This window comes from Paenibacillus chondroitinus NBRC 15376 (assembly GCF_004000765.1).
GTDB classification, from domain to species: Bacteria; Bacillota; Bacilli; order Paenibacillales; family NBRC-103111; genus Paenibacillus_E; species Paenibacillus_E chondroitinus.
In genome coordinates this window covers 288,177-345,847 of the sequence record NZ_BILW01000003.1, presented here as the reverse complement: position 1 = coordinate 345,847, position 57,671 = coordinate 288,177, and the positions used below count along the sequence as shown (strand labels likewise).

General features: G+C 43.9%; 60 protein-coding genes (2 of these 60 cut by a window edge). All 60 read left to right on the top strand.

Features of this window, described 5'->3' with window-relative positions; all coding sequences use genetic code 11:
• Positions 1-297, top strand: partial view of a flagellar hook capping FlgD N-terminal domain-containing protein gene (locus PCH02S_RS06170; RefSeq protein ID WP_127451074.1) — the 3' portion only. It extends 147 nt beyond the left edge of the window; only the last 297 of its 444 coding nucleotides appear in the window; its start codon lies off the left edge, out of view; the stop codon is at positions 295-297.
• A complete protein-coding gene (locus tag PCH02S_RS06165; RefSeq protein ID WP_127451072.1) occupies positions 294-689 on the top strand; it encodes a TIGR02530 family flagellar biosynthesis protein in 396 nt (131 codons plus the stop codon). The genes PCH02S_RS06170 and PCH02S_RS06165 overlap by 4 nt, the downstream gene beginning before the upstream one ends.
• 92 nt (positions 690-781) lie before the next feature.
• Positions 782-1,603 carry a flagellar basal body rod protein FlgG gene (gene flgG / locus PCH02S_RS06160; RefSeq protein ID WP_127451070.1) on the top strand — a complete coding sequence of 274 codons (822 nt, stop codon included), beginning with the start codon at positions 782-784 and terminating at the stop codon, positions 1,601-1,603.
• A 60-nt stretch (positions 1,604-1,663) separates the two neighbouring features.
• Positions 1,664-1,885 carry a flagellar FlbD family protein gene (locus PCH02S_RS06155; RefSeq protein WP_127451068.1) on the top strand — a complete coding sequence of 74 codons (222 nt, stop codon included), beginning with the start codon at positions 1,664-1,666 and terminating at the stop codon, positions 1,883-1,885.
• The gene (locus PCH02S_RS06150) at positions 1,886-2,371 is read left to right on the top strand and encodes a flagellar basal body-associated FliL family protein (protein ID WP_127451066.1); all 486 of its coding nucleotides are present in this window, start codon (positions 1,886-1,888) and stop codon (positions 2,369-2,371) included. It begins immediately after the preceding gene.
• 36 nt (positions 2,372-2,407) lie between these two features.
• A complete protein-coding gene (gene fliM / locus PCH02S_RS06145) occupies positions 2,408-3,406 on the top strand; it encodes a flagellar motor switch protein FliM (protein WP_127451064.1) in 999 nt (332 codons plus the stop codon).
• Entirely contained in the window at positions 3,396-4,676 is a 1,281-nt protein-coding gene (gene fliY, locus PCH02S_RS06140) for a flagellar motor switch phosphatase FliY (protein ID WP_127451062.1), read from the top strand. Before fliM ends, fliY begins: the two co-directional genes overlap by 11 nt.
• Positions 4,677-4,700: 24 nt before the next feature.
• Positions 4,701-5,063 carry a response regulator gene (locus PCH02S_RS06135; protein ID WP_127451060.1) on the top strand — a complete coding sequence of 121 codons (363 nt, stop codon included), beginning with the start codon at positions 4,701-4,703 and terminating at the stop codon, positions 5,061-5,063.
• A 48-nt stretch (positions 5,064-5,111) separates the two neighbouring features.
• Positions 5,112-5,741, top strand: a complete 630-nt coding sequence (locus PCH02S_RS06130) for a flagellar biosynthetic protein FliO (protein ID WP_127451058.1) — start codon at positions 5,112-5,114, stop codon at positions 5,739-5,741.
• The gene (gene fliP / locus PCH02S_RS06125) at positions 5,738-6,511 is read left to right on the top strand and encodes a flagellar type III secretion system pore protein FliP (RefSeq protein WP_127451057.1); all 774 of its coding nucleotides are present in this window, start codon (positions 5,738-5,740) and stop codon (positions 6,509-6,511) included. The genes PCH02S_RS06130 and fliP overlap by 4 nt, the downstream gene beginning before the upstream one ends.
• Before the next feature lie 26 nt (positions 6,512-6,537).
• On the top strand, positions 6,538-6,807 hold the full coding sequence (fliQ, locus tag PCH02S_RS06120) for a flagellar biosynthesis protein FliQ (RefSeq protein ID WP_127451055.1): 270 nt from the start codon (positions 6,538-6,540) through the stop codon (positions 6,805-6,807).
• 12 nt (positions 6,808-6,819) lie between these two features.
• Entirely contained in the window at positions 6,820-7,617 is a 798-nt protein-coding gene (fliR, locus tag PCH02S_RS06115; RefSeq protein ID WP_127451053.1) for a flagellar biosynthetic protein FliR, read from the top strand.
• Between the two features lie 14 nt (positions 7,618-7,631).
• Entirely contained in the window at positions 7,632-8,726 is a 1,095-nt protein-coding gene (flhB, locus tag PCH02S_RS06110; RefSeq protein ID WP_127451051.1) for a flagellar biosynthesis protein FlhB, read from the top strand.
• Positions 8,727-8,747: 21 nt separating this feature from the next.
• Positions 8,748-10,781, top strand: coding sequence for a flagellar biosynthesis protein FlhA (flhA, locus tag PCH02S_RS06105; RefSeq protein ID WP_127451049.1), 2,034 nt, complete (start codon positions 8,748-8,750; stop codon positions 10,779-10,781).
• The gene (gene flhF / locus PCH02S_RS06100) at positions 10,778-12,094 is read left to right on the top strand and encodes a flagellar biosynthesis protein FlhF (protein ID WP_127451047.1); all 1,317 of its coding nucleotides are present in this window, start codon (positions 10,778-10,780) and stop codon (positions 12,092-12,094) included. The genes flhA and flhF overlap by 4 nt, the downstream gene beginning before the upstream one ends.
• A complete protein-coding gene (locus PCH02S_RS06095; protein WP_127451045.1) occupies positions 12,091-12,960 on the top strand; it encodes a MinD/ParA family protein in 870 nt (289 codons plus the stop codon). Before flhF ends, PCH02S_RS06095 begins: the two co-directional genes overlap by 4 nt.
• Before the next feature lie 48 nt (positions 12,961-13,008).
• Positions 13,009-14,121 (top strand): protein-glutamate methylesterase/protein-glutamine glutaminase, encoded by a 1,113-nt coding sequence (locus PCH02S_RS06090; protein ID WP_127451043.1) that lies wholly within the window; start codon positions 13,009-13,011, stop codon positions 14,119-14,121.
• Between the two features lie 54 nt (positions 14,122-14,175).
• On the top strand, positions 14,176-16,248 hold the full coding sequence (locus PCH02S_RS06085; protein ID WP_127451041.1) for a chemotaxis protein CheA: 2,073 nt from the start codon (positions 14,176-14,178) through the stop codon (positions 16,246-16,248).
• A gap of 27 nt (positions 16,249-16,275) precedes the next feature.
• Positions 16,276-16,737: a chemotaxis protein CheW gene (locus PCH02S_RS06080; RefSeq protein ID WP_127451039.1), complete on the top strand. Its 462-nt coding sequence runs from the start codon at positions 16,276-16,278 to the stop codon at positions 16,735-16,737.
• Positions 16,738-16,773: 36 nt separating this feature from the next.
• Positions 16,774-17,361: a chemotaxis protein CheC gene (locus tag PCH02S_RS06075; RefSeq protein ID WP_157322246.1), complete on the top strand. Its 588-nt coding sequence runs from the start codon at positions 16,774-16,776 to the stop codon at positions 17,359-17,361.
• A complete protein-coding gene (locus tag PCH02S_RS06070) occupies positions 17,358-17,852 on the top strand; it encodes a chemotaxis protein CheD (protein WP_127451035.1) in 495 nt (164 codons plus the stop codon). The genes PCH02S_RS06075 and PCH02S_RS06070 overlap by 4 nt, the downstream gene beginning before the upstream one ends.
• Positions 17,852-18,286, top strand: coding sequence for a hypothetical protein (locus tag PCH02S_RS06065; RefSeq protein ID WP_127451033.1), 435 nt, complete (start codon positions 17,852-17,854; stop codon positions 18,284-18,286). Before PCH02S_RS06070 ends, PCH02S_RS06065 begins: the two co-directional genes overlap by 1 nt.
• A 19-nt stretch (positions 18,287-18,305) precedes the next feature.
• Positions 18,306-19,094, top strand: coding sequence for a FliA/WhiG family RNA polymerase sigma factor (locus PCH02S_RS06060; protein WP_127451031.1), 789 nt, complete (start codon positions 18,306-18,308; stop codon positions 19,092-19,094).
• A gap of 33 nt (positions 19,095-19,127) precedes the next feature.
• Positions 19,128-20,537: a DUF342 domain-containing protein gene (locus PCH02S_RS06055; protein WP_127451029.1), complete on the top strand. Its 1,410-nt coding sequence runs from the start codon at positions 19,128-19,130 to the stop codon at positions 20,535-20,537.
• A 19-nt stretch (positions 20,538-20,556) separates the two neighbouring features.
• Positions 20,557-20,880, top strand: a complete 324-nt coding sequence (locus tag PCH02S_RS06050; protein ID WP_127451027.1) for a hypothetical protein — start codon at positions 20,557-20,559, stop codon at positions 20,878-20,880.
• Positions 20,881-20,921: 41 nt separating this feature from the next.
• Entirely contained in the window at positions 20,922-21,491 is a 570-nt protein-coding gene (locus PCH02S_RS06045; protein WP_246068970.1) for a hypothetical protein, read from the top strand.
• On the top strand, positions 21,484-21,993 hold the full coding sequence (locus PCH02S_RS06040) for an MltG/YceG/YrrL family protein (RefSeq protein WP_127451025.1): 510 nt from the start codon (positions 21,484-21,486) through the stop codon (positions 21,991-21,993). The genes PCH02S_RS06045 and PCH02S_RS06040 overlap by 8 nt, the downstream gene beginning before the upstream one ends.
• A 235-nt stretch (positions 21,994-22,228) precedes the next feature.
• Positions 22,229-22,927: a 30S ribosomal protein S2 gene (rpsB, locus tag PCH02S_RS06035; RefSeq protein WP_127451023.1), complete on the top strand. Its 699-nt coding sequence runs from the start codon at positions 22,229-22,231 to the stop codon at positions 22,925-22,927.
• Positions 22,928-23,036: 109 nt separating this feature from the next.
• Positions 23,037-23,687, top strand: a complete 651-nt coding sequence (tsf, locus tag PCH02S_RS06030; RefSeq protein WP_127451022.1) for a translation elongation factor Ts — start codon at positions 23,037-23,039, stop codon at positions 23,685-23,687.
• 87 nt (positions 23,688-23,774) lie between these two features.
• A complete protein-coding gene (gene pyrH / locus PCH02S_RS06025) occupies positions 23,775-24,500 on the top strand; it encodes a UMP kinase (RefSeq protein WP_127451020.1) in 726 nt (241 codons plus the stop codon).
• 3 nt (positions 24,501-24,503) lie between these two features.
• Positions 24,504-25,058 carry a ribosome recycling factor gene (gene frr / locus PCH02S_RS06020; protein WP_127451018.1) on the top strand — a complete coding sequence of 185 codons (555 nt, stop codon included), beginning with the start codon at positions 24,504-24,506 and terminating at the stop codon, positions 25,056-25,058.
• 94 nt (positions 25,059-25,152) lie between these two features.
• A complete protein-coding gene (locus PCH02S_RS06015) occupies positions 25,153-25,896 on the top strand; it encodes an isoprenyl transferase (RefSeq protein WP_127451166.1) in 744 nt (247 codons plus the stop codon).
• A gap of 86 nt (positions 25,897-25,982) precedes the next feature.
• A complete protein-coding gene (locus tag PCH02S_RS06010; protein WP_127451016.1) occupies positions 25,983-26,777 on the top strand; it encodes a phosphatidate cytidylyltransferase in 795 nt (264 codons plus the stop codon).
• 24 nt (positions 26,778-26,801) lie between these two features.
• Entirely contained in the window at positions 26,802-27,947 is a 1,146-nt protein-coding gene (locus PCH02S_RS06005; protein ID WP_127451014.1) for a 1-deoxy-D-xylulose-5-phosphate reductoisomerase, read from the top strand.
• A 172-nt stretch (positions 27,948-28,119) separates the two neighbouring features.
• Positions 28,120-29,379, top strand: a complete 1,260-nt coding sequence (gene rseP, locus PCH02S_RS06000) for an RIP metalloprotease RseP (protein ID WP_127451012.1) — start codon at positions 28,120-28,122, stop codon at positions 29,377-29,379.
• 22 nt (positions 29,380-29,401) lie between these two features.
• On the top strand, positions 29,402-30,850 hold the full coding sequence (gene proS, locus PCH02S_RS05995) for a proline--tRNA ligase (protein WP_127451010.1): 1,449 nt from the start codon (positions 29,402-29,404) through the stop codon (positions 30,848-30,850).
• 68 nt (positions 30,851-30,918) lie between these two features.
• Positions 30,919-35,223, top strand: a complete 4,305-nt coding sequence (locus PCH02S_RS05990) for a PolC-type DNA polymerase III (RefSeq protein WP_127451008.1) — start codon at positions 30,919-30,921, stop codon at positions 35,221-35,223.
• Positions 35,224-35,442: 219 nt separating this feature from the next.
• A complete protein-coding gene (gene rimP, locus PCH02S_RS05985) occupies positions 35,443-35,907 on the top strand; it encodes a ribosome maturation factor RimP (protein ID WP_268597386.1) in 465 nt (154 codons plus the stop codon).
• Between the two features lie 36 nt (positions 35,908-35,943).
• Positions 35,944-37,041 carry a transcription termination factor NusA gene (gene nusA, locus PCH02S_RS05980; RefSeq protein ID WP_127451006.1) on the top strand — a complete coding sequence of 366 codons (1,098 nt, stop codon included), beginning with the start codon at positions 35,944-35,946 and terminating at the stop codon, positions 37,039-37,041.
• A gap of 30 nt (positions 37,042-37,071) precedes the next feature.
• Positions 37,072-37,386 carry an RNase P modulator RnpM gene (gene rnpM, locus PCH02S_RS05975; protein ID WP_127451004.1) on the top strand — a complete coding sequence of 105 codons (315 nt, stop codon included), beginning with the start codon at positions 37,072-37,074 and terminating at the stop codon, positions 37,384-37,386.
• Positions 37,376-37,705, top strand: a complete 330-nt coding sequence (locus PCH02S_RS05970) for a L7Ae/L30e/S12e/Gadd45 family ribosomal protein (RefSeq protein ID WP_157321181.1) — start codon at positions 37,376-37,378, stop codon at positions 37,703-37,705. Before rnpM ends, PCH02S_RS05970 begins: the two co-directional genes overlap by 11 nt.
• Before the next feature lie 55 nt (positions 37,706-37,760).
• Positions 37,761-40,631 carry a translation initiation factor IF-2 gene (infB, locus tag PCH02S_RS05965; protein WP_407670033.1) on the top strand — a complete coding sequence of 957 codons (2,871 nt, stop codon included), beginning with the start codon at positions 37,761-37,763 and terminating at the stop codon, positions 40,629-40,631.
• 6 nt (positions 40,632-40,637) lie between these two features.
• On the top strand, positions 40,638-40,997 hold the full coding sequence (gene rbfA, locus PCH02S_RS05960; protein WP_127450998.1) for a 30S ribosome-binding factor RbfA: 360 nt from the start codon (positions 40,638-40,640) through the stop codon (positions 40,995-40,997).
• The gene (locus PCH02S_RS05955; RefSeq protein WP_246068965.1) at positions 40,994-41,995 is read left to right on the top strand and encodes a DHH family phosphoesterase; all 1,002 of its coding nucleotides are present in this window, start codon (positions 40,994-40,996) and stop codon (positions 41,993-41,995) included. Before rbfA ends, PCH02S_RS05955 begins: the two co-directional genes overlap by 4 nt.
• The gene (gene truB / locus PCH02S_RS05950; protein ID WP_127450996.1) at positions 41,992-42,909 is read left to right on the top strand and encodes a tRNA pseudouridine(55) synthase TruB; all 918 of its coding nucleotides are present in this window, start codon (positions 41,992-41,994) and stop codon (positions 42,907-42,909) included. Before PCH02S_RS05955 ends, truB begins: the two co-directional genes overlap by 4 nt.
• A gap of 49 nt (positions 42,910-42,958) precedes the next feature.
• A complete protein-coding gene (locus PCH02S_RS05945) occupies positions 42,959-43,897 on the top strand; it encodes a bifunctional riboflavin kinase/FAD synthetase (protein ID WP_127450994.1) in 939 nt (312 codons plus the stop codon).
• 163 nt (positions 43,898-44,060) lie between these two features.
• Complete coding sequence (rpsO, locus tag PCH02S_RS05940; protein ID WP_029195252.1) at positions 44,061-44,330, top strand: 30S ribosomal protein S15; 270 nt, start codon at positions 44,061-44,063, stop codon at positions 44,328-44,330.
• A 263-nt stretch (positions 44,331-44,593) separates the two neighbouring features.
• Positions 44,594-46,696, top strand: a complete 2,103-nt coding sequence (pnp, locus tag PCH02S_RS05935; protein WP_127450992.1) for a polyribonucleotide nucleotidyltransferase — start codon at positions 44,594-44,596, stop codon at positions 46,694-46,696.
• Positions 46,697-46,858: 162 nt separating this feature from the next.
• Positions 46,859-47,914: a polysaccharide deacetylase family protein gene (locus PCH02S_RS05930; protein ID WP_246068964.1), complete on the top strand. Its 1,056-nt coding sequence runs from the start codon at positions 46,859-46,861 to the stop codon at positions 47,912-47,914.
• A 106-nt stretch (positions 47,915-48,020) separates the two neighbouring features.
• Positions 48,021-49,277 (top strand): M16 family metallopeptidase, encoded by a 1,257-nt coding sequence (locus PCH02S_RS05925; RefSeq protein WP_127450990.1) that lies wholly within the window; start codon positions 48,021-48,023, stop codon positions 49,275-49,277.
• Positions 49,264-49,719 (top strand): dUTP diphosphatase, encoded by a 456-nt coding sequence (gene dut, locus PCH02S_RS05920; protein ID WP_258567515.1) that lies wholly within the window; start codon positions 49,264-49,266, stop codon positions 49,717-49,719. The genes PCH02S_RS05925 and dut overlap by 14 nt, the downstream gene beginning before the upstream one ends.
• 125 nt (positions 49,720-49,844) lie before the next feature.
• A complete protein-coding gene (gene dpsA / locus PCH02S_RS05915) occupies positions 49,845-50,744 on the top strand; it encodes a dipicolinate synthase subunit DpsA (protein WP_127450988.1) in 900 nt (299 codons plus the stop codon).
• A complete protein-coding gene (locus PCH02S_RS05910) occupies positions 50,741-51,334 on the top strand; it encodes a dipicolinate synthase subunit B (protein WP_127450986.1) in 594 nt (197 codons plus the stop codon). The genes dpsA and PCH02S_RS05910 overlap by 4 nt, the downstream gene beginning before the upstream one ends.
• 36 nt (positions 51,335-51,370) lie before the next feature.
• Entirely contained in the window at positions 51,371-52,408 is a 1,038-nt protein-coding gene (locus tag PCH02S_RS05905) for an aspartate-semialdehyde dehydrogenase (RefSeq protein ID WP_127450984.1), read from the top strand.
• 44 nt (positions 52,409-52,452) lie between these two features.
• Positions 52,453-53,670 (top strand): aspartate kinase, encoded by a 1,218-nt coding sequence (gene dapG / locus PCH02S_RS05900; protein ID WP_127450982.1) that lies wholly within the window; start codon positions 52,453-52,455, stop codon positions 53,668-53,670.
• Positions 53,671-53,695: 25 nt separating this feature from the next.
• Entirely contained in the window at positions 53,696-54,559 is an 864-nt protein-coding gene (gene dapA / locus PCH02S_RS05895) for a 4-hydroxy-tetrahydrodipicolinate synthase (protein ID WP_127450980.1), read from the top strand.
• Positions 54,560-54,727: 168 nt separating this feature from the next.
• On the top strand, positions 54,728-56,404 hold the full coding sequence (locus PCH02S_RS05890) for a ribonuclease J (RefSeq protein WP_127450978.1): 1,677 nt from the start codon (positions 54,728-54,730) through the stop codon (positions 56,402-56,404).
• A 177-nt stretch (positions 56,405-56,581) separates the two neighbouring features.
• Entirely contained in the window at positions 56,582-57,322 is a 741-nt protein-coding gene (locus tag PCH02S_RS05885; RefSeq protein ID WP_127451156.1) for a ClpP family protease, read from the top strand.
• A complete protein-coding gene (locus tag PCH02S_RS05880) occupies positions 57,319-57,555 on the top strand; it encodes a YlzJ-like family protein (RefSeq protein ID WP_127450976.1) in 237 nt (78 codons plus the stop codon). Before PCH02S_RS05885 ends, PCH02S_RS05880 begins: the two co-directional genes overlap by 4 nt.
• A gap of 64 nt (positions 57,556-57,619) precedes the next feature.
• Positions 57,620-57,671, top strand: the beginning of a protein-coding gene (locus tag PCH02S_RS05875) for an FtsK/SpoIIIE family DNA translocase (protein ID WP_127450974.1). The gene runs 2,513 nt beyond the window's last position; 52 of the gene's 2,565 nt are visible here — the first part of the coding sequence; it begins with the start codon at positions 57,620-57,622; its stop codon lies beyond the right edge, outside the window.

The window sequence follows — 57,671 nt, the reverse complement described above, 5'->3', positions numbered from 1 at the left end:
CAGCCATTACAAGATAAAGAGTTCATTGCCCAGATGGCTCAGTTCACCTCTGTAGAGCAATTGACCAATATGGCCGGTGAGATGAAACTGATGCGTCAATCTTTGGGATTTGTTTCAGGTTTGATTGGTAAATCGATCACTTGGGATGATACAGACTCCACCGGAGCTTCTGTCGAAAAGTCGGGCGTTGTTGACTCCATCACGTTCAAGGACGGCAATCAATTTGCCAATGTGAAGGGAGTGGAAATTTCTCTGGACAAACTCAAGAAGATTGAGGATGCCGGAGAAACCAAATGACAGAGAGAATATCCATAGGGCAGCTTTATCCTAATGCGGTTTCTCCTGCGTCTACGAGACGAACACCTGTACAGCAACCGGTATCCACATCTGCATCCGGTAATCCTACATTTCAAAAGCTTCTTCAGGAGCAATTTGTTCGTTTCAGTCATCATGCAGAAGTTAGGCTGAAAGAGCGAGGCATTCAACTGAAGCCGGAGCAACTGGATAGTCTTAGCAAAGCGATCGATAAGGTAGCAGCAAAAGGCGCTAAGGATGCACTGATGGTTTTAGGCGGAAATGCATTGATTGTTAATGTTCCTAACCGAACTGTTGTTACGGCGCTTGACGGGAACGCAATGAATGAACATGTTTTCACACAGATAGACAGTGCAATCATTATATCTACATAAACGGGCTCGACCGCGTAGGAGGCCTGGAGCTGTGGAGCGAAAGAAGCAGCTCATGATTAACGTTATTTTAATCCGATTAGGAGGCTAGTAAGATGTTAAGATCTTTGTACTCTGGTGTTTCAGGTATGCGTGGTTTTCAAACGAAATTAGATGTTATCGGTAATAATATCGCAAATGTAAACACCATCGGATTTAAGGGAAGCCGCGTTATGTTTAAAGACATTCTTAGCCAAACTGTTTCCGGCGTTAGTGCAGCTGATGAGAACCGTGGTGGCGTGAATGCTCAACAAGTTGGTTTAGGTGTAAGCGTAGCTTCAATTGACACCGTACATACCCCTGGAAGTGCGATGACAACGAACGTTCCTACGGATTTACGTATTAATGGCGATGGATTTTTTGCAGTAGGGACTACTGAACAAACAGATGCTCCATATTTGACAAGATCCGGGAACTTTACTTTGGACCCAACTAGAAACTTGGTAAATGCTGAGGGGCTTCACGTAATGGGAGCTGACGGCGCTGGCCCGATCGTGATCCCGGATAATATCGTATCGTTCTCAATCTCTCAAAACGGCGACATTATCGGTGTTGACAATACAGGTGCAACGGTTGCAACTGGCCAAAAAATTGGCGTGATCAAAGTCGTTAACCCATCTGGTCTTGAAAAAATTGGTGGCAATCTGTACCGTATGACAGCGAATGCTAATCCGGAGGGTGCGATTGAGGTTGGGGCCCCTGGTAACACAGAAACCGGAACAGGAACACTGATTTCTGGACAACTAGAAATGTCCAACGTTGATTTGACTGGAGAGTTCACAGAGATGATTATCGCTCAGCGTGGTTTCCAAGCAAACTCCCGTATTATCACAACTTCGGATGAAGTGCTTCAAGAGGTCGTAAATCTTAAACGGTAATTTTCATTGAAATGACAGAGGGGAGCTAGTCTCCCCTTATCCTGATGCAGGAGGAGAAGCATGATTTCTCTCACTCGTTTAAACGGTAAAGCCATCATCCTTAATGCTATTTTGATTGAATTGATTGAAGAGACGCCAGACACCATGATTACTTTGACGACAGGGAAGAAGATCACAGTTCTTGAGAAAGCAGAGGTCGTGGTAAGCTTAGTGCGGACCTACATGCAGGAAATTGGCTCAGTACGAGCGACGATTATGTCAAGGGATGCGGAGGGTTCGTAATTGTTTAAGAATAAAATTTTCATACTGATCGTATCGATTTTAATTGCTATCACATTAATTTTGACCGCTGCATTCGTTTTGTGGAATTTTATGGAAAAAAGTAATCAATCCAAAGATCCTGCGGCGCAAGCACAAGATGCAGTAGCAAGTGTGAAACCGACAAAAGCACCTTCTGCTGAAGCGGTGAAGGCGAACACGGCAATCATCAAAGATATTTTGACCAATTTATCGGGTAGTCAAAATTTCATTAAAATTAGTTTCGCGTTTGAATTGGAAAATTCAAAAGGCAAGACGGAATTTGACAGTTTGTTAGACTCCGCAGTGAAAGGGACGATCGTTCAAACTCTGGGAGATTTAACTAAGGATCAAATCGAAGGAAGCAAAGGGTCAGATAGTTTAACGGCTACGTTAATGAATAAATTAAACCCACTGCTGCACGAAGGTAAAATAAAGCAAATTTGGATAACTGATAAAGTGCTTCAATAAATCTGCTATTGATTTTGCTAAAAGGAGGTGACTCTAATGGTTGATGTTTTGTCGCAAAATGAGATCGATGCCTTGTTGGCGGCATTGTCCTCTGGCGAAATGGATGCGGATGAACTCAAAAAAGAAGAGACGCAGAAGAAAGTAAGGGCTTATGATTTTAAAAGAGCTGTACGCTTCTCCAAAGACCATATTCGAAGTTTGACTCGAATTCACGAGAACTTTGCGCGGTTCCTAACCACTTATTTCTCAGCGCAGCTACGTACGTTTGTACAAATTAGTGTAGTTCAGGTTGAACAATTGCCCTACGATGAATTTATTCGTTCGATCCCGAAAATGACCATTTTGAACATCTTTGAAGCGGAGCCTTTAGAGGGTCGGATGGTACTTGAAGTGCATCCCAATGTTGCTTTTGCGATGTTAGATCGTTTGTTAGGCGGTGCAGGTACAACGCCTACGAAGATTAATGCTTTAACTGAGATTGAAACCATTGTAATGGAACGTATTTTTAGCCGGGCTTTCGACAGCCTGCAAGAGGCATGGAAAACTGTTATTGATATTCAGCCAAGATTAGAGGCACTTGAAACAAATCCACAGTTTATGCAGATTGTTTCTCCCAATGAAACGATCGCATTGATCTCATTGAGTACCAAAATTGGTGATACAACAGGGATGATCAATTTATGCATACCGCATGTGGTCATCGAACCGATTATGCCTCGACTTTCTGTGCATCACTGGTTTGTTTCACAGAAGAAGACGAGAGCACCTGAAGAAGTGGAAGCACTTCAATCCCGCTTGGAAAAAACCAAGCTACCCCTCATTGCAGAATTGGGTTCGTCCGAAATTTCCATTCGAGATTTCTTGGGCTTAACGGTCGGCGATGTGATCCCGCTGCAAAAATCCGTCGAAGAATCGCTTCAAGTCAAAGTGGGCGAGAAGCTGAAATATCTCGGTAGCCCTGGTACCTTAAAAGGAAAGATGGCTGTTCAAATTACAGATATCGTAAATGAAGGAGAAGAAGATTATGACGAATAATAGAGATTATTTGTCCCAGGAAGAGATCGATGCTTTGTTGAGACAGTCTTCGGACGATAGTTCAGCCTCTTCTTTTCATGGGTCTCCTCAAGTTGAAGATTTTTTATCTTCCTTAGAACAAGACGCACTAGGTGAAATTGGTAACATCACATTTGGCAGCGCAGCTACAGCTCTTTCTACCTTGCTCGGTAAAAAAGTCGACATCACGACGCCAAAGGTATCGATTATCAGTAAAGATGAATTGCAAGAGCAATTCCCGAAACCACATGTGGCTGTACATGTAAACTATGTGGATGGTTTCGATGGCATTAACCTGTTAGTGATCAAAACACGCGATGCTCAAGTTATTGCTGACTTAATGATGGGTGGAGATGGTACTGGCGGAGATGAGCATCTAAGCGAAATTCATATTAGTGCCGTGCAAGAAGCGATGAATCAGATGATGGGATCTTCGGCAACATCGATGTCTACCATATTTAATCGATTTGTCAATATCTCACCTCCAGGAATCGACATATTAAATTTGTCGAAAGGAGAAGGAAAACTACCCGACGAGGACGTATTTATAAAGATATCGTTCCGACTTATCATTGGCGACCTTATTGATTCTAATATCATGCAATTATTACCTGTTCCATTCGCCAAAGAAATGGTATCGATCCTCATGGGTGGCGATTCTGATTCTTCGATGGAAGTTGCACCTGCTGCACAAACGCCGGCGCCTACACCAGCACCTATGCAGGAAGTACATACACCGCCCCCTGCAGCTGCTCAATCTGTGTATGAGCAACCTACGTATCAACAACAGCAGCCTGTGTATGAACAACCTATGTACCAGCAGCCTATGCAACCACCCATGCAGCCGCCAATGGGGCAGCCGATGTATCCGCCGCAGCAACCTATGTACCAGCAGCCACCTGCTTCTTATGGTGGGATGCCAAATCGCAATGTCAATGTCCAACCTGTTCAGTTTGGAAATTTGCAATCAGGTGGATTAGGGCAAACGGATGATACGAACCTGAATTTACTACTGGATATACCGCTTAAGGTAACTGTAGAATTAGGCAGAACACACAAGGTGATTAAAGACATCTTGGAACTCTCCCAGGGATCGATTATCGAATTGGATAAGCTGGCAGGTGAACCGGTAGATATCTTAGTTAACAATAAGCTGATTGCCAAGGGCGAAGTCGTTGTCATCGATGAAAACTTCGGAGTTCGTGTAACCGACATTGTGAACCAGTGGGAACGAATTCAAAAGTTACAATAATTTAATCTTAGGGGGACTTTATTCATGGCTAACCGTATTCTAATTGTAGATGATGCAGCTTTTATGAGAATGATGATTCGCGATATTTTGACAAAAAATGGTTACGAGGTTTGTGGAGAAGCGAATGATGGTGCACAAGCTATCGAAAAATACAAAGAGTTGAAACCGGATCTGATTACAATGGATATCACAATGCCAGAGATGGATGGTATTCAAGCTTTGAAAGAAATTAAGAAGATTGAACCTAGCGCGAAAGTAATTATGTGCTCAGCGATGGGACAACAAGCAATGGTCATTGATGCCATTCAAGCCGGTGCGAAGGACTTTATTGTGAAGCCTTTCCAAGCAGACCGTGTTATAGAAGCTATTAAAAAGACTCTAGGTTAAGCCGTCTTCGTTCGGTCGAGTCTTACATACACCGAAAGGATTGTGGATATGAAAAGACTCTGCTCGAAAAGACTGCTAACAGGCATACTCGGTTTCACCGCAATGTTGTATACAAGGTCCGTTGGTTATGCTGAAACAGAACCCGGACAAGGACTTCCAACAACGGATTATCCGAGTACCGATCCAACGGGGACGTTTGGTATGATTTTTAAGGTCATATTCTTCTTGATTTTAATTATTCTTCTTTTCTATGTGCTAATTAGGTACGTAGCGAAGAAAAATAGAGGAACAATGTTCGGGAACTCAATTCGATCTCTAGGTGGAGTTCCCCTAGGCCAAAATAAATCGATTCAAATCGTTGAAATTGGACATTCGCTCTTCGTAGTTGGCGTCGGAGATAACATCCAGCTGTTGGATAAAATCAATGACGCCGATGAAGTAGCATACATCACTGAGCTTCTGATTTCTTCTCAGGATGATCGAATGGGATTCGCATCTGTTAGCAAGTGGATTAGTAAACTGCCAACTAGAAAAAAAGAAATCGAAGAAGAAGTAGAAATTAATTCAGCATTTCAGCAAGTATTTCATGATAAGCTCCAGCGTGTAACTAATCGTAATCGAAATGTAGAAGAATGGCTTTCTGATCAAAAACAAAAAGATCGGTTGAATGATGAATGAAACGAAATAAACTAGTTTTTACACTTCTCATTGTGTTGATTTCTGTGTTTCTACTCTCTTTGACAGCATCAGCTGCGGAGACCGATCCTAACAATCCGATTCCAGGTTTAAACGTAAACATTGGGACTGGAGGGACTGCCGGAGGGTCATCTAACACAGTTACACTATTGCTGCTATTAACCGTTTTGAGTCTTGCACCATCTTTTCTCATTCTAATGACTAGTTTTACACGAATCGTCATCGTGCTCGGTTTCGTCCGTACTTCACTAGGAACCCAGCAGATGCCACCTAACCAGGTTCTAATCGGACTCGCTCTGTTTTTAACCTTCTTTATCATGTCTCCAACTTTGGGAGAAGTGAATCAAGTAGCTCTTCAACCCTATATGAAGGGTGAAATCACTCAAACCCAGGCTTTCGAGAAAGCTTCATTGCCAATGAAGAAGTTTATGTTCAAGCATACGCGTCAGAAGGATTTAAAGTTATTTCTAGATTACACCAAGGCAAAGGCACCTACAGGTGTGGAAGATATTCCGCTAACATCATTAGTTCCTGCTTATGCAATTAGCGAGTTGAAGTCTGCTTTCCAAATGGGATTCATGATTTTCATTCCGTTCCTGGTCATTGATATGGTCGTTTCCAGTACCTTGATGGCAATGGGGATGATGATGCTGCCACCTGTTATGATTTCATTGCCGTTTAAGATTCTACTTTTTATCTTGGTAGATGGCTGGTATCTTGTGGTGAGATCATTACTCCTAAGCTATAGTTGAGGATCAAGATATCGGAGGTTTCTGAAATGGGTTCGGAATTTGTAATACGAATTGCTGGTGAAGCTGTTTATACGGTGCTTAAAGCGAGTGCTCCCATGCTTGTCATTGGGCTTGTCGTAGGTCTCATTATTAGTATTTTTCAAGCGACAACACAAATTCAAGAACAAACCCTAGCTTTTGTTCCTAAAATCGTCGCTGTACTGTTGTCTATCCTCATCTTTGGGCCGTGGATCATGAATACATTGGTTGATTTTACGTTCAATTTACTCAACAACCTTTACAAATTCGTTGGATAGGTTGTGAGCGCGATGACATTAGTTTTTCAGGCAATCCCTATTTTTTTGCTTATCTTTTGTCGAATTACATCATTCTTTGTCGTGGTACCGATCTTATCTTCTAGAAACGTACCCATGATGTTCAAGATCGGTCTATCCGTATTCATCTCCTTCCTTATTTTTGCGAGCATGGGGTTGGATAAGCCCATTCCCATGGATGGTGAATATGTTCTTTTGATTATTCGTGAAATGCTGATTGGCATTTTGCTTGGTTTTCTTGCCTATCTCTTTTTTACGGTCGTTCAAACCGCAGGTTCTTTTATGGATATGCAAATTGGTTTCAGCATGGCAAGCGTAATAGATCCACTAACAGGGGCTTCATCGCCAATGTTAGGTAACCTCAAATATATGATTGCCGTTTTGCTATTTCTTTCATTTGACGGCCATCATTACCTCCTTAGAGCGATCATGGATAGTTATAAGTGGGTTCCGTTGGACAACCAGTTGTTTGCTCGGATATACAGCGGTGAAATTTCTGATTTCTTGTTTCATTCTTTGGCCAAAATGTTTTATCTTTCGTTTCAGCTTGCTGCGCCGATTGTAGCAGCGCTTTTTCTAACGGATTTAGGATTAGGGCTATTAACGAGGGTTGCTCCGCAATTTAACATTTTTGTTATCGGTGCACCACTTAAAATGATTCTGGGTTTTTTCTTGCTCGTCGTTTTATTTCCGGAATTAATTTCACAATTCCAATATTTGTTCTCAACCATTTTCGATAACATGGAGAAGTTGCTCCAAATCATTAGCGGAACACAGCAACCATCTCCCTAGGCAGGAGGAAAGCCGTGTCCCAACAACGTCGTTTGCAGCTTGATTTACAATGGTTTGCTGGGGAAAAGACGGAGCCAGCTACGGCGAGGAAAAGGCAGGATGCACGTAAAAAAGGGCAAGTTGCGAAAAGTATGGACTTACCCGCGGCACTTATTTTGCTCTTTTCTTTCTTGTCATTTCTAATGTTCGGTGGTCATATGAAAGAAAAGATGATTAACATCTTTCGTAATGTATATGAGAATGAACTGACAATGGATATTACGGCTAGCAATGTTCAAGTGCTTTTCGCCGATTTGGTCAAGCAAGGATTTTTTATCTTAGGTCCTCTCTTTCTGCTTGCTTTGATTATCGCTTTTATTGCGAATTATGCGCAAATCGGGTTCATGTTTATCGGTGACCCCTTGATGATGAAATTCAACAAGATTAATCCATTAGAAGGGTTTAAAAGGATCTTTTCTTTACGAACAGTGATGGAATTTTTGAAGTCTACGTTGAAATTGACAATTATCGGTTATGTTGTTTACACGACATTAATGGGAGAAAAGGCTAGATTGTTGGGGTTGGGACATGCTCCATTGGAAAGTACTTTCTCGTTTATCGCCTCAGTTACATTAAAGTTAGGTATAAAGATTGGCGCAGTTCTCATCGTACTTGCCATTTTTGACTATATTTATCAAAAATACGAACATGAGAAAAGTCTTAGGATGTCTAAGCAGGATATCAAAGATGAATATAAGAAAAGCGAGGGAGATCCCTTCATTAAAGGAAAGATCCGTGCAAAGCAGCGCCAGATGGCCATGCAGCGAATGATGCAGGAAGTTCCCAAAGCGGATGTTATTATTACGAATCCAACTCACTTTGCAGTTGCTCTTAAGTATGATTCCACCAATATGCAAGCCCCTACCGTTATTGCAAAAGGCGCCGATTACGTTGCATTGAAAATCAAAGAAGTTGCCAAAAACAACGGTATTATTACGATGGAAAACAAACCGCTTGCTCGTGCGATCTTTGCACAGGTGGAAATCGGAGACTCAATTCCGGCTGAGCTGTTCCAAGCTGTCGCAGAAGTGTTGGCGTATGTATATAAAATGAAGGGCAAAACGAATTAATAAGAAGGGGGGTACAATCTAATGAGAGTCAAGGATTTGTTCGTTCTTATAGGCATTATTGCTATTGTTTTAATGATGATTGTACCAGTTCCAATCCCTTTGTTGGATTTTCTTCTAATAATTAATATCTCTATTGCTTTAATGATTATCTTGGTTGCCATGAACACGCAAGAAGCTTTGCAATTTTCTATTTTCCCATCTCTGCTCTTGATCACTACGTTGTTTCGGCTAGCGTTAAATGTGTCTACAACGCGAAATATTTTGTCTCATGCAGAAGCAGGCGACGTGGTCAGAACTTTTGGTTCTTTCGTAGCGCAAGGAAATATCGTCGTAGGATTTGTCGTATTCCTTATCCTTGTCTTGGTTCAATTCATCGTAATTACCAAAGGTTCTGAGCGCGTTGCCGAGGTTGCGGCCAGATTTACGCTCGATGCGATGCCGGGGAAACAAATGAGTATCGACGCGGATTTAAATGCCGGGTTGATTAATGAGGTTCAAGCCCGGGAACGTAGGCAGAAGATTGAACGAGAAGCAGATTTCTACGGAGCCATGGATGGTGCCAGTAAATTCGTAAAAGGGGATGCTATTGCTGGTATTGTCATTTTGGTCATCAATTTGATTGGTGGCTTTATCATTGGGATGACGATGAAAGGCATGGATTTCTCCGAAGCCCTTCAAACCTTCTCAATTCTAACGATCGGGGATGGACTCGTTTCACAAATTCCTGCACTACTGATTTCAACGGCTGCTGGTATTATCGTGACAAGAGCGTCTTCAGAAGGAAACTTAGGTCATGATGTGACCAAGCAGCTAACTTCACAACCTAAACTGCTTTATATTGTTGCAGGTACGCTAGTGATGCTGGGGATTTTTACACCGATTCATTGGTTTACGACTTTTCCGATTGCCGGATTGTTGGTTTTCGCCGGATACAAAATGCAAAAGAACTTGGAACGAGAAGCCATCAAAGAAGAACAATTGGTGGAAGAGCAGCAAATCGAGGAAGTGCGAAGTCCCGAAAGTGTTATTTCCTTACTGCAAGTCGATCCGATTGAATTTGAATTTGGTTACGGCTTAATTCCACTCGCGGATACACAGCAAGGTGGAGATTTACTTGACCGGATTATATTAATTCGTAGGCAATGTGCACTTGAATTAGGGGTAGTCGTACCTGTCATTCGCATACGCGACAATATTCAACTGCGCCCGAACGAGTATATCATCAAAATTAAAGGCAATACGGTGGCACGCGGCGAACTACTCCTTAATCACTATCTGGCCATGAGCCCGGGTATTGATGATGATTCCATTTCCGGTATTGAAACAACAGAGCCTGCTTTTGGATTGCCTGCCATCTGGATTGATGAAGTGACAAAAGAACGAGCCGAGTTATCAGGATATACGGTGGTTGACCCTCCTTCTGTAGTAGCTACTCATCTTACAGAAGTTATTAAGAAACATACACATGAGCTTCTTGGACGCCAAGAAACGAAAGCGCTCATCGACAACGTTCGCGAATCTTATCCTGCGCTTGTAGATGATCTTATTCCTTCCGTATTGTCGATTGGTGATGTTCAAAAAGTGTTGGCTAAGCTGCTTAAGGAGAAAATCTCAGTTCGCGACTTGGTTACTATTCTGGAGACACTTGCCGATTATGGCGCTTATACGAAAGATCCTGAGATCTTGACGGAATATGTCAGACAATCTTTATCCAGACAGATTACGCAGCAATTCACGTCATTGGGGGATTCACTGAAAGTGATTACAGTAGGCCCGTCAGTAGAAAAGAAAATTGCTGATTCCGTACAGCAGTCCGATCAGGGAAGTTATTTGGCGCTTGACCCGTCCTCATCCCAAATTATTTATCATCGCGTAAGCGAACAGGTAAGCAAATTAATTCAATCCGGGCAACAGCCTGTTATTTTAACCTCTCCAACGATTCGTATGTACTTGAGACAACTGCTTGAAAGAACGCTGCAAGACATTCCCGTCTTATCATATAGCGAATTAGAGCCTAGCGTAGAAATTCAGAGCATGGGGGTTGTCAATTTATGAGAGTAAAAAGATATGTCGTTGATTCCATGCCTGATGCGTTGCAGAAAATTCGCACTGATTTAGGGAAGGATGCCGTGATTCTTAACACTAAAGAAATTCGCACAGGCGGATTTCTTGGTATGTTTGGCAAAAAAAAGATTGAAGTCATAGCTGCAATTGATAATACGAATTCGAATGCAGCACCGATTGCACCCAAGGTGACACCGCAACTTCAGCAACAGAAGCAGCAAGCAGTAATTTCTCAAGTGTATGCGGCAAAGTCTCAGCCTCATCAGTCGGATTTTCCAGAAGTTCCGGATGTACTCGTGAATGTTTCTGCAGTAAATGAACCTAATGCTGCAACATTTAGTGCAGATGCACCTTTAACTTTTACTAAAACGCCGCAACAAACCTATACACCGGCATCGATTAATGCGCCTAATAAGATCAGCTATCAAAAGGATGAGCAGCTTATTGAGGAACTTAAACAGATGAAAGAAATGATGAAGAAGTTAACACAAGCTTCGGATGTGTTCGCGCTCCCTGAGCCTCTTCAAAAACTTGAACAGCGATTAAGTGATCAAGAAGTAGATCCGAAGTTAATACGTCAAATTATGGATGAGACTGTCGCTGATTTTCAACTTGCAGATGAGCCGGTGACAGAAGAAAGTGCTTTACAACTGGTGAAAGCTAAGTTGGGTCAAGTTTTTCAGTCCGACAATGGCAAGAAAATTTCACCCAGTACGCGTGTTGTTCATTTTGTGGGGCCCACCGGAGTCGGTAAGACGACTACGATTGCAAAGTTGGCTGCTGAACAAGTGCTGAAATATCAACGCAAGGTTGGTTTTATTACTTCAGACACTTACCGTATTGCGGCTATCGAACAATTAAAAACGTATGCCACCATTTTGAACGTTCCATTAGAAGTTGTGTTTTCGCCGCAAGATTTAGTCAAAGCATTTCAAAACTTAGCGGATTGTGATGTTATTTTCATGGATACAGCCGGTCGCAATTTTCGTAATGAAATGTACGTCTCGGAGCTCAATTCATTGCTCAAAACACAAGGCAGCAGCGAGACGATCCTCGTGCTTAGCTTAACAACGAAATATAGAGATATGAGGGCAATTACGAACAACTTTAACAAATTTAAGCTGGATAAAGTCATTTTCACCAAAATGGATGAAACGGATTCTTACGGAGCTATTGTTAATATTGTTCATGAGTTCTCCCTTCAAATCTCGTATGTGACCAATGGTCAGAGCGTACCGGACGACATTACGGAATTGGATGAGCGGCAAATCATTGATTTGTTATTGGAGGAACCTAGAGCATGAAGGATCAAGCAGAAGGGTTACGGAACCTGGTTCAAATTCAGAATGATAAAGGCACAAAAACGACCAGGATTATTACCGTGACTAGCGGAAAGGGCGGCGTAGGGAAATCGAATGTTACGCTGAACTTTGCTTTAGCGCTTCAGTCCCAAGGTTATAAGGTTCTTGTTTTTGATGCCGACTTAGGGCTTGCCAATATTGATGTGCTGATGGGCATTTCCTCTAAGTACAATTTGTATCATTTGTTGAAAAAGGAAAAAACCATTTGGGAAATCATCCAAAAAGGTTCGAATGATTTAGATTTCATCGCAGGCGGCTCTGGTTTTAACGATCTGCTTCGTTTAACGGAAGACGAGCTTGATTACTTTGCTGAGCAAGTTATGCAGCTTAACGGTTATGTGGATTTCATCATTTTTGACACAGGTGCTGGTTTGTCAAAAGAAACATTGAAATTCATTCTGGCGGCTGAGGAAACTTTCGTGGTGACAACTCCAGAACCAACTTCCATTACGGATGCTTATGCCATCATCAAAATGGTTAATTCAATGGGACACGATGTGTCCTTTAAGTTAATCATAAATCGGGTTACGGATCGAAAAGAAGGTAAGCAAACAGCGGACAAAATCGCTTTGGTGGCCAAACAATTCTTAGGCATTCAGATTCCTACACTAGGTTTTGTGGAAGATGATGCTTCTGTGTCAAAAGCTGTCAAAAGGCAAGTTCCCTTTACAATAGCTTTCCCAAACTCGCTCGCAGCTAAAAGCTTACAGTCGCTTGTAGTCGATTATATCAAAGGTTATCACGTCGTTGATACTTCTTCACCTGGTGTCAAGGGTTTTTTGAATAAAATGATGCGACTTTTGAAATAGGAATTTCGCGAGTTATGTCGAATTAGCACATAAAGGGAGGGGAGCAGCATGGCACAATATAACATACTAGTTGTAGATGACTCCGTCTTTATGCGAAAAATAATTAGCGATCTGATTTCAGATAATCCTCAGTATAACATCATTGGAACAGCCAAAAACGGACAAGAAGCGATTGACCAAGTGAAGCTTTTACGACCTGATGCCGTCACAATGGATGTAGAAATGCCTGTGATGAATGGGTTGGATGCCCTGCAGCGCATTATGGCAGAGCAGCCAACTCCGGTTATCATGATAAGCTCTTTAACTGAGGAAGGGGCCGCAGAAACGATTAAAGCGCTTGAATGGGGTGCTGTCGACTTTATTCGAAAGCCATCGGGTTCGATCTCATTGGACTTATATAAAGTGAAGCAGCTGCTGCACGAAAAACTGCAAATGGCTGTTCGAACCAAGTTGAGATCATTTCAGCCCATTCAGCAGCAAACCGTGGCACTTAGAAGTCATTTAGCACCACTTCAAGTCAATAAAGCCAGTACACTGAAGCAGTTAGATGCAAAAAAAACGATTACAGAGTGTTCACCGAAGTTTGAGCATCTTGTTGCAATTGGAACTTCTACGGGCGGACCACGAGCTTTGCACCAAGTGATCTCCAATATTCCGGCAGGGTTTCCTGCTCCAATCCTGATTGTCCAACATATGCCGCCTAATTTCACGAAGTCATTAGCTCAGCGTTTGAACGACATCTCTCAGATTCAAGTTGTAGAAGCAGCAGAGGGGGATGTTCTCAAAACGGCAACGGCTTATGTTGCTCCAGGAGGTTGGCATATGATTGTATACAAAGATTTTAATCATACATACAAAATTAAATTAACAAAAGAAGATCCTCGTTCTGGCCACCGTCCTTCGGTGGATACCCTCTTTGAGTCCTTGCTTGACCTGAATGAGTTGAAGAGGCACATCGTCCTGATGACAGGGATGGGTAGCGATGGCGCCAGGGGAATGCTTTCCTTAAGGCAATCGGGTGCAGAAACAACTATTGCGGAGTCTGAAGAAACGTGTGTAGTTTATGGTATGCCTCGGGCTGCCGTAGAGATGCAAGCGGCTATGCTTGTACTTCCGCAGCATGGTATTGCTGCCCGCTTGACGCAATGTGTACTTCCTTGATTGATGGAACAATGCAAGCAAGTTATTTAAAGATCCTATTGGAGGTGTGTGGTTTTGGAACTTAGTCAATATTTATCCATGTTTATCGATGAGTCGAAAGAACACTTGCAATCTTTGAATGAGAACTTACTAAGTTTAGAAAGCACCCCTCAAGATATTAGCATTGTACATAATATTTTTCGTTCTGCACATACGTTGAAAGGCATGTCTGCAACAATGGGATTTGAGGATATTGCTTCTCTCACGCATGAAATGGAAAACGTTCTGGACATGGTCCGAAACAGTAAAATCGAAATGAATGATTTCATTTTTGACTGTATATTTAAAAGTTTAGATTCCTTAGAGTCTATGGTAGAAGACATTATCCAAGGTGGCACTGGCAAAGCGGATGTAACTCCGATTGTCGCATCTTTGCGGTCCATTGTGACTGGAGAATACAAAATAGCTTCAACAACTGTTGTTGCGGCAGTTAAGGAACCTGCTAAAGGCATTGAAGTAGACGAATTTCAATTTTCCATTCTTCAGCAATCCATTGATGCGGGTTTTCTTGTTTTCTATGTAGAAGTTAACGTCAATGAGAACTGTGTACTAAAAGCAGCGCGTGCCTATATGGTTTTTGATGCATTGGAAAGAATGGGCGAGATCGTCAAAGCGACGCCATCCGTGCAAGAGATCGAGCAAGAGAAATTCGATCGCTCATTCTCGCTCTATTTTATATCGAAAGTTGATCACGCAACCCTAGAAAAAGAAATTCTTAATGTTTCAGAGATTGAATCTGCTGTCATTATTACAGTTGATTCCGAGTCATTGGTAGAATTATCACGTCCTCGCAGTGAAGTTGAGGCGGCAAGGCAAGAAATCGCTGCTGCAGTAGCAGCCGTAGAGGCGCCAACTCCAGTTGCTGCTGTAGCGAGTACGCCGGTTGCGGCAGAACCAGTGGCAGCAGCTAAACCGGCGGCTGGCGGAGCACCTGTTGCAAGCCGTACAATTCGCGTTGATATTGAGCGTCTTGACGCATTAATGAATCTTTTTAGCGAGTTGCTGATTGACCGTGTCCGTTTGGAACAACTGGCGAGTGAAGTTAAGCGCAATGATTTAACAGAAACCGTCGAACACATGTCTAGAGTAAGCAGCGACTTGCAAAATATTGTGCTTAAACTTCGCATGGTGCCGGTAGACTCTGTATTCAACCGTTTCCCGCGGATGATCAGAGATCTGGCGAAATCACTGGATAAGAAAGTAGATTTAGTGATTACAGGTGCTGAAACAGAATTAGACCGTACCGTTATCGATGAGATTGGCGACCCGCTTGTCCACTTGCTTCGTAACGCGGTTGATCATGGTATTGAGTCAATCAGTGATCGTTTAGCTGTAGGGAAAAGCGAACACGGAACGATCCAACTTCGTGCCTTCCATAGCGGCAATCATGTATTTATCGAAATTGAAGAAGATGGAAGAGGCATTTATAGAGAGAAAGTATTAAAAACAGCTCTGAAAAATGGACTTGTTACTGCTGAGCAAGCTGCAAAGCTGACGGATAAAGAAGTATACAACTTACTGTTCGCCTCTGGCTTCAGTACTGCTGAAAAAATTTCAGATATTTCTGGTCGCGGCGTAGGACTTGATGTCGTGAAAACCAAAATTCAAATGCTTGGCGGACATGTGCAAGTGGACTCGAAGCCTGGCGTAGGAAGTAAATTCTCTGTTCAACTTCCGCTTACACTGTCTATTATTTCGGCTATGTTAGTACGGCTTGGCAGCGAGAAATATGCGATTCCGTTATCCTCTATCGTGGAAACTTCTGCGATTCAGAAGAGTCAAATTCGCAACATCCATGGCAACAAAATGGTGGATTACCGCAAATCCGTTATTCCTCTTGTATCTTTAAGTACATTGTTTGAAGTGCCGGATTTCAATGAGGATCTGGAAGAGGAAACCGAAATTGTGGTTGTTCGCAAAGGGGATAAGCAAGTTGCCTTGATGGTGGATGAATTTATCGGCCAGCAAGAGATTGTTCTCAAAACATTAGGCAAGTATTTAACAGGACTATTTGCTATCTCTGGCGCTACGATTCTTGGAGATGGGCAAGTGGCTTTAATTATTGATCCAAACGCATTGATTAAATAACTACATAATTCTAAGGAGGATCTTACAATGGGAGAAGAAAAAAAAGTAATCGTCTTCGCACTTGGATCGGAAGAGTATGGCGTGGAAGTCGAGAAAGTCAGAACGATTGAAAGAATGCAGCCAATGACACGTGTCCCAAAAGCACCTGAATTCGTTAAAGGTGTGATTAATCTTCGTGGTGTAGTCATTCCGATTATCAATCTGCGCTCACGTTTTAGACTTGAAGAACAAGCGATTTCTGATGCTTCTCGGATTATCATCGTGTCAGCTGGCGAGTTTGAAGTTGGACTGATCGTAGATTCAGCTAATGACGTGATTGACCTGGATACTGATAACATTGATACTCCACCAGAAATTGTTGGCGGAATCAAAGCGAAATATCTGGATGGAATAGCTCGCGTCGGCGAGGAAAGATTGCTAGTGCTGCTTAATTTAGAGCAGGTTTTAAATCGCGACGAAATTTTACAGTTAGAAAGATTAGGGGACTAACTTGTGGACGTTTTTAGTCAGTTGGCAGATTTTCAAATGGATGTTCTCAAGGAAGTTGGCAATATAGGTGCGGGGCATGCGGCTACCGCCCTATCTACACTATTGGACAAACCAATCGATATGCTTGTACCCAAAGTCAGGATGCTTCCTTTTGAAGAAATTTGTGAAAGTGTTGGCGGGGCTGAGACGGTTGTTCTGGCCATTTTCTTACGAGTAGAGGGAGACGCTCCAGGGAATATGTTCTTTATCCTTAATTTAGATGCCGCCAAGAATATACTGCGGGATCTGATCGGCTTGAAAATTGAGGATCAAGAAGAATATTCGGAGCTGGAGTTATCTGCATTAAACGAAATAGGCAATATCCTTGCCGGATCCTATCTTTCTTCTCTTGCTGATTTTACTAACTTGAACATGCAGCCTACAGTCCCAGCATTAGCGATTGATATGGCAGGTGCCATATTAAGTTATGGTTTATTGCAATTTGGTCAAATGGGAGATCAGGCTCTCCTTATTGACACCAAATTTTTGGAAGGGGAAAGTGAAGTACAAGGGCATTTCTTCCTAATTCCTGATCCGGAATCGTTTGGCAAAATATTTTCGGCATTAGGAGTAGATTCTTCATGACCCAAGATAATTTGATTAAAGTAGGCATGGCTGACTTGAATGTTGCTCACCTTACAGGTGTGTTGAAAACAACAGGTCTAGGCTCGTGCGTAGGGGTTACGCTTTATGATAGCCGCGCGAAAGTAGCTGGAATGGCACATGTCATGCTGCCTTCCTCAGAAATCGCCCGCGAAGGTTCGTTAAACATTGCGAAATATGCGGACACCGCCATTCCTGAGTTAATCTCCCGAATGGAGCAGCTCGGAGCTAGCGTTAATAAGCTTGAGGCTAAGCTTGCCGGCGGTGCCCAAATGTTTGCATTCGCAGGAAATAATGATACGATGAGAATTGGCCCGAGAAATGTTGAATCCTGTAAAGAAATGTTGAATAAATACAGAATTCCAATTCGTGCGGAGGATACGGGAGCGAATTACGGTCGAACGATAGAGTTTAATAGTGAAACCGGTATTCTAGTCATTCGAAGTGTCCAATTAGGAGTGAAAGAAATTTAATGATGATGGGTACCATTCGACTAAATTTTATTGTGGCAGGGTTGGCGGGTTTATTAACTTTTGGCTTATCGATTGGCAATAATTTATTGCTAACTTCCTGTCTGAAAACGGTATACAGTTTTCTAATATTATTTATTCTTACTTTTGGTTTTCGCTGGGTGCTAGGGCTGATGATTGGGGCTGAACACGCGGCAGCCCACCCACAACATACGAATTTGACATCAGATTCATCCGTCGGTCAAACGTTGGATCTGACGACTCCAGACGAAGATGAAGAAACGCGTGAACTGTTAAAAGCTAGCTTGGGCAATAATCATGCGCCGTCATCAGCTGACAAGCAATTTTCACCACTGAATCCACCTAAGTTAGTCACCAAGAATAATCTGAACCCTGAACAACTGGCGGGTGCCTTAAGGCGAATGTCAGAAGACTAAGGATGGTGAAACGTAAATCATGATCGAACAAAAGCAATCACAACTAGCGAATTTCGACTTATGGAAGCAGTGGAAAGAGGAAGGCTGGGTTCCCGCTAAGCAGGCATTGATTGAGAGTTACTTGCCTTTAGTTGATTATGTTTCAGGACGTCTCGCCATAGGACTACCTAAAAGCGTCTCGAAAGAAGACCTGTCCAGCTATGGCGTGATGGGTCTTATTGATGCCGTAGAGAAATTTGATTATGCACGCGGTCTTCAATTTGAAACTTACGCATCTTGGCGAATTCGTGGCTCCATTATTGATGGCCTTAGGCAAGGAGATTGGGTCCCGCGCTCAGTTCGAGAAAAGGCCAAAAAGGTTGAAGATGCTTATCAAAAGCTTGAACAACAGTATCTTCGTTCTGTAACAGATGCCGAGATTAGCGCATACTTGCAGGTCAGTGAGCAGGATTTCCAACAGATGCTTCAAGATATCTCTATTACGACAGTGTGTTCGATCGATGATCCAATTCGAGAAGAAGATTCGGAAACGCGGCTCTCATTGCTTATCGATGAAAAAGCGAAAAATCCGGAGTTTCAAGTAAATGAGTTTTATTTGAAAGACTCGCTCGCCAAAGCTATTGAACGTTTGACTGAGAAGGAACGTACTGTGGTTTCGTTATTTTATTTCGAGGAACTCTCTTTAAGTGAAATCGCCGAAGTGATGAGTTTATCTCCTTCACGCATTTCCCAACTACATTCGAAAGCGATTCTTCGTTTAAAGGGCGTACTTAGCCGGTTTAAGAATCAGCTATTCCAGGATACATAACATAAACTTGCTAAAGTTGAAGGGTGGAATTCCATGCTTGAAAGGAACATGCCTTTAGATTATTACATCAGTATTTCCATCTCGGATGATAAATTGTCAGCATTTTTACTTATAAATAATATGGATGATACTTTTAAAGTAACAGCAGCTGAATTAGAAGAATTAGCTCAGAAAAACCGTATTATACATGGTTTGAATCGACAACTACTAGCTCAAATAGCAGCAAACTCTAAATCTTTTTACCAACAAAAAGTAGTTATCGCTGTTGGGACGAAAGCAGAGCAAGGTGCTAATGGTTATATTTCTTATACGTTTGATTTGGATGAGAATGACAAAAAACCTCAAGAGCTGGATGACGGCAGGGTAAACTATAAAGAAGTAGTATCCTTAAATAATGTGAAAAAAGGCCAGCTGATCGGACAGCGGTTTTTAGCTACCGAAGGCACCCCGGGACGTGCAGTGACCGGTGAGACGCTTTTTAGTAAAGCTGGTAAAGAAGCTCGTTTTAAAATTGGTAAGAATGTGATTGCAGATGCCGAACAAAAAGCGCTATATGCCTTAATTGACGGGATGGTTGTAAAAACAGATCGAGATAAAGTTAATGTATTTCCTGTGTATGAAGTGAATGGTGATGTAGATTATCATATTGGAAATATTGATTTTATCGGCACTGTTGTTGTCCGAGGCAATGTGCTGCCAGGTTTTAAAATCCGTGCTGCCGGCGATATTCGTATCACTGGGGGAGTAGAAGCTGCAGAGCTTGAAGCGGATGGTTCTATCGAGATAAATGCCGGTATTGTAGGTCAAAACAAAGCTTTTGTTAAAGCCGGGAAAAATGTAAAGAGCTCTTTTATTCAAGATGCGACCGTTGAAGTATTAGGGGAATTAAAAGTTTCTCAGAGTATTATGCATTCAATCATTCGAGCTGGCAAAGCAGTTAATTGTAATGGAGCTAAGGGGCTCATTGTTGGAGGCACCATACAAGCGGGAGAACGTGTGACAGCACGTACAATCGGAAACTCGATGTCAACCACTACGGTCATTGAAGTAGGGGTTTTGCCGGAACTCCGTAATGAAATGATTCATTTGCGAAGTCAACTGAGGGTCTTTATGGAGAATATGGACAAAACAGAAAAAGCCCTTTTATTGCTGGATTCATTGGCAGCTGCCGGTCAACTCACTCCGGATAAACTTGCGATGCGTGTTAAATTGAATCATACCAAAAGACAAGGCATCGAAGAGCAAAATACGATCAAGGAACGTATTCTTGAGATCGAAAAATCATTGGAAGATTCCGAACAAGCGAAGGTTGAAGTCTTGTCCACTGTTTACGGGGGAACTAAGATTGTCATTGGGCGTTATACGAAATTCATCAAAGATTCGACGAATCGAATGACGTTCCGTTTGCATGAGGGAGATATTTCAATGAGTGCTTATGTGTGAGTGAAGGAGTGGGTAAGCGATGAGTTTTAAAGCCATCGATTTACAGTTCGCTGTGCACAAGAACGATGAGGCGGGAATTCGTCAGAATCAACTGATGCAGAAACCGCGCCAAGATGAAACGATCTTAGAAAATCAGGCGGCACAATCAACTGAAAAAAATCGTCAACGCAGCAGTAAGCTTGAAGAAAGCGCCAGGACGGATATCAATGGTCAAGGCGGGCAGAAGCAGCAGATGGCAGAGAGAAAGCCTAGGAACAAAAAAACTTCGTCATCGGCAACTGCTGAACAGGAGCATCAATCAACTCATCCGTACAAAGGGCATCATATTGATTTATCCTTATAAGGCGTTATTTCATTTAAAGAAAAAGGTGAACATAAGTGGCTATGCAGCCGTGGATGTATGTCGTACTTCTGGGATTGGTCGTGATTGTTTATGCACGTTTTCTGCCTAAGGAACAAATGGCAGCTTCCGGCAAGATGACAGTCGTTCAAGAGATTGAGGAAACGATAGAACACTTCGCCGCAGAGATGGACGAGCAAAATCAATCGCTGCTGGATCTTTTTTCGAAGACGAAACAAGATTACGAGGTTGAACTCGCGAAGCTGGCGGGCAGGCTTGAAACCCTGGAGAAGCAGAAACATGAGCTTTCTCAAGAGTTAACCAAAGTGCATTTCAAAGATCAAGGAAATTCAACTGCAATTTCTACGATTGATTTAGAACTTGGTCAACAGGCAGCCGCGGGAGAACCCCAAGCTTTGGTTGAAGAATCGATTGTTGCTGAAGAAGAGCCGGTTTACGCAGGTTTGAGTATGAAAAGCCGATATGCGGAGCTATTTTCTCTACACGATCAAGGAAAAGGCGTTGAGGCTATCGCTAAGAAATTAGGGATGAATAAAGGTGAGGTTAGTTTGATCTTGCAGCTTTCCCGACAGGAGGAGATGACCCGTGCTTAAAAATCGTTCGTATCTTTTAGGAATTGGGACTGGCATCATCGTCGGGGCCTTATTGCTGCAAGTGATGTCCGTCCGGGCAAGCGCGCCTGGTAAATCGAGCTTAGCTCTTGACGAAATGGATCCTCAGAAGTTGAAAGAGGAAGCCGCTAAATACTATCAAGTTTTTGATTTAGGCACTAAAATGTATACGCAAGCGGAAGTGGATGCTTCTGTTCAAAAAAAGGTGAAAGAAGAAACGGACAAGCTAGCTGCAGCTAAGCCTCAAGATCAGCCTAAAGCGGAGACCGTTGTTAGAACGGTTGTTTATGTACAGCCAAATCTTGATGCAACGGCTGTTAGCGAGCTTCTCGTGAAATCCGGTCTGATTACGGACCGCAAAGCATTTGCCACTGAACTCCAAAAGCAAGGCGGAAACACCAAATTGCAAGTCGGCTTCCATGTGTTTGAAGGGCAATTGGATATGCAGCAGGTTGTGTCGAATCTCATAACATCCCAGCAGTAGACGCTCAAATTGATCTTTATTTTGAGGTCTTTTTTTATTGAAACATGCCTATTGTCGCGGGAAAATACGAAATCGACAAAAGGTTGCATAGGGATTTGAGTTGTGGTATATTTATTCACGGTGTTAAAAACTCACGTCAGTCAATTTGTATATTGGTGCTTACATTGGTAAGTTTTATACAAAGATGCGACAGGCGGCGGATACCAAATAAACCATTTTAGAGGAGGGATTGGGGATGGCAGTTATCTCCATGAAACAGCTTTTAGAAGCTGGCGTACATTTCGGTCACCAAACACGTCGTTGGAACCCGAAAATGGACAAGTACATTTTCACAGAAAGAAACGGAATTTACATTATCGATCTACAAAAAACGGTTAAAAAAGTTGAGGAAGCTTACAACTTCGTTAAATCCGTATCTGAAGATAATGGTACAATCCTTTTCGTAGGAACTAAAAAACAAGCTCAAGATTCCGTTGCTGAAGAAGCAGAACGTTGCGGAATGTACTTCATCAACCAACGTTGGTTGGGTGGTACGCTTACTAACTTCCAAACGATTCAAAAACGTATTGACCGTTTGAAAACTCTTGAAAGATGGGAAGAGGACGGTACATTCGAAGTTCTACCTAAGAAAGAAGTTATCATTCTCCGTAAAGAGAAAGAGCGTCTTGAGAAATTCTTGGGCGGAATCAAAAACATGAAATCCCTGCCTAGCGCACTATTCATTATCGATCCACGTAAAGAGCGTATTGCTGTTGCAGAAGCTCGTAAATTGGGTATCCCAATCGTTGGTATCGTTGATACAAACTGTGATCCGGACGAGATCGACTACGTGATCCCAGGTAACGATGATGCGATTCGTGCAGTTAAATTGCTTACAGCGAAAATTGCTGATGCAGTAATCGAAGCACACCAAGGCGAACAAACAACAGCTTAATTTATAGGAATGGGAAAAGGGTGGTTGGAAGGTGTAACAGCCTGTCACCACCCTTTTTTTAAAGAGTTACGAGTGTTACATACTAACCAATAACGGGAGGTTTCTTTCAATGGCAGTTACAGCAGCACAAGTGAAAGAATTACGTGAAAAAACAGGCGCAGGTATGTTGGATTGCAAAAAAGCGCTTGAAGAAGCAAATGGTGATTTGACAAAAGCAGGAGAAATCCTTCGTGAGAAAGGTCTTTCCGCAGCAGCTAACAAAGCTGGACGTATTGCTACTGAAGGCGCTGTAGAATCCTACATCCATGCTGGCGGTAAAGTTGGCGTACTTGTCGAAATCAACTGTGAAACTGACTTTGTTGGTAAAACAGATCAATTCAAAGCTTTCTGCAGAGACATCGCAATGCACATCGCGGCTGCAAGCCCAACTTATGTGCGTCGTGAAGAAGTACCTACAGAAGCATTGGAAAAAGAAAAAGAAATCCTTCGCAACCAAGCTTTGAACGAAGGCAAGCCTGAGAAAATCGTTGACAAAATGGTTGAAGGCCGCATCGGTAAATACTATGAAGAGTATTGCTTGATGGAGCAATCTTTCGTTAAAGATCCAGACAAAACAATCGAGCAATTGTTGAACGAGAAAATCGCAACAATCGGTGAGAACATCTCGATCCGCCGCTTCGTACGTTTTGCTCTTGGTGAAGGCCTTGAGAAAAAACAAGAAAACTTCGCTGAAGAAGTTATGTCCCAAGTTAAACTATAATAGCTCTTTCAAAAAGATGGAACACTTGGTGTTCCTTCTTTTTTAGCCAATAAGTTTGTTTATGCATGGAAACGGAGGTTATACAAGTTGGGTCAACCTTTTTATAAAAGAATAGTGCTCAAATTGAGCGGCGAAGCTCTGGCAGGACAGCAAGGGTACGGCATTGATTCAGAAGTCATCACCTCCATCGCCCAGCAAGTGAAAGACGTTGTTGAATTGAACGTGGAAGTTGCTATCGTAGTAGGTGGCGGTAACATATGGCGTGGAATCGCCGGCAGTGAAAAAGGAATGGATCGTGCAACAGCAGACTATATGGGGATGCTTGCGACCGTCATGAATTCCTTGGCCCTGCAGGATGCCTTGGAAAATATTGATGTGCCAACAAGAGTTCAGTCCTCCATTACGATGCAGCAAGTAGCCGAACCTTATATTCGTAGAAAAGCAATTCGTCACTTGGAAAAGGCGAGAGTTGTTATTTTCGCAGCAGGCACAGGGAATCCATACTTCTCAACAGATACGACAGCAGCTTTGCGAGCAGCTGAAATTGAAGCGGAAGTCATTCTCATGGCTAAAAATAAAGTGGATGGCGTTTACTCCGCAGATCCATTCAAAGATCCAACAGCTAAGAAATTCGAAACGTTGACGTATATGGAAGTTATCAGTAATAATTTAGGTGTCATGGACTCCACCGCTTCTTCCCTATGTATGGATAACAACATCCCGTTGGTGGTGTTCAACATTACAGAAAAAGGGAATATTAAACGAGTGGTCCTTGGCGAGAAAATTGGGACTACAGTTAAAGGGAGTGTCTAATCGATGCCACAAGCAGTGAAAAAGAACGCAGAAGACCGGATGGACAAAGCCATCGGCGCACTTAAAAGAGACTTGACTACACTTCGTGCAGGTCGTGCTACGCCTTCTTTGTTGGATCGTATTCAAGTAGAATATTACGGAGCAATGACACCGGTGAATCAACTTGCGAATTTAACTACACCTGATTCACGTACTTTGCTTATTCAACCATGGGACAAAAGCTCCATGTCCTCTATAGAGAAAGCAATCATGAAGTCTGACTTAGGACTGACACCATCCAATGATGGAACTGTTATTCGTATTGTCATTCCCGCTCTAACCGAAGAGCGTCGTACGGATCTCGTTAAAATGACGAAAAAATTCGGTGAAGAAGCTAAAGTGGCGATTCGCAATATTCGCCGCGATGCGAACGATGAGATCAAAAAGCTTGAAAAAGCTGGTATCTCTGAAGATGAGTCGCGTAAACATCAGGAAGATATCCAGAAGTTTACGGATAAATTCGTAGCCGAAGTTGAAAAAGTTTTGGCTGCTAAAGAAAAAGAAATCATGGAAGTATAAGATAGATATGCCCCCGGGTAGTCGCTGGGGGTTTTTCATCTTTCCCTAGTTGGGAGGAACAACAGTGCTCAAGCGATTTAAGCAATGGTTTGGAATGAAAGATCAGCAAGCATCTACAGCTAGACCACAAATTGAATTGGACAAAGTGCCAGCGCATGTCGCTATCATTATGGACGGAAATGGCCGCTGGGCAAAACAAAGAGGCTTGCCGCGTGTAGCCGGGCACCATTCCGGCATGAAGAATGTTAAGAAAATTACGATGGCAGCTAATGAGATCGGTGTTAAAGTATTGACGATGTATGCTTTTTCAACAGAAAATTGGAAGAGACCCAAGGAAGAAGTGGAATTTCTAATGAAGCTTCCCCAAGAGTTTTTTCCTTTGGAAATTGAAGAACTAATCGAGAACAATGTCCGTATCCGTATGACAGGTTGGAAGGATGGTTTGCCTGACTATACGCTAAACGCGATAGAGGGCGCTATCGAACGGACGAAAAATAATACAGGACTCATTTTGAACTTTGCCTTAAACTATGGTGGACGTAAAGAAATGATTGCTGGTGTGCAGGATATGATTCGTGATGTTCAAAGCGGCAAACTGCAGACCGAAGAGCTGGACGAAACTCGTTTTTCATCGTATATGCTTACTTCAGATCTACCAGATCCCGATTTGTTAATTCGCACGAGCGGTGAGTTGAGACTTAGCAATTTTCTGTTGTGGCAATTGGCTTATTCAGAGCTTTGGTTTACTGAGGCTTATTGGCCGGAGTTTACAGAATCTTTATTTTTGCAGGCCATCGCGGAATACCAACGCCGTGGGAGAAGATACGGAGGACTGTAAGACATCCTTTCGATTTCTCCTAAACGGTGACGGTTGTTTAACGAATTGCTGCCGGATTTGAAGTTGTTCATCTAGGAGGATTCAACTTGAAACAAAGGATCGTCACAGGCGTTATTGCTGGGCTCGTTTTTATTACGTTATTAGTTTTAGGCGGATACTGGTATGCCGGATTAATCGTATTGCTCTCGATTCTTGGCTACCGGGAATATTTGCAGATGAATGGCTACATGAAGTATAAGTTAACAAGCGCTGTTGGATTAATTGCACTGTTGTACATAACAATACCTTGGAAATTCGTCGGAATCAGTTCTCCAATTTCTACAAGTGCGATCATCTGGTTTGCTATGTTCTTACTTTTATTTATAACGGTAGCTTCGAAAAATAAAATTACCATCGATCAGGTTTCGGTCATTTTGTTAGGCGTCGTCTATATTGCTTTTGGCTTCTATTATATGATTGCAGCACGTTTAGCGGAGCATGGCTTGTTTTGGACAATTCTTGTTTTCGTTTGTATATGGGCCTCGGATTCAGGCGCCTATTTCGTTGGTTCCAAACTGGGCAAAAACCTTCTGTGGCCGCAAATTAGCCCTAAGAAATCCATTGAAGGCGCAATAGGCGGCGTTGTCATCTCGATGATCGCGGCGTTCATATTCGCTTGGTTTGCTCCGGATTTACTCGGTTTTGGCAAAGCGCTGGGTCTTGGTTTTATTATTGCCGTTGTTGGTCAAGTAGGAGACTTGATTCAGTCTGCCTATAAGCGTGTAAAAGGAATCAAAGATACGGGAACATTACTCCCCGGTCACGGCGGTGTGCTGGATCGGATGGATAGTTGGCTAATTGTGTTTCCATTTGTTTATTTGATCGGAATAATACCTATGTAATTGTCATGGGCGAGGTGCTTAGTCATGAAACGGATTGCCATTTTAGGATCAACGGGGTCTATCGGTACACAGACCTTGGACATCATTCAACACGCACCAGAGAAATTTCAAGTTGAAGCTATATCTGGTGGATATAATACAAAATTATTGATCGAGCAAGTGAACCTGTTTAAACCGAAACTCGTCTCCGTGGCAACGAAGGAGTTGGCGCATGAGGTTCAGCTGAACGTGCCGGCAGGGACGAAGGTTGTATATGGTGAAGATGGTCTAATTGAAGTAGCCGCGGCAACTGACGCTGATTTAGTTGTTACTGCACTGGTAGGAAGTCAAGGTTTAAAACCCACACTTGCTGCCATTGATGCTGGTAAACACATCGGTCTTGCCAACAAGGAAACTTTAGTGAGTGCAGGGCACATTGTAACCGAAGCTGTACGTAAAAAAGGTGTCGCTGTACTGCCTATTGATAGTGAGCATTCTGCGATTTATCAATGTTTAAATGGCGAGAACATTGCGCAGGTTTCCAAAATTACGATAACAGCATCCGGTGGTTCTTTCCGTGATCGTACGCGCGCAGAGTTAGAAGGCGTTACAGTTGAACAAGCTCTACAGCATCCGAATTGGTCGATGGGAGCAAAGATTACAATCGATTCAGCCACGATGGTGAATAAAGGTTTTGAGGTCATCGAAGCGCACTGGTTATTCGACCTTTCCTATGATCAAATTGATGTGTTGATTCATCCGGAAAGCGTCATTCACTCCTACGTTGAGTTTGTTGACAACAGCATTATTGCTCAGCTAGGCAATCCGGACATGCGCGTGCCGATTCAATATGCCTTAACGTATCCTGACCGATTCGTGACACCGACCAAGAAGCTTGATCTGGCTGCAATTGGCAAATTGCACTTCCGCGAAATGGATTATACCAGATATCCGTGTTTGCGGATGGCATATGAGAGCGGTAGACAAGGTGGAACGACACCGACGGTTTTCAATGCTGCCAATGAGATTGCCGTAGCTCGGTTCCTCAAAGGGGAAATTACATTTTTACAAATCGAGCAAGTTATTGAAGCAGCTCTTCAGAAGCATGAGTCATATGCTAATCCTGCACTGGAGCTCATACATGAACAGGACCTGTGGGCTAGATCTTATGCGGATTCTATTCAATTTTAATGTGTTAAGAGCTTAAGTCAGTGAGTGTGGCTCGGCTCTTTTTTTCTCTGGTTGCAGGTACGTCTAATTCATTCTCCATTGCCGTATACTGTGCTAAACAGGCATAGCTTGTATTCAGCGGTTCAATAATGGTAATCTAAGAACATGCTGTCCATGAAGGAGGAAATACGACTTGTCAGCCATAGAAGTTGGATTGAAAGTTATTTTGATGTTTTTCATTCTTGTATCGATTCATGAATGGGGTCATTTTTACTTTGCAAAACGCGCAGGCATCTTAGTTAGAGAGTTTGCCATTGGTTTTGGACCCAAGATTTTCTCATATAAAAAAGGGGAAACTCGGTATACGCTTCGCTTACTGCCCATCGGTGGTTTTGTTCGTATGGCCGGAGAAGATCCGGAAATTGTTCAAGTGAATCCTGGACAAACCATTGCTATTAAATTAAATAAACAAAATGAAGTGTCCTCCCTTTTTCTCGATCAATTAGACCGACGCTCCAATGTCATTTTGGGTGTTGTGGAACATATCGATCTTGAAAGAACACTTCAAGTTTCACTCGATGTGGATGGAGAAAGAGTAACCTATCCCGTCGACCGAGAAGCGATGATGGTTACCAAGGGAGTTGAAACACAGATTGCACCGTATGATCGGCAATTCGGATCGAAAACCGTTGGTAAGCGAGCGATTGCGATTGTTATGGGACCTGTGATGAACTTTCTTTTGGCGATCGTGTTATTTCTAATCGTTGTCATCATGTCCGGTGTCTTTACGAATGTAAAGTTGGATTCTGTGCTTGCGGGTAAGGCAGGGGAGAAAGCCGGGTTGCAAAAAGGCGATATTATCATTTCGATTGATAATCAGCCGATTGGGAGTGACCGCGAGAAGTTGGTAACAACGATTCAATCATCTGCTGGGAAGCCAATGACTTGGGTTATTGACCGCGCCGGGAATCCGCTGACTCTGCAAGTAACACCAGAAACGGAAGCAGGATCAGGGAAGCTGGGTGTTGTGATCTCAGGAGACCGGAGAAGTGCTTCATTCAGTGAAGTAATAACTGGAACCTATGAGCAAGTTGTTGGGACAACAATCGGAATCGTAACGGGTCTGCAGAAGCTAGTGATGCTGCAATTTAAACTTGATGATTTAGGCGGTCCGGTTAGAACAGCTCAAGTTTCTGCCCAATTTGCACAAATGGGAATCACTGTTTTCCTCTCGTGGATGGCTACATTAAGTTTATATCTCGGGATATTTAATCTTCTGCCGATCCCTGCTTTGGATGGAAGCAGATTATTGTTTATGGGACTAGAAGCGCTTCGCGGCAAGCCAATTGATCCGAATCGTGAGAGTATGGTTCACTTTGTTGGGTTTGCGCTGCTTATGCTGCTAATGGTAGCTGTAACGTATAATGATATTTTACGTTTAATTAAGGGATAGTTCTAATGATCTAGGAGGGTTTATGTCAAACGATAAGCAGTTTGTTAAAGAGATTACACCACAGGGAGAAGATTTCTCCCGTTGGTACATAGATGTGATCAAAAAAGCGGATCTGATGAGCTACTCTCCGGTACGCGGTTGTATCGTGTTTAAGCCGGACGGCTACGAAATTTGGGAAAACATTCAACGTGAGTTGGACAGCAAATTCAAAGAAACAGGACATCGGAACGCCTATTTCCCTTTATTTATCCCAGAGAGCTTTTTCCAAAAGGAAAAAGAGCATGTAGAGGGCTTTAATCCGGAACTGCCATGGGTTACAGAAGCAGGCGGGGAGAAGCTGGAAGAACGTTTGGCGATTCGGCCTACTTCCGAAACGATGATTGGACATATGTACTCCGAATGGATCAATTCTTACCGTGATCTGCCTTTGCTGATCAATCAATGGGCGAATGTGGTTCGTTGGGAGAAACGTACGTTGCCATTCCTGCGTACAACTGAATTCCTATGGCAAGAAGGGCACACGGCACATGAGGATGAGCAGGATGCTCGCCGTGAAACGATGCAAATGTTAGACGTCTATCGTCAATTTGCAGAAGATTTCTTGGCTATTCCGGTCATTGTTGGACAGAAAACGCCTTCTGAGAAATTCGCTGGGGCGATTGATACTTTCTCGATTGAAGCGATGATGAAAGACGGAAAAGCTGTACAAGCGGGTACCTCTCACTACCTGGGTACGAATTTCGCTGTTGCTTTTGATATCAAATTCCTAGATCGCGAGAATCAGCATCAATTTGCGCACACCACATCATGGGGCGTAAGTACGCGTCTAATCGGGGCGTTGATCATGGTTCATGGAGATGACAGAGGTTTGGTTCTTCCGCCAAAAGTCGCTCCAACACAAGTTATCATGATTCCAATCGGTCCTCCAAAAACGCGGGATCAAGTTATCGCACGAGTAGACGAGTTGTACGCTGATCTTAAAAAAGCAGGTGTCCGCGTGAAAGTGGACGATCGTGCTGATCAAAGTCCAGGCTGGAAATTCAATGAATATGAAATGCGCGGCGTACCGATCCGTGTTGAATTGGGACCACGCGATATGGAGAACGGGCAGGTTGTTCTTGTCTCCCGAGTAAGTGGAGAGAAGAAAACCGTGCAACAAGCGAATTTTGTCGAAGAAGTTCAAAATTTACTTGCTGAGATTCATCAGCAGATGTATGATAAAGCCAAGCAGTTCCGTGACGAGCACTACATTGCCGTGGATTCTATTGATGAATTCAAAACTTTCCTTGAAACAAAACGTGGTTTTGCTTTAGCTGGATGGTGCGGTTCCAATGCATGCGAGGAACAAGTGAAGCAAGAAACGGGTGCGACAAGCCGTAATATTCCTTTCACACCTTCAGAAACGAAGTCAACATGTTTGGTTTGCGGCGATGCTGCGAAACATACGGTTGTATTTGGCCGCAGTTACTAATTACTACAATAAGGGCAAATGGAGGCAAGTCATCCATTGCCCTTCGTATTTTTATGGGGAGGCTGTTCATGAGTAATTTGGCGGATAAACGGAATCGCTTTGAGCTTTTGATGCAGCAAGCTGAGATTCCTGCCGATATCGTGCGATCATTTTTTACAGAAGGTTATATCGATCAAGTAGAGATTAGTCGGAAAAACCGCGACTGGACTTTTTATTTGGTGAAAAATGACTTAGTGCCTCAGAACATTTACCGCTCTTTTTGTAAAATGATTCAAGAAAAATTCGCGCAAATCGCGAAGATTCGTTTTATTTGGAAGTTTGAAGGGGCGGAGCCGGCTGCTTTGGTAGATGAATACTGGAGCTTATTTATGGAATGGCTGCAGCGCGAAGTGCCGTCCATTAATGGCTGGATGGCTAAAGCCAAATTTGAAGTGCAAGGGCAAGTCCTATCCCTCATTATGCTGGATGCGATTGGCCTGGAGCTTGCGAAGAAAAAGAATATTGATACCTTTATTCGAGACTTTTTCCATAACTATTTCCAAACGGAATTGACGGTTAAATATGCGATCAGCGATTCAGCCGATGTCGAAACGGAATATGAAAAGTTTGCCAAGCAGCGTGAGCAAAGCGAGAAGACGATTACACAAGAAATCATGATGTCGATTGACATGGAAGAAGAATCTTCTTTACCGGATGATTTGAAGCTCGTAATGGGATATGAGATCAAGGAAGTACCGACTCCGCTGAAGGATATTAAAGAAGAAGAGAAGAAAATTACTGTTCAAGGAACGGTATTTGGCTTAGAGGTTAAGGAATTAAGAAACGGCAACACGTTGTATAGTTTTAACGTAACGGATTTTACAGATTCAATGGCGATGAAAGTTTTCGCGAAAACCAAAGATGACGTGAAGATTATGAGTTTGCTTCAGAACGGAACATGGATCAGAGCCAGAGGCAAGGTTGAATATGACCGATTCATGCAAATCCCTGAGCTCGTAATGATTCCAAACGATTTGACTGAAGTGATGGCGCCAAAAGATCGCATGGATGATGCTGCTGAGAAGCGTGTTGAGTTCCACTTGCATACGACGATGAGCACGATGGATGCTTTAACGCCTATTGATCAATATGTGAAAATGGCGGCTAAATGGGGTCACAAAGCCATTGCCGTTACGGACCACAGCAATATTCAATGTTTCCCTGATGCGGGGAAAGCCGCCAAAAAACACGGGATTAAAGTGATTTATGGCGTTGAAGCTAACGTAGTCAATGACTCTGTACCAATCGTTATGAATGGCAGGGATATGGACATGAAGCAGGCGACATATGTCATTTTCGACGTCGAGACCACCGGTTTATCCGTTACGAATAACCGTATCATCGAGCTTGCTGGAGTTAAAATGCAGGATGGCAAGGAAATCGACCGTTTTGCAACGTTCATTAATCCGCATGAGAAAATCCCTTATAACATTCAGCAATTAACGAATATTACAGATGACATGGTGGTTGGAGCTCCTGATATTGAGGTGGAGCTTCCGAAGTTTATTGAATTTATCGGCGATTCCGTGCTTGTAGCTCATAACGCGCGCTTTGATATGGGTTTCCTTCAAGCCAATTTGCAGCGGATGGGTTTGCCGGAGGTTACCAACGCTGTATTAGATACATTGGAGCTGGCGAGATTTTTGTTCCCATCCATGAAGAATCACCGTTTGAATACCTTATCCGATAAATTCAAAGTTAGCTTGGATAATCATCACCGCGCGATCGATGACTCCATTGCTTTGGGATTTGTGCTCTATCATTTAATTAATGAAGCGAATGATCGACAAATAACGAGTCTTGCTAAACTAAATGATTATGTCGGCAAAGATTTGTCGAATCAACGACCTTTCCATTGCTGCATCTATGCGCTTAACGCGGTTGGCAAAAAGAACTTATTCAAACTTATCTCTTTATCCCATACGACCTATTTACAAAGAGGCGCTACGATTCCGAAGAGCGTGTTAGTCGAATTAAGAGAAGGGCTTCTCATCACTTCCGGTTGTGAAAAAGGCGAGTTTTTTGAGGCTGTTCTTAATAAAACGATTGAAGAAGCTGAACAAGTTTCAGAGTTCTATGATATTTTGGAAATCCAGCCGGTCAGCTACAATATGCATTTGGTTGAAAAAGGGCTTGTCGGCAGTGTTGAGGACCTTGAGAATGCCGTACGCCGCGTCTGTGAAATTGGTTATAAAACAGGCAAGCCGGTCATTGCGACAGGAAATGTGCACTACCTGCATCCTCGGGAGAAAGTATGCCGGGACATTACGATTAATGGGATTACTGGGTTTAGCCCGCTGAAATCGATGAAGAAGCCGGATGCTCACTTCCGCACCACCAAAGAGATGCTGGAAGAGTTTAAGTTTTTGGGCGAAGAGAAAGCCTTTGAGGTTGTTGTTCGCAGCACGAATGAACTGGCAGATCGGTTCGAAGCGATTGAGCTCTTCCCGGATAAATTGTTTACGCCAATTATTGAAGGTGCGGACGATGAAATTCGAAACACCTGTTACTCAACGGCGAAAAGTATTTATGGCGAAGAACTTCCAGAGGTGATCGTTGCCCGGTTGGAAAAAGAGCTTGTTCCAATTATTAAATTCGGTTTCTCTGCGAACTATTTGATCTCGGAACGGTTGGTTAAAAAATCGAATAAAGACGGCTACCTCGTAGGTTCAAGGGGATCTGTCGGATCTTCCGTAGTTGCCATGATGCTAGGGATTTCTGAGGTTAATCCGCTGCCTCCGCACTATATATGCGCCTCATGTCAGCACAGTGAGTGGTTCCTGGACGGCAGCGTTCCGAGTGGATTTGACCTCCCTAACAAGATATGCCCGAATTGTGGCGGTAACCTACGAGGAGACGGACATGACATTCCTTTCGAAACTTTCCTTGGATTTAAAGGGGATAAAGTTCCCGATATCGATTTGAACTTCTCGGGTGAATATCAGCCGATTGCCCATAACTACACGAAAGAAATTTTCGGTGAACGATGTGTTTTCCGTGCGGGTACCATTGGTACCGTTGCGGAGAAGACCGCCTTCGGATTTGTAAAAAAATATGAAGAAGAGCAGGGCCAGAAATGGCGGGGCGCTGAGCTGAATCGATTGGCTGCCGGTTGTACTGGGGTTAAGCGCAGCACGGGCCAGCATCCAGGGGGAATTGTTGTAGTCCCTGATTACATGGAAGTTGATGACATTACGCCAGTGCAATACCCCGCAGATGATAAGAATTCAGAATGGAAAACAACACATTTTGATTATCACGCCTTCGATGCCAATTTGCTCAAACTGGATATTCTGGGACACGACGATCCCACGATGATGAGGATGCTGCAGGATTTGACGGGCATAGATCCGACAACCATTCCGATGAATGATCCTAAGGCGATGAGTATTTTTAACTCAACAGAAGCACTTAACGTAACTCCGGACCAGATTCGTTCACCGGTTGCTACATATGGCGTTCCGGAAATGGGGACGAAATTTGTGCGTCAGATGCTTCAGGAAACGCAACCGAGCTCGTTTGCCGACTTACTGCAAATTTCCGGACTGTCTCACGGGACAGGTGTTTGGTTAGGTAACGCTCAAGAACTGATCAAAAAAGGAATTTGCAATATTAAGACCGTAATTGGATGTCGGGACGATATCATGTTATTCTTAATATATAAAGCTGGAATGGATGCGGGCTTAGCCTTTAAAATTACTGAGAGTGTACGTAAAGGTAAAGGTCTAACGGACGAATGGAAAGAAGAGATGAAGCGGTGTAATGTACCTGCTTGGTATATTGAGTCCTGTGAACGGATTGAATATATGTTTCCAAAAGCGCATGCTGCTGCTTACGTTATCTCCGCTGTTCGTACAGCATACTTCAAGGTATATCATCCAATTGCTTACTACGCCACTTACTTTAGTGTTCGTGCGGCCGACTTCGATCTCGAATTGTTGTGCCAAGGGTATGACGCGATCTTGAAACGCCTGATTGAAATTGAGGAAAAAGGGTTTCAGGCGTTACCGAAAGAAAAAGCCATGGTCTCCATCCTGGAGATGTCGCTGGAGATGACGTCTCGTGGTTTCAGCTTCAAGCCAATTGATATCTACCGTTCGCATGCTACGCGATTTACGATTGATGGCAACTCATTGATTCCTCCATTTGCCGCTTTGTCCGGGATTGGCGAGAACGCAGCGAAAAATATTGCGGCTGCCAAGGACGAAGGCGATTTCCTCTCCATCGAGGATTTCCAGAATCGTTCGAAAGCTTCCAAAACCGTGATCGAGCTATTATCGGCGATGGGATGTTTCCGAGGTATGCCGGAATCGAATCAGTTGTCACTATTCTAAATTTCATTGCATAGTGTAATAGAGAAGTTAGCTGTCAAGTGAAAATCATTAACAAGTTTGCTATTGTAATGCAAAGATTGGTTATGGTATAATTTTTATTGGCAATAATGAGGATATCATCTTGTGATTAAAGAGTGGGGAAACCCACTCTTTACATTTTGATATAGGACTTTTCGGGTTATGACTAGGGGAAAGTCAATTTAGGAGGTACATTTATCTGTGGTTACACAAGCACACATCAAATCCGTCATAGAGGACATGCTGAAGGATTTCATTGATCAAAATGGATTTGAACTCGTGGATATTGAATATGTCAAAGAGGGCAGCAATTGGTTCCTTCGTGTCTACGCTGACAAAGAAGGCGGAATTGATATAGATGATTGCGGCCGCATCAGTGAATACCTTAGTGTTCAATTGGATGAGAAGGATCCGATTGCTGATGCTTATTTCTTGGAGGTTTCTTCACCAGGGGCTGAACGCCCATTGAAGAAGACGCAAGATTATTACAAGGCCGTGAACAGTCACGTATTTGTTACGACCTATGAGCAGATCGAGGGCTCCAAGGAGTTTGAAGGATTACTGGTATCCTTTGACGAACAAGATCTCATCATTGAAATTGGCAAAAAGAAAGTTACTATTCCGTTCACTAAGGTAGCAAGCGCTCGTTTAGCTATCGTTTTTTAGTGACCGTTACTTATTGAAAGGGGGGACTCAGTTCAAATGAACACGGATTTCATCGAAGCGCTGTCGGAAATTGAACGTGAGAAGGGTATCTCTAAAGAGTTACTTATCGATGCAATTGAAGCAGCGATGATTTCAAGTTATAAGCGTAATTTCAACACCGCACAAAATGTGCGCGTAGATATCAACCGTCATACGGGTCTCATCAAGGTTTTTGCACGCAAAACCGTAACTGAGGAAGTACTCGATCCAAGATTGGAAATTTCACTCCACGCTTCGCGTGAAATTAATCCAAATTATCAACTGGATGATATCGTTGAAATCGAAGTTACGCCTCGCGATTTTGGTAGAATTGCTGCTCAAACAGCCAAACAGGTCGTAACACAGCGTATTCGTGAAGCTGAGCGAGGACTCATTTACAATGCTTTTATCGACAAAGAGGAAGATATTGTTACAGGTATTCTTCAGCGTCAAGACCAACGCAACATTTATGTTGATTTAGGTAAAGTTGAGGCTGTGCTGCCTTTAACAGAACTCATGCCAACAGACAAATTTAAGCAAGGCGATCGGATTAAAGCGTATATCACCAAAGTGGAGAATACAACTAAAGGGCCGCAAATTATTTTGTCCCGTACGCATCCCGGTTTGCTTAAACGTTTGTTTGAACTTGAAGTTCCAGAAATTTTTGACGGTGTCGTCGAAATTCGTTCGGTGGCCCGCGAAGCAGGATTCCGTTCCAAAATCGCTGTTCACTCACGCAATGCTGAGGTTGACCCGGTAGGTTCCTGTGTTGGACCCAAAGGGTTACGTGTTCAAACGATTGTCACTGAGCTGCGCGGCGAGAAAATCGACATTGTTCGTTGGATGGAAAGCGTGGAAGAGTACGTGGCCAATGCGCTAAGCCCTTCCAAAGTTCTTGAAGTTCAAATTCATGAAAATGAAAAGATGGCACGCGTCATTGTTCCAGACTATCAACTTTCATTAGCCATTGGCATCAAAGGGCAAAATGCTCGCCTAGCAGCTAAATTGACAGGCTGGAAAATCGACATTAAGAGTGAAACACAAGCGGAACAAGAATTTGGCCGAGTGAAAACTTATACAGAAGAAATGCATCAAGATTCAGTCAGTATCGATTAAGTTTTTGTTTGGAAGCAAGGGGTGATCGGAATGAAGCAGAGAAAAGTCCCTCTGAGAAAATGCGTGGCCTGCCAGGAGATGATGCCGAAGAGGGAATTGATCCGCGTCGTCAAAACGCCTGAAGATGACATTCTCATTGATCTCAAAGGGAAAAAATCCGGGCGCGGTGCCTACTTATGCGGTAAAGTTTCTTGTTTTAAATTGGCAAAGAAAAGCAAAGCCTTGGATCGAGCACTTAAGCATGCCGTAAGCGCTGATATTTATGACCAACTGGAACAAGATTTTATTCGGGTTGAAGATGAATTCCTCTCCTCCAAAGAGGAGGACTCCGAAGATGAATCCTAAATTTTTTAACCAGTTGGGTCTGGCGATGCGGGCAGGAAAGCTTGTTACCGGCGATGAAGGCGTCTTTAAAGCCATTCGTTCGGGAGAAGCCAAACTTGTCATTATGGCGGAGGATGCTTCGGCTAATACACGGAAGAAATTTCAGGATAAATGCCAATTTTATGGGGTGACTCTTATGGAAATTGGAACGAAGTATGAATTGGGCCGCAGCATTGGTAAAGAGATGCGTGTCACCATAGGTGTATTGGACGGAGGCTTCGCGCAGATGCTGCAGAAAAGTCAAGAAAATCCTGCGGAGGTGGAACATATTGACCAATAAACAACAAGATAATAAAGATAAAACCCGCGTATACGAATACGCCAAACAGCTCAATATGAGCAGTAAAGAAATTATCACCATTCTCAAACGTTTAAATATACCTGTTAACAATCATATGAGTGTAATGGAAAATGACGCGGTTAGTTCCGTGGAGAAATTTTTCCGTGATATAAAAGCTAATGCGGCTGCCAAACGAGCAGCTACGGACGGAGGAAATGTGAGTTCATCGACGACGAATCAGAATCCTGCATCGCAGGCTCCAGCACAAGAGAATAAAGGTGCAGCAACGGGGGCTTCCAAGCCTGTTGCTTCTTCAGAACAATCAGCCAACCAAACAGCTAGTGGTGCAGTGACACCTCAGCCATCGACAACGCAAGCTACACCTAGTGCGACAAGTCGCCCTTCCCAACCCCAACGTGATGGTCGCCCAAGTGGTCAAGGATCTTCGCAAGGCGGACGTCCAAGCGGTCAAGGCCAAGGTGGACAACGTACGGGTTACCAAGGCCAAGGCGGACAACGCCCAAGCGGTCAAGGGTCATCACAAGGCGGGCAACGCTCCGGCTATCAAGGATCTTCGCAAGGCGGACAACGTCCAAGTGGCCAAGGCTATCAAGGCCAAGGTCAAGGACAACGCTCTGGTGACAGACCTCCCTTCCGTTCCAACGATGGACGTCCAAGTGGTGGATCATCAGGCGGATATAACAGCCAACGTCCGAGCGGTCAAGGTTCCTACCAAGGCCAAGGCCAAGGCGGAGCTCCTCGCACGAATAGCAACTATGCGGGATCCCGTCCGAACCAAGGTGCAGGCGCATCTGCCGGTGGCGGACAAAGCGCAAACAGCGGCCGTCCGCAAGGTGGAAGTCCTAACCGCAGTACAGGACCGAATCGTCAAAACAAACCTTTTGACAACCGTAACAATAACCAAAGCGGAAGACCTGTTATTCAGGAAGCTAAACCGCAGTTCCATGTTGGAGCAACAGCAGCTGAATTGGATGATGCAGCAGCAAAGGCTGGCGTAATTACTACTAAGAAATCCAAACCAACACCTAAACGTTTTGATGATAACCGCTCTGGCGGTAACCGCGGGCCATCCGGCAACAACCGTGGCAACCAACGTGGTAACAACCGTGGCAGATATCAACAAGAAACGGTTAAGAAAGAAAAGATTGATAACACACCTAAGAAAATCATCGTTCGCGGCAGCATGACGGTTGGTGAAACAGCCAAATTGCTCCACAAAGATGCTTCTGAAGTTATCAAAAAACTGTTGTTCCTTGGAACAATGGCGACAATCAACCAAGAACTTGATTTGGACGCTATTCAATTGATTGCAACTGAATTCGGCGTTGAAGTTGAGATTAAAATTAAAGTCGAAGAAGACAACTTCGAGACGATTGAAGAAGTGGATGATGAGGCAGATCTGCTTGAGCGTCCACCGGTTGTTACAATTATGGGTCACGTTGACCATGGTAAAACAACACTTCTTGATGCTATTCGTAAAACAAGCGTTACGGAAGGCGAAGCAGGCGGAATTACGCAGCACATCGGTGCGTACCAAGTTGAAGTTAACCATAAAAAAATCACGTTCTTGGATACACCTGGTCACGAAGCATTTACAACGATGCGTGCCCGCGGTGCACAAGTAACGGATATTACGATTATTGTCGTAGCTGCAGATGACGGCGTAATGCCACAAACCGTAGAAGCGATTAGCCATGCTAAAGCGGCTGGCGTTCCAATCATTGTTGCTGTGAACAAAATTGATAAAGAAGGCGCTAATCCTGACCAAATCAAACAGGCTCTTACAGCTTATGAATTGGTTCCGGAGGAGTGGGGCGGCGATACCATTTTCTGCGAAATTTCCGCGAAACAACGTATCGGACTTGAGAATCTCTTAGAGATGATCCTGCTCGTAGCGGAAGTACAAGAGTACAAAGCTAACCCGAACAAACGTGCAAGAGGAACAGTTATTGAAGCTGAGTTGGATAAAGGAAGAGGCCCAGTGGCTCGTGTCCTGATTCAACATGGTACGCTTAAAGTGGGAGATAGCTTCGTTGCTGGCGTTCACTTCGGCCGTATCAGAGCGATGGTGAATGATAAGGGCAAACGCTTGAAAGAAGCAGGCCCTTCTACGCCAGTCGAAATCACGGGTCTAACCGATGTTCCTCAAGCTGGAGATCCATTCTTGGTGTATGAAGATGAGCGTAAAGCGAGAGATATCGCGGATCGTCGTTCCATCGCACTGCGTCAATCCGAAATGACGGCAAATTCACGCGTGACATTGGATGATCTCTTCAAGCATATCAAAGATGGCGAAATCAAGGATTTGAATGTCATTATCAAAGGTGACGTTCAAGGATCTGTTGAAGCGCTGAAAAGCTCGCTTGAGAAGATCGAAGTGGAAGGCGTTCGCGTCAAAATCCTGCATAACGGTGTAGGGGCGATTACGGAGTCTGATATTATTCTTGCTTCGGCATCTAATGCGATCATTATCGGGTTCAACGTTCGTCCAGAGCCTGCTGCCAAATCAACAGCAGAACAAGAGAAAGTTGATATTCGTCTGCATAATATCATTTACAACGTTATTGAAGAAATCGAGCAAGCGATGAAAGGCATGCTGGATCCTGTCTTCAAAGAAGTTGTTCTTGGTCAAGCTGAAGTACGTAACGTATTCAAAATTACGGGTTCAGGAACAATTGCCGGCTGTATGGTCATTTCGGGTAAAATTGCTCGTAATGCTCAAACTCGCTTGATCCGCAGCGGTATTGTCGTTCATGAAGGCAAAATTGATTCCTTGAAACGATTTAAAGATGACCAAAAAGAAGTAGCACAAGGTTATGAATGTGGTATATCTCTGGAGCGTTATCATGATATTAAAGAGGGCGACATTATTGAAGCCTTCATCATGGAGTCCGTTGAGAGGTGATAACAAATGGCTAGAGTGCGTGTAGGTCGAGTAAGCGAGCAAATCAAGAAAGAATTGAGTCAAATCGTTCAATCCGAGTTAAAAGATCCGCGAATTGGTTTCCTAACCGTTACGGGTGTTGAAGTAACAAATGATCTTTCCTTAGCGCGTGTGTTTCTAAGCGTGATGGGTACGGATGAACAGAAAGAGGCCACACTAAAGGCTCTTTCTGCAGGTTCCGGTTACATCCGTTCTGAGCTTGGCAAACGAATTCGGTTACGGAAAATCCCGGAATTACAGTTCAAATTCGATGCGTCTATCGATTATGGCAGTCATATCGAGAACTTGTTTCATAAGCTAAACCAGGAAGGAAATACAAGTGTATGAGTAATGGAATGATGCATGCCACCGAATACAGCCAGCAGCTGGAAACAGCAGCTAAGTTTATCGAGCAGCATGATGATTTCCTGGTGGTATCTCACATCCAGCCGGATGGGGATGCCGCCAGCTCTACATACGCGATGGGTTGGCTTCTGGATCAGCTAGGAAAGACCTTTACCATGATCAACGAAGGTCCTATGCCTTCTAAATTCTCCTATCTATGGGGAAGCGATCAGGTAATTGATTTTAGCAAAGAAGTACCGAGTAGACGTTACAAGACCATAATAAGTGTTGATTGTGCTGATTTCTCCAGAATAGGTAGGGTCAGCACTCTTTTTGATGAACAAGCTAAGCTGCTCAATGTTGATCATCATCCGACCAATGATAGATTTGGTTCGTGTCATTTGATTAAACATGATGCGGCCGCGACTGTTCAAATCTTGTATGATTTAGCCATACATATGAACATGAGTTTGAACTTGGCCATGGGTGACTGCATCTACACGGGTTTGCTTACGGATACAGGCGGTTTTCGTTATTCGAATACTTCACCGGAAGTTATGCAAATTGGAGCGTCTCTACTTGCTTTGGGTGTGCAGGGCTCCGAAATTGCCGAGCAAGTTTTGGAGAGAGTGACCTATTCGCAAATCGTTCTTCTTCAAAAGGCGTTATCTACCCTTTCGTTTGCCCATGACCGCAAACTGGCGTGGCTCGCAGTCTCTTTAGCTGATTTGGAGTCTACTGGGGCTTCCAGCGAAGATTTAGATGGACTGGTGAACTATCCTCGTAACGTGGAAGGCGTCGAAGTGGGTATGCTATTTAAGGAGAAAGCGCCTGGGGTAATTAAAGTAAGTCTTCGCTCCTCAGGACTTGTCGACGTTGCAGCGATCGCTCAATCCCTTGGCGGAGGCGGTCATGTGCGTGCATCAGGCTGCACAATCCAAGGATCAATTGAAGAAGCGGTAGCAAGAATGGTTCAGGAAGTAGGGAACAAGCTGATATGACGCTAGAAGGCATCTTGCCTGTTTGGAAACCGGAAGGCTTCACATCACATGATGTAGTAGCCAAAGTTAGAGGTATACTTGGAATAAGACGTATTGGCCACACCGGAACGTTAGATCCGCAAGTGACAGGGGTTCTGCCGCTTTGCATTGGTCGAGCCACCCGGATGGTTGAATATATACAGGACTTGCCGAAGGAATATGAAGCCGTTCTTCGAATTGGCCTTTCAACAGATACTGAAGATATGACTGGCAATGTGCTCGAAGAAGTTTCTCTCGTACAATTGGACGAAACGGTTGTTCGCGAGGCTTTGCTTCGCTTTGTAGGAGAAATCGAACAGATTCCTCCTATGTTCTCGGCAGTAAAGATCGATGGGAAACGGCTGTATGAGCTGGCCCGCGAAGGCAAGGAAGTCGAGCGCAAATCTCGCAAAGTAACGATCCATCAATTAGACATACTTCGTATGGATTTGCAGCAAAAACATCCGGAAATACATTTCCGTGTTTCTTGCTCGAAAGGAACCTATATTCGAACACTTTGTGTTGATATTGGGAAAGCTTTAGGGTATCCTGCGGTTATGAGCAGCTTGATCAGGACTTCCACAGGCAATATCCGTCAGGAACAGTGTCTTACCTTTGAGCAAATCAAAGAATTGAAAGATCAAGGTATGTTACAGGAGCGTATGATTCCTATGGATCAGGCGATCTCTCATATACCTTCGGTTGAGCTTTCCGACCAAGAAGCCACTCATGCGCAGCAAGGAAAACGCATTTCTGTGGCTAAAAGTCGCATTACAGGTGCAGCGGCGGGTTCTCCAACCTTGCTTCGTGCTTATTCTCCGGATAAAAGGTTCCTAGGGCTTTATGAATGGAAAAGCGCTGGCCAAATCCTGATCCCTTCAAAAGTATTTCTTTAACCCATTACAAGCAGGGACAGGTTGAAATGGATAGGTGAATTGAACTTATATGCAAATAATACCAATATCATATCCCATTGATTTTGATACTCCGAGCGTTTTTGTCGGAGAGCAGGTAGTAGCTATAGGTGATTTTGATGGTGTTCATCTTGGACACCGAGAGGTCATTGGACGAGCTTTGCTTACTGCTAAAAAGCTGAATCTTCCGACAGCCATCATGACTTTCCACCCGCATCCTAGATCGGTAATGGGGCAGGATAAATACATTGATCTTTTGACGCCGATGAAAGAGAAGATGGAGATATTTGCCTCGCTGGGCGTCAATCATACTTATATTGTGACCTTCGACGCTTCGCTAATGCGATTGTCACCGGAACTATTCGTGGATCAAGTCTTGGATCGGCTAGGTGTGAACAGCGTCATTTGCGGTTTTGATTTTACTTTCGGCTATCAAGGCAAAGGCAACCCGGATTCGCTTTGCGAATTGAGTCACGGGAAATTTTCTGTAGAAGTGGTGAGACCTTTTCAAATGGACGGCGAAAAAGTTAGTTCTACACTCATTCGTGAATCGTTGCAACAAGGGGATATTGACACAGTTACTAGACTTCTTGGCCGTCCCTACAGCATTAGCGGCATCGTGATAGATGGAGAGAAGCGAGGAAGACAACTAGGGTTTCCAACAGCTAATCTTCAATTGGACGAGACCTATGTTGTTCCTACAAATGGTGTGTATGCGATTAAAGCTTCAATCAAAGGGGAAACCTATAAAGGCGTCATGAACATAGGCGTAAAGCCGACTTTTGCTACTGGAGAGTTGAAGCCATCTTTTGAAGCTCATTTATTTGACTTTTCCGAGCAAATTTATGGCGAACAAATGAAGGTTGAACTCATTGCTTTCCTTCGTCCCGAGCGTAAATTCTCGTCTATTGACGAGCTGATTACGCAGATCAAGGTGGATGCGGAAGCTGCAAAAAATAAATTAGAATAGATCCTACCGAATCAAACATTTACTTCTACTATGAGATTATGGTATACTGATTAACGTTGCCCAAAGGACAATTCCCTTGGCATGAACCTAAGCTTGGATAGACGCTATCATCGGCGATTTCTAGGCTTATGGGGATACAATAGAATTTAGGAGATGAACAATCATGGCATTAACACAAGAGCGCAAAACACAACTGATTCAAACTCACAAGGTACACGATACCGACACAGGTTCACCTGAGGTACAAGTAGCAATCCTTACTGAGAACATTGTAAACCTTACGAACCACCTTCGTACACACAAGAAAGATCACCACTCCCGTCGTGGTTTGCTTAAAATGGTTGGACAACGCCGTAAGCTTCTTGCTTACGTGAAGAACAAAGATGTAAGCCGTTATAGTGCTTTGATCGAGAAGCTTGGTTTGCGTCGATAAAACCGACAATGAGAAGCAACCTGTTGCTCCTTTGCTGGGCTTGATAAAGCTTGCGCAGAGAGTGGCAACGAGGTTGCTTTTTCTTGTATTTTTAAAACGGAAAAAGAAGGAAATACTAGACACTACGCAGAATTAGAGGATGACTCAGGTGCTAGGCAGGTTTTTGGATACATACGGAGTCAAAGGTTTGAGGTATTAACCTCCTTTTCTGTGAATGCGTATCAAGACACATAATAAATAAGAAATTTCCTTAGGAGGATTTTATGGAGAAAAGGGTACAAATGGAACTTGGCGGTAAACCGTTCATTCTTGAAACGGGCCGACTTGCCAAACAAGCCAATGCAGCAGTTACCGTTCGCTATGGTGACACGGTTGTGCTAAGTACAGTTACAGCATCCAGCGGACCGAAAGACCTGGATTTTTTCCCGTTGACTGTCAATTATGAAGAAAGACTATATTCCGTAGGTAAGATTCCAGGCGGATTTATTAAGCGTGAAGGTCGCCCGAGTGAAAAGGCAATTCTTGCTAGCCGTTTGACGGATCGTCCGATTCGTCCGCTTTTCCCGGAAGGCTTCCGTAACGATGTTCAAATCGTGTCCATGGTGATGAGCGTGGATCAAGAGTGTCCACCGGAAATCGCGGCAATGATCGGTACTTCCGCAGCGCTGGCAATTTCGGATGTTCCTTTCAACGGTCCTGTTGGTGGTGTCATTGTTGGACGTGTGGATGGTCAATTCGTAATCAACCCAACGGGTGAAATTGCGGAGAAAAGTGATCTTCATTTAACTGTTGCAGGAACAAAAGACGCAATCATGATGGTTGAAGCAGGCGCCAACGAAGTATCCGAGGACGTCGTGCTCGAAGCGATCATGTACGGTCATGATGAAATCCGCAAAATTGTTGCTGTTATTGAAGAATTGGTTGAAATCGCAGGCAAGCCGAAAATGGAAGTGAAACTCCATGCGGTTGATGCTGATGTAAGCAAAGCCGTTCGTGACTTCGCGCAGGCTAGATTAGTCGATGCCATCAAAATCTCCGAAAAACATGCAAGACAAGAAGCAATTGACGTTGTGAACGCTGAAGCGGTAGAACATTTTACAGCTTTGTATGCGGAAACACCTGAGTTGTTAGGCGATGTGAAAGAAACTCTTTATGATATCGTCAAAGAAGAAGTTCGCCGTTTGATTACGCATGATAAAGTTAGACCGGATGGACGTAAATTGGAAGAAATTCGCGCGATTGATTGCGATATTGACTTGCTGCCGCGTACGCACGGATCAGGCTTGTTCACACGTGGACAAACGCAAGCATTAAGTGTTTGTACATTGGGCGCATTAGGCGATGTTCAAATTCTAGACGGCTTGGATCTGACAGAAACGAAACGCTTCATGCATCACTATAATTTCCCTCCGTTCTCCGTAGGTGAAGCAAGACCGCTTCGTCCGCCGGGTCGTCGTGAAATTGGACATGGTGCGCTTGGGGAGAGAGCTTTAGAGCCGATCATTCCTAACGAAACCGATTTCCCTTACACGATTCGTCTTGTATCTGAGGTCCTTGAATCCAACGGATCCACATCCCAAGCGAGTATTTGCGCAAGTACATTAGCGCTTATGGACGCTGGGGTTCCAATTAAAGCACCGGTTGCTGGTATTGCGATGGGTCTGATTAAAGACGGAGACCATTTCTCCATTTTGTCCGATATTCAAGGGATGGAAGATCATCTTGGCGATATGGACTTCAAGGTTGCGGGTACAGCTGAAGGGATTACAGCGCTTCAAATGGATATCAAAATCGATGGTATCGATCGCAGCATCCTGCAGCAGTCTTTGCAGCAAGCCAAAGAAGGCCGTTTGCACATTTTAGGCAAAATGGTTTCACGCATTTCGGAACCGAAGAAAACTCTTTCCGAATATGCGCCGAAAATCTTGACCATGAACATCAATCCTGACAAAATCCGTGATGTCATCGGAGCAGGCGGTAAAATCATCAACAAGATTATCGAAGAAACTGGCGTGAAAATTGATATCGAGCAAGATGGCCGTGTGTTCATTGCTTCCTCGAATCAAGCCATGAACGAAAAAGCACGTTCCATTATTGAAGGTATTGTGCGTGAGGTTATCGTCGGTGAAACGTATCTTGGTACTGTAAAACGCGTTGAGAAATTCGGAGCTTTCGTTGAGATCCTGCCAGGTAAAGAAGGTCTGGTTCATATTTCTCAAATCTCCACAGAGCGCGTCGCGAAAGTGGAAGATGTCGTTAACGTTGGCGATCAAATCACTGTCAAAGTAACGGAAATTGACCAGCAAGGAAGAGTAAACCTTTCTCGCAAAGCTACATTAACTTCGCAAGTCCCGGCTCAAACCTAGAGCCGAGTGACTTGTGAAGTCCCTTTTTCATAGATGAAGTTATGGATAAAGAGTCAGATGAATCTGTCTCTTTTTTGCTATTTCATAAGACAGGACATGCCCGGTTCTACTCTTGTCCCTTTCTGCATACACTCAGGACATGAGGAGAAGGGGGACCGGTCTATGCGCTACAAGAAATGGCTTCTACTTGGAAGTTTTTTTGCTATGATTATGCTTGCCTTAGATACTATCCCTAATGTGGGTGCTTATATTCAGTCCGTGAAAAGTGGACAAAGTCCCTATGTATTCGGGACCGATTGGGAGGACGAAGAAGCGCTTCCGGTTTTTGCAATGGAGCCGGCTGCTGGTCCAATTCAATCGACTCCGTCTAAAAGCAATAATTTATTAGATACAATTACACAAGAGGCGGAAAAACGTAGAATTGCTCCGATCAATGCGAAATTAGATTCAGTGTGGAAAGCAATTCCTGGTTATAACGGTCTCGAAGTCGATATTCCTGAAACGCTTAAACTAGCTCAGCACAAGTTGACACCCGGCAAAATCAATTACATCATGAAAGAAGTTCCTCCTAGTATCCAGTTGGATGATCTGGGACCAAACCCCATCTATAAAGGCAATCCCAAAAAGCCTATGGTCTCATTTATGATCAATGTTGCTTGGGGGAATGAGTATTTGCCGAGCATTTTGGAGACGCTGCGCAAAGAAAACGTTCACGCTACATTTTTCCTCGATGGCTCTTGGTTGAATAAAAATGTTGAGATGGCGAAAACGATCCAGAATGCAGGTCATGAATTGTCCAATCATGCTTATTCCCATAAGGATATGAGGAACGTCAGCCGAAGTAAGGCTGTGGAGGAAATCTCCAAAACGGAGCAGTTGCTGAAGCAGCAGTTAGGCGTGAATAACACACTATTTGCCCCGCCTTCGGGGTATTTTAACCAAGAAACGGTTCAGGTAGCGGCCGAGTTTAAACTAAAGACGGTATTATGGACTTTTGATACGATTGATTGGAAAAATCCCGGAGCAGATCGCATTCTGCAGCGGCTTTCCACCAGTGTTGAGCCAGGCACGCTTATTCTGATGCATCCAACGCCTTCTTCCAGAGACGCACTGCCAGGGATGATCCGAATGATTAAAAATAAGGGATTAACCATGGGTACGGTAACGGAATTGCTTTCCTCCAAACGGGTCGAAGATCCGAACCAAATAGTCAACTGAGTGGCGGCCAACTTGCAAAGTTGAGTCGCTCGCACATTTTTGTTAGACTGAGGAAGTATAATTTGGAAATGGGACTTTACGGGCTTCATTTTGAGGAGGAAACGTAGTGATCAAATATCGCTTACATAATGGCTTGAGAGTGGTTATGGAACAAATACCTACTTTTCGATCGGTCACGTTCGGAATTTGGGTAAAGACTGGCTCACGTAATGAGTCTCAAGAACAAAACGGCATCTCACACTTTATTGAACACATGCTGTTCAAGGGGACGGAGCGCCATTCAGCAAAAGATATCGCAGAGATATTTGACGGAATTGGCGGGAATGTCAATGCATTTACCTCCAAAGAGTACACTTGCTATTATGCCAAAGTACTCGATGAGCATTTGCCGCTAGCGATGGATGTACTTTCCGACATGTTCTTCCATTCTTCCTTTGATGAAGGGGAGCTGGAGAAAGAAAAGGGAGTCATTTATGAAGAGATCTCGATGTATGAAGATACACCTGACGACTTGGTCCATGATTTATTAGCGAAAGCTTCTTATGGGACTCATCCATTAGGTTATACGATTCTCGGGACGGCGGAGAATTTATCCAAAATGCAGTCCGATGATCTTCGTAATTATATGAAGAAACATTATAATACGGAGAATACCGTGCTCAGCATTGCGGGCAATATTGATGACAGTGTTCGTGAATTGATTGAGAAGCATTTTGGTGGATTCGCACTAACAGGAGCAGAAACGAGCTATGATGCACCGGATTTCCTTGGAGAATTGATTTTCCATGCTAAGAAAACAGAGCAAAATCATATCTGTCTCTCACTGCCAGGTCTCTCCTTACAAGAGGAAAACCTGTACCCTATGGTGCTGCTCAATAACGCGATCGGCGGTGGCATGAGTTCCAGGCTATTTCAAGAAATCCGTGAGAAGCGCGGCTTAGCTTACTCGGTGTATTCGTACCATTCTTCCCACATCGATAGTGGTATGTTTACGATCTATACAGGCACAGCACCTAAACAAACAGAAGAAGTCTTGAAGGTTACGATGGAGCTGCTGCATGATATTGCCGTAAAAGGGATGCTGGAATCCGAGTTGAAAAAAGGGAAAGAACAGTTGAAGGGCAGCTTGATTCTTAGTCTTGAGAGTACGAGCAGCCGTATGAACCGTTTTGGGAAAAATGAGTTGATGACCGGCAAGCACTACAGCCTGGACGAAATGCTTCAACGCATTGACAGCGTACAAATGGAGCACATTCAAGCTTTAACCAAAACATTATTCTCAACACCTTTCGCTCTGTCTATGGTTGGGAATTCCGATGATGTCATTAGCAGCTTCAGGAGGGATCAGCTTGTCTCTCTCTAAGTTTGATGTCCAAATAAAACGTGTTTCCGGGCAGGAAGATATTCTCTTGCCACAGAAAATGTCTGCAGCCGCAAGCGGATTTGACCTTCATGCTGCTGTAAGCGAACCTGTTATTCTTGCTCCGGGTGAGCGTCGGCTTATTCCCACTGGATTCGCACTGAGCATGCCGCCTGAACTTGAAGCACAGATCCGGCCACGAAGCGGATTAGCTTTCAAATATGGCATTACGACACTAAATTCTCCAGGAACAATCGATGCTGATTATCGTGGTGAAGTGAAGGTGTTGTTGATCAATCTTGGACAGGAAGCTTTCACGATTGGGCGCAACGAGCGCATTGCCCAGATGGTATTTCAACTGGTACCACAGATTGATTTAGTGGAAGTTAATGAGCTGACGGAAACGGAGCGGGGCTCCGGCGGGTTTGGTCACACAGGACGATAATAAGTAGTAGAAAGAACCTCTGTATAGGGGTTCTTTTTTTGTTTCAAAAAGCAGTGGCACCCATCCTTAGGCGAACGCATACTATAACGTATCGAAACGGACCGAGAAAGGGGTGTAAGCAAAGAATGCTTACTGGGATTTCGGTTGCTTTCATGGGTGGAGACGCCCGGCAGCTAGAAGTAATTCAGAAATTTACCGAGCTTGACGCATCAGTAACATTATTCGGTTTTGACAATCTCGGGAGGCAATTCAGCAGTGTTTCCAATGCGAAACTAGATCCCGTGCTGCTTCAAACGATTGATGTTCTAATTTTGCCGGCTGTAGGTACGGATGATTCCGGACAAGTGGAATCTATCTTTTCAAGCGAAGAGTTGAGATTGACGGACGCTCATATTTCTTCGCTGCCGAAGCATGCCAAGGTATACACGGGAATGGCCAAAAGTTATTTGAAAAATCTTTGTGCCGCACATGGAATAGGCGTTGTAGAGTTATTTGATCGGGACGATGTCGCGATATACAACTCCATTCCAACTGCTGAAGGCGCGCTGATGATGGCGATACAGAACACGGATATTACGATTCATGGTTCTGTATGTATGGTTTTGGGTTTTGGTCGTACGGGTTTCACCATGGCCAAAACACTGCAAGGTTTAGGGGCTACCGTTAAGGTAGGGGTAAGGAAACCAGAGCATTTCGCAAGGGCGTGGGAGATGGGTTTTCAGCCTTTTTACACGAAAGATCTGTATCCGGAAGTGGGGAATATTGACTTGCTTTTTAACACAATTCCGACTATGATAGTCACAGCGCAAGTTATTACCAATATCCCACATCGCGCGCTGATCATCGATTTGGCTTCTAAACCCGGTGGAACGGACTTCCGATTTGCCGAGAGAAGAGGTGTCAAAGCGATGCTTGCGCCCGGATTACCTGGCATCGTCGCCCCCAAAACAGCTGGCCGCATCATGGCAAACACACTAAGTCAGCTGATCGAGGAAGACTTCAGAGACAGGAGCGATGTGGAATGAATTGGCAAGGGAAAACAGTCGGTTACGCGTTAACCGGTTCTCACTGTACGCTGGAAGAGGTAATGCCTCAAATTCAGAGATTTGTAGATGCTGGTGCACGCGTCATTCCGATTGTATCCAATACGATCATGACAACGGACACACGTTTCGGGAAATCGGCAGATTGGCAGCAGCAGTTAAAGGACATAACAGGCAACAACATCATTTCGACAATTGTAGATGCAGAACCACTAGGTCCATCCAAGCTGCTTGATGTGATGGTTATTGCGCCGTGCACAGGAAATACAACTAGTAAGCTAGCAAATGCGATGACAGAAAGTCCTGTACTTATGGCTGCCAAAGCGCAAATGCGGAACTTACGTCCGCTTGTTTTAGCTATTTCTACCAATGACGGACTGGGTTTGAATGCGATGAATATCGCTAAGCTTCTGATTACGAAGAACATTTATTTTGTTCCTTTTGGTCAAGATGCACCTGGAGCTAAGCCAAATTCGTTGGTGGCTCGCATGGACTTGATTATGGAAGCTTGTGAGTCTGCGTTGGATGGCAAGCAATTGCAACCCATGATTATTGAGAGATTTCAGTACTAATTTCATATATAAATCTTGAAGGGGAGAGACCAGCTCATGTCCAACCAGAAGCTTTTCAACATTGCAGTCGTCGGAGCAACAGGCGCAGTAGGTGAACAAATCATCCGTCTATTAGAACAACGGAATTTCCCCATCAAGGAATTAAAATTGCTTTCTTCCGCTCGCTCAGCGGGTGTCAAGATCTCTTTCAAAGGTCAAGATGTAACGGTTCAAGAAGCTACCCCTGACAGCTTTGAGGGTGTAGATATTGCCTTGTTTAGCGCTGGCGGCGACGTGACTAAAGCGTTAGCTCCGCACGCGGTGAATGCAGGTGCCATTTGTATTGATAACACAAGTGCCTACCGTATGGATCCAGACACACCTCTGGTTGTCCCAGAAGTGAATGTTGACAAGATCAACGAGCACAAAGGTATCATTGCAAATCCGAACTGTTCCACGATTCAGATGGTTGCAACCCTGAAGCCTTTATACGATCGTTACGGTATTTCCCGCATCATCGTATCGACGTATCAAGCTGTTTCTGGAGCGGGCGCGAAAGCGATTCATGAAATGTTGAGACAATCGCAAGAGGTACTTGCAGGTAATGATGCGAATCCGGACATTTTGCCAGTGGGTTCTTTGCCGGTGAAACACCAAATCGCATTTAATGCAATTCCTCAAATCGACAAGTTTCTCGACAATGGATTTACCAATGAAGAGATGAAAATGATTCTTGAAACGAAAAAAATTATGGGTGACGAGTCCATTGAAGTGACTGCCACTTGTGTGCGCATCCCTGTTGTGTATGGACATTCAGAGTCCGTTTACGTGGAATTGAAGGAAGATTTCGACGTAGAAGAAGTGAAAACATTGCTAGCGAATGCTCCTGGTATCGTGTTAGTTGACAACCCGGCTGAGCAGCAATATCCACTAGCAACAGATGCAGCGGGCAAGCTGGAAACTTTTGTTGGACGCGTGCGCCGCGATTTGAGCAACCCAAAAGCACTGAATATGTGGATTGTTTCTGACAACCTGCTCAAAGGCGCTGCTTGGAATGCTGTGCAAATTGCTGAATATATTGCTATTGAACAATAATCAGCATTACTGCGATTTAGTTGCAGTGAATATGGGGGAAACTCATGCGAATCCTTGTACAGAAATTCGGAGGTACCTCGCTTTCCACCGCACAAGCTAGAGAACATGTTATTGGACATATTCAAGATGCACTAATCGATGAATACAAACTAGTCGTTGTTGTTTCTGCGATGGGACGCAAAGGGGAACCCTATGCGACTGACACGCTCTTAGATCTTGTTCGTAAGAACGGGGAAGGGCTGCCGGCGCGGGAAATCGACATGCTAATGGGCTGCGGAGAATTAATTTCTGCGGTACATTTGTGCAGTTTATTGCAGTCTAGAGGCATCCGCTCAACAGTTTTGACGGGTGGGCAAGCTGGCATTTTAACCAATGATGATCACGGCAACGCTAAGATCGTTGCTATGCAGCCTAACCGTATTCTAGAATTACTGGAACAAGATATGGTTGTTATTGTTACAGGTTTTCAAGGTAAAACAAGCGAGGATGAATTGACTACGCTGGGACGCGGAGGTAGTGATACATCAGCGACTGCGTTAGGAGCAGCACTGAAAGCCGAGATTGTTGATATTTTCACTGACGTGAATGGGATAATGACAGCGGATCCAAGAATCGTGGAGGACGCCAGACCGCTCATTCGAGTCAGTTTTGCCGAAATTTGCAATATGGCGCATAATGGCGCCAAAGTGATTCATCCGCGTGCCGTAGAAGTCGCTATGCACGCTAATATTCCGATCCGGGTGCGATCCACGTTCACGAAGGAATTAGGCACTTTGGTTACAGCGTCAGACAGTATCCCGCATGACATGAACCAAGTGAAAGACCGCTTTGTTACAGGGATTGCCCATTTTACGAACATTACGCAAATCTATGTGGCTGCCGTTGAGGGGCAATTTGATCTGCAGCTTCGTGTATTCAAAACGATGGCGCAGAACCAGATCAGTGTTGATTTTATCAGTGTGAATCCATCGGCGGTTGTTTATACCGTTTTCGACCACGAAGCTGAACGTGCAGTTAAGCTGCTTAGGAGCCATGGTTACGAACCCCATGCTTTAAGTGGATGTGCCAAGGTATCCGTGATCGGTGGGGGAATGAACGGCGTGCCGGGAATTATGGCGCAAATTGTAGAGGCTTTAACGATAGAAGACATACGGATCTTGCAATCAGCCGATTCGAATACGACGATCTGGGTGCTTGTACAAGGGGAAGATATGATCAAATCGGTTAAAGCATTACATCATAAATTTGGTTTAAATAAATGAATATGAGATTCAGGAGGTGCAAACGGTGGATTTTGGAAGAGTAATCACAGCCATGGTCACTCCGTTTGACGAGCAATTACAAGTCAACTGGGACCAAGTAGAACCGCTAATCAATTATTTGATCGAAGAGCAGCAGTCTGATAGCCTCGTAATTTGTGGGACCACTGGTGAGGCGCCTACATTAACTGACGAGGAGAAGCTGAAGCTGATCGAGCTATCCGTTCGTTATGCACGAGGTCGTTGCAAGATCATTGCAGGCACTGGAAGCAATGATACGGCACACACCATTCATTTCTCCCAAAAGGTCGAGAAACTTGGAGTCGATGCTTTGCTTATCGTAGCTCCTTACTATAACCGCCCGTCGCAAGAGGGGTTGTACCAGCATTTTAAAGCCGTTGCTGAATCCGTTAACGTCAGTATCATGCTCTATAATGTTCCGGGCCGTACAGGTGTTAATTTGGATGCAGAGACAACCATTCGTCTTTCCCACATTTCGAATATTGTGGCAACCAAGGATTGTGCGAACACGGATCAATTAACCCGTATTCTTAACGATGCAGCCCCTGGTTTTCTAGTATACAGCGGGGATGACAGCAATGCCCTGCCAGCATTATCCGTAGGTTGTCAGGGAATTATTAGTGTTGCGAGCCATGTGATTGGAAAAGAAATGCAATCTATGGTAAAGTATTATTTAGAAGGTAACATTCAGCAAGCGGCAGAACTTCATCGTAAGCTGCACCCTGTGTTTATTGGCATTTTCCGTGTTCCGAGTCCTGCTCCAATCAAGCATGCTCTTGCACTGAAAGGCATCCAAACAGGGGGCGTGAGACTTCCGTTAGTTCGCGTATCCGAGCAAGAAGGACAATTCATCCAATCACTTTTTGTATGATAACGCCTAATGAATCGGTGCTCCGGCATCGGTTTTCTTTTTTTGGGGAAGCTATTGTAATCGGTATTAACTTGTATTTGTTGTTTTTTTTCATGTATAATGGTTGCAAGTGACTAGTTCGGTTTTTCATCTAAAATTCGTCGTCCAATCTTAGAAGGAGGTATATTCTTGTCCAAAAAAAATATTGATAAACTTTTGATCTTCGCTCTTGGCGGCGTGGGCGAAATCGGAAAAAATATGTATTGCGTTCAGTATGCGAACGATATCATCGTCATTGATAGTGGTTTGAAATTTCCTGAGCAGGACATGCTCGGAATTGATATTGTCATTCCAGATATCGGATACTTAACGGAGAATCGGGATAAAGTACGCGGCATTATCATTACTCACGGCCATGAAGATCATATCGGCGGCTTACCTTATGTGCTTAAGCATCTTAATGTTCCACTGTATGCTACTAAACTTACAATGGGTCTCATTGAGGCGAAGCTGAAGGAAGCGAACTTGCTCGGTACAACGAACCGGATCCTAATTAACGCGGATTCCGTGCTTTCTTTAGGCACTATTACAGCAACATTCTTCAAAACGAATCACAGTATCCCTGATTCTGTAGGTGTCGCTCTGGATACACCGGAAGGCGTGGTTGTGCATACAGGAGACTTCAAGTTTGATCAAACTCCTGTAAACGATCAATATGCCGATTTGCACCGCATGGCAGAGATCGGGAAGAAAGGCGTTCTTGCCTTGCTTTCTGACAGCACCAACGCAGAACGGCCTGGTTACACAGGCTCGGAGCGCAGTGTAGGTATTGAGATTGAAGAAGTGTTCCGTAAAGCTAAACAGAGAGTGGTTATTGCAACTTTTGCATCCAACATTCATCGTGTACAACAGGTGTTTGATGCAGCGGCTGCAACGAATCGTAAAGTTACCGTTATTGGTCGAAGCATGGTTAATGTGGTATCGATTGCAAGCGAATTAGGTTACTTGAACATTCCGGATGGCATGTTGATCGAGCCAGAGGAAGTAAACAAGCTTGCTGCTGACCGGGTTGTCATTCTTTCCACAGGAAGCCAAGGCGAGCCGATGTCTGCACTTACAAGAATGGCACGTTCCACCCACCGTAAAGTTGATATTTTACCAGGGGACACGGTCATTATTGCAGCTACGCCGATTCCAGGAAATGAACGTGATGTAGGACGTACCGTAGATGAATTGTTCCGTATCGGTGCTAATGTTATTTACGGACCAGGTTCAGTAACCGGTGTTCACGTATCAGGTCACGGCAGTCAAGAAGAATTGAAGCTTATGCTCAATTTGATGAAGCCGAAATACTTTATTCCCATTCACGGTGAATATCGCATGCTCCGCCAGCATGGACTCCTCGCTGAGTCTGTAGGTATGGCGAAAGAAGATATTTTCATGTGTGATATCGGTGACACGGTAGAAATTCAAAATGGAGTTGCACGCAAAGGATCCAAAGTTCAAAGCGGCAACATTCTGATTGATGGACTGGGCGTCGGAGATGTAGGCAACATTGTGTTGCGTGACCGTAAGTTACTGTCTCAGGACGGTATTCTTGTAGTCGTTGTTACTCTCAGTAAACAAGATGGCAAAATTTTATCCGGACCGGATATCATCTCTCGCGGATTCGTGTATGTACGTGAATCAGAGGGCCTCTTGGAAGAAGCCAATCGCATTGTTACCAATACATTAACGAAGTTAATGAACGAAAATGTAAATGAATGGGCATCTTTAAAAACTAATGTAAAAGATGTTCTCGGACGCTTTTTATATGAACAAACCAGAAGAAGACCAATGATCCTTCCAATTATCATGGAAGTCTAGGCTCGAACAGTCACTTGAACCTATGCAAATAGCAAAGCTCTCTCCGTCACTGGAGGGAGCTTTTTTCAGTCGGTCCATCAGAAGAAATGATGCATGAAAGGTACCAAAATTATTCATACTATGGGAGATTATGATCCATGTCTGTAAGGATTGTTAGTCAAACATGAAGGGGGACTTATTGTGGCATCATCTACAGAACCGACGAAGCAACAGGAACCAGTGACAGAGGAAGGAAAGAAAAATCCTGTCCTCGAAAATATTCAGCAATTAGGCCAAACCAATACGATTTCAGGTGAGTCAAACATTTTTTGTCTTACGATCATCGGACAAGTGGAAGGCCATATCGTGCTTCCGCCGCAGAATAAAACAACGAAATATGAGCATATCATCCCGCAATTGGTCGCCGCGGAGCAGAATCCAAAGATTGAAGGCGTCATGATTATTTTAAATACGGTGGGCGGAGATGTTGAAGCAGGGTTAGCGATAGCAGAGATGGTGTCAACCCTTTCGAAGCCTTCGATCGCTTTAGTTCTAGGGGGAGGACACAGCATCGGTGTTCCTATCGCGGTTTCTGCAGATTACTCCATTATTGCGGAGACTGCGACGATGACGATTCACCCAATCCGATTAAATGGCTTGATTATCGGTGTTCCGCAAACTTTTGAGTATCTGGATAAAATGCAAGAACGCGTCGTTCGATTCGTAACGAAACATTCCAATGTAACGGAACAAAAGTTTAAAGAGTTGATGTTTAAGACGGGGGAGTTAACCAGAGATATCGGGACAACGGTCATTGGCGAGGATGCTGTGAAATACGGCTTAATCAATCAGGTCGGTGGGATCGGCGATGCTATTCGGGAGCTCAACAAGCGCATTGAGTCGAAGAAGGCAGCTATGGGTGGTGGCATGGTACAATGATTCACTACTCGGTTGTGCCGTTGGATGTGATTTTTGAAGGGGCAGATACGTATGAGCCCAAGTTCATGGATATTGAACAAGGCGGAATCAAGATGCAGATTGAGCCAATTAGCGGCTTTCAAGCTCGTATTGTCAGACTGTACAGCTGTAACCCGCAGGATTATTTAAAAGAGCAATATGCCCCTGGAACTATAATTTCTTTCAGTCCAATTATGGAGACTTCACTCATATAAAGCGCTGTTCCTGTATCATCCCTCAAGCCAAATATGGTATAATGTGGACTTGGGGGTGACAAGCGTGGCGAAACGCAAGAAGAAGGGTAAGGCTTTAAAAACTAGCTTGTTATTCG

Excerpts from the sequence above, each read along its gene's own strand:
- PCH02S_RS05910 (WP_127450986.1), top strand. The coding sequence starts at position 50,741 with ATGAATTGGCAAGGGAAAACAGTCGGTTACGCGTTAACCGGTTCTCAC.
- PCH02S_RS05905 (WP_127450984.1), top strand. The coding sequence starts at position 51,371 with ATGTCCAACCAGAAGCTTTTCAACATTGCAGTCGTCGGAGCAACAGGC.
- proS (WP_127451010.1), top strand. The coding sequence starts at position 29,402 with ATGTCAAACGATAAGCAGTTTGTTAAAGAGATTACACCACAGGGAGAA.
- PCH02S_RS05880 (WP_127450976.1), top strand. The coding sequence starts at position 57,319 with ATGATTCACTACTCGGTTGTGCCGTTGGATGTGATTTTTGAAGGGGCA.
- PCH02S_RS06005 (WP_127451014.1), top strand. The coding sequence starts at position 26,802 with ATGAAACGGATTGCCATTTTAGGATCAACGGGGTCTATCGGTACACAG.
- flhA (WP_127451049.1), top strand. The coding sequence starts at position 8,748 with ATGAGAGTCAAGGATTTGTTCGTTCTTATAGGCATTATTGCTATTGTT.
- PCH02S_RS05930 (WP_246068964.1), top strand. The coding sequence starts at position 46,859 with ATGCGCTACAAGAAATGGCTTCTACTTGGAAGTTTTTTTGCTATGATT.
- fliQ (WP_127451055.1), top strand. The coding sequence starts at position 6,538 with ATGGGTTCGGAATTTGTAATACGAATTGCTGGTGAAGCTGTTTATACG.
- rnpM (WP_127451004.1), top strand. The coding sequence starts at position 37,072 with ATGAAGCAGAGAAAAGTCCCTCTGAGAAAATGCGTGGCCTGCCAGGAG.
- pnp (WP_127450992.1), top strand. The coding sequence starts at position 44,594 with ATGGAGAAAAGGGTACAAATGGAACTTGGCGGTAAACCGTTCATTCTT.
- PCH02S_RS06080 (WP_127451039.1), top strand. The coding sequence starts at position 16,276 with ATGGGAGAAGAAAAAAAAGTAATCGTCTTCGCACTTGGATCGGAAGAG.
- nusA (WP_127451006.1), top strand. The coding sequence starts at position 35,944 with ATGAACACGGATTTCATCGAAGCGCTGTCGGAAATTGAACGTGAGAAG.
- PCH02S_RS06045 (WP_246068970.1), top strand. The coding sequence starts at position 20,922 with ATGCAGCCGTGGATGTATGTCGTACTTCTGGGATTGGTCGTGATTGTT.
- fliM (WP_127451064.1), top strand. The coding sequence starts at position 2,408 with ATGGTTGATGTTTTGTCGCAAAATGAGATCGATGCCTTGTTGGCGGCA.
- fliY (WP_127451062.1), top strand. The coding sequence starts at position 3,396 with ATGACGAATAATAGAGATTATTTGTCCCAGGAAGAGATCGATGCTTTG.
- flhF (WP_127451047.1), top strand. The coding sequence starts at position 10,778 with ATGAGAGTAAAAAGATATGTCGTTGATTCCATGCCTGATGCGTTGCAG.
- rpsB (WP_127451023.1), top strand. The coding sequence starts at position 22,229 with ATGGCAGTTATCTCCATGAAACAGCTTTTAGAAGCTGGCGTACATTTC.
- tsf (WP_127451022.1), top strand. The coding sequence starts at position 23,037 with ATGGCAGTTACAGCAGCACAAGTGAAAGAATTACGTGAAAAAACAGGC.
- PCH02S_RS05990 (WP_127451008.1), top strand. The coding sequence starts at position 30,919 with ATGAGTAATTTGGCGGATAAACGGAATCGCTTTGAGCTTTTGATGCAG.
- dapG (WP_127450982.1), top strand. The coding sequence starts at position 52,453 with ATGCGAATCCTTGTACAGAAATTCGGAGGTACCTCGCTTTCCACCGCA.
- PCH02S_RS06095 (WP_127451045.1), top strand. The coding sequence starts at position 12,091 with ATGAAGGATCAAGCAGAAGGGTTACGGAACCTGGTTCAAATTCAGAAT.
- rbfA (WP_127450998.1), top strand. The coding sequence starts at position 40,638 with ATGGCTAGAGTGCGTGTAGGTCGAGTAAGCGAGCAAATCAAGAAAGAA.
- PCH02S_RS05955 (WP_246068965.1), top strand. The coding sequence starts at position 40,994 with ATGAGTAATGGAATGATGCATGCCACCGAATACAGCCAGCAGCTGGAA.
- PCH02S_RS06015 (WP_127451166.1), top strand. The coding sequence starts at position 25,153 with ATGAAAGATCAGCAAGCATCTACAGCTAGACCACAAATTGAATTGGAC.
- PCH02S_RS06050 (WP_127451027.1), top strand. The coding sequence starts at position 20,557 with ATGAGTTTTAAAGCCATCGATTTACAGTTCGCTGTGCACAAGAACGAT.
- PCH02S_RS06070 (WP_127451035.1), top strand. The coding sequence starts at position 17,358 with ATGACCCAAGATAATTTGATTAAAGTAGGCATGGCTGACTTGAATGTT.
- dpsA (WP_127450988.1), top strand. The coding sequence starts at position 49,845 with ATGCTTACTGGGATTTCGGTTGCTTTCATGGGTGGAGACGCCCGGCAG.
- infB (WP_407670033.1), top strand. The coding sequence starts at position 37,761 with ATGAGCAGTAAAGAAATTATCACCATTCTCAAACGTTTAAATATACCT.
- PCH02S_RS05970 (WP_157321181.1), top strand. The coding sequence starts at position 37,376 with ATGAATCCTAAATTTTTTAACCAGTTGGGTCTGGCGATGCGGGCAGGA.
- PCH02S_RS06075 (WP_157322246.1), top strand. The coding sequence starts at position 16,774 with ATGGATGTTCTCAAGGAAGTTGGCAATATAGGTGCGGGGCATGCGGCT.
- PCH02S_RS05945 (WP_127450994.1), top strand. The coding sequence starts at position 42,959 with ATGCAAATAATACCAATATCATATCCCATTGATTTTGATACTCCGAGC.
- PCH02S_RS06060 (WP_127451031.1), top strand. The coding sequence starts at position 18,306 with ATGATCGAACAAAAGCAATCACAACTAGCGAATTTCGACTTATGGAAG.
- PCH02S_RS06090 (WP_127451043.1), top strand. The coding sequence starts at position 13,009 with ATGGCACAATATAACATACTAGTTGTAGATGACTCCGTCTTTATGCGA.
- fliR (WP_127451053.1), top strand. The coding sequence starts at position 6,820 with ATGACATTAGTTTTTCAGGCAATCCCTATTTTTTTGCTTATCTTTTGT.
- PCH02S_RS06135 (WP_127451060.1), top strand. The coding sequence starts at position 4,701 with ATGGCTAACCGTATTCTAATTGTAGATGATGCAGCTTTTATGAGAATG.
- frr (WP_127451018.1), top strand. The coding sequence starts at position 24,504 with ATGCCACAAGCAGTGAAAAAGAACGCAGAAGACCGGATGGACAAAGCC.
- flgG (WP_127451070.1), top strand. The coding sequence starts at position 782 with ATGTTAAGATCTTTGTACTCTGGTGTTTCAGGTATGCGTGGTTTTCAA.
- fliP (WP_127451057.1), top strand. The coding sequence starts at position 5,738 with ATGAAACGAAATAAACTAGTTTTTACACTTCTCATTGTGTTGATTTCT.
- PCH02S_RS06155 (WP_127451068.1), top strand. The coding sequence starts at position 1,664 with ATGATTTCTCTCACTCGTTTAAACGGTAAAGCCATCATCCTTAATGCT.
- PCH02S_RS06130 (WP_127451058.1), top strand. The coding sequence starts at position 5,112 with ATGAAAAGACTCTGCTCGAAAAGACTGCTAACAGGCATACTCGGTTTC.
- rpsO (WP_029195252.1), top strand. The coding sequence starts at position 44,061 with ATGGCATTAACACAAGAGCGCAAAACACAACTGATTCAAACTCACAAG.
- PCH02S_RS06065 (WP_127451033.1), top strand. The coding sequence starts at position 17,852 with ATGATGATGGGTACCATTCGACTAAATTTTATTGTGGCAGGGTTGGCG.
- truB (WP_127450996.1), top strand. The coding sequence starts at position 41,992 with ATGACGCTAGAAGGCATCTTGCCTGTTTGGAAACCGGAAGGCTTCACA.
- PCH02S_RS06055 (WP_127451029.1), top strand. The coding sequence starts at position 19,128 with ATGCTTGAAAGGAACATGCCTTTAGATTATTACATCAGTATTTCCATC.
- PCH02S_RS06165 (WP_127451072.1), top strand. The coding sequence starts at position 294 with ATGACAGAGAGAATATCCATAGGGCAGCTTTATCCTAATGCGGTTTCT.